This is a genomic window from Saccharopolyspora terrae (genome assembly GCF_004348435.1).
Lineage (GTDB): Bacteria > Actinomycetota > Actinomycetes > Mycobacteriales > Pseudonocardiaceae > Saccharopolyspora > Saccharopolyspora endophytica.
This window is the reverse complement of record NZ_SMKS01000003.1, coordinates 114,137-171,807: the sequence shown is the minus strand read 5'-3', so window position 1 is coordinate 171,807 and position 57,671 is coordinate 114,137. Positions and strand designations below refer to the sequence as shown.

At 69.6% G+C, this 57,671-nt stretch carries 51 protein-coding genes and 2 riboswitches (2 of these 53 running past the window's edge); of the genes, 29 read left to right on the top strand and 22 right to left on the bottom strand.

Going from position 1 to position 57,671, the window contains the following annotated elements; translation table 11 throughout:
• Positions 1-2,002: the 3' portion of a preprotein translocase subunit SecA gene (gene secA, locus E1181_RS03725; RefSeq protein ID WP_132672448.1), read on the top strand. The gene continues 878 nt to the left of window position 1, outside the view; the window shows 2,002 of its 2,880 coding nt (coding positions 879-2,880); its start codon lies beyond the left edge, outside the window; its stop codon occupies positions 2,000-2,002.
• 78 nt (positions 2,003-2,080) lie between these two features.
• Here the strand turns inward: secA and E1181_RS32830 are convergent, their stop codons facing one another.
• Positions 2,081-2,155: a 50S ribosomal protein bL37 gene (locus tag E1181_RS32830; RefSeq protein ID WP_372448851.1), complete on the bottom strand. Its 75-nt coding sequence runs from the start codon at positions 2,153-2,155 to the stop codon at positions 2,081-2,083.
• A 184-nt stretch (positions 2,156-2,339) separates the two neighbouring features.
• Here E1181_RS32830 and E1181_RS03720 point away from each other — a divergent pair, with 184 nt between their 5' ends.
• On the top strand, positions 2,340-2,555 hold the full coding sequence (locus E1181_RS03720) for a biotin/lipoyl-binding carrier protein (protein WP_132672447.1): 216 nt from the start codon (positions 2,340-2,342) through the stop codon (positions 2,553-2,555).
• A 40-nt stretch (positions 2,556-2,595) separates the two neighbouring features.
• Positions 2,596-4,089 (top strand): PAS domain-containing sensor histidine kinase, encoded by a 1,494-nt coding sequence (locus E1181_RS03715; protein ID WP_132672446.1) that lies wholly within the window; start codon positions 2,596-2,598, stop codon positions 4,087-4,089.
• A gap of 283 nt (positions 4,090-4,372) precedes the next feature.
• On the opposite strand, the gene E1181_RS03710 is transcribed toward E1181_RS03715, so the two are convergent.
• Both E1181_RS03710 and E1181_RS03705 read right to left on the bottom strand, forming a co-directional pair.
• Complete coding sequence (locus tag E1181_RS03710; RefSeq protein WP_093413759.1) at positions 4,373-4,627, bottom strand: WhiB family transcriptional regulator; 255 nt, start codon at positions 4,625-4,627, stop codon at positions 4,373-4,375.
• A 247-nt stretch (positions 4,628-4,874) separates the two neighbouring features.
• Positions 4,875-5,801 (bottom strand): diacylglycerol/lipid kinase family protein, encoded by a 927-nt coding sequence (locus E1181_RS03705; RefSeq protein ID WP_132672445.1) that lies wholly within the window; start codon positions 5,799-5,801, stop codon positions 4,875-4,877.
• A gap of 433 nt (positions 5,802-6,234) precedes the next feature.
• Here E1181_RS03705 and E1181_RS03700 point away from each other — a divergent pair, with 433 nt between their 5' ends.
• Positions 6,235-6,663, top strand: a complete 429-nt coding sequence (locus E1181_RS03700; RefSeq protein WP_132672444.1) for a hypothetical protein — start codon at positions 6,235-6,237, stop codon at positions 6,661-6,663.
• 4 nt (positions 6,664-6,667) lie between these two features.
• Here the strand turns inward: E1181_RS03700 and E1181_RS03695 are convergent, their stop codons facing one another.
• From E1181_RS03695 to sodN, 4 genes are all read right to left on the bottom strand, one after another.
• The gene (locus E1181_RS03695; RefSeq protein ID WP_132672443.1) at positions 6,668-7,135 is read right to left on the bottom strand and encodes a GNAT family N-acetyltransferase; all 468 of its coding nucleotides are present in this window, start codon (positions 7,133-7,135) and stop codon (positions 6,668-6,670) included.
• Positions 7,136-7,214: 79 nt separating this feature from the next.
• Positions 7,215-7,802, bottom strand: coding sequence for a histidine phosphatase family protein (locus tag E1181_RS03690; RefSeq protein WP_132672442.1), 588 nt, complete (start codon positions 7,800-7,802; stop codon positions 7,215-7,217).
• A gap of 59 nt (positions 7,803-7,861) precedes the next feature.
• Positions 7,862-8,158, bottom strand: coding sequence for a hypothetical protein (locus tag E1181_RS03685; RefSeq protein ID WP_132672514.1), 297 nt, complete (start codon positions 8,156-8,158; stop codon positions 7,862-7,864).
• Positions 8,159-8,481: 323 nt separating this feature from the next.
• Positions 8,482-8,889 (bottom strand): superoxide dismutase, Ni, encoded by a 408-nt coding sequence (gene sodN, locus E1181_RS03680; protein WP_132619066.1) that lies wholly within the window; start codon positions 8,887-8,889, stop codon positions 8,482-8,484.
• A gap of 73 nt (positions 8,890-8,962) precedes the next feature.
• Here sodN and E1181_RS03675 point away from each other — a divergent pair, with 73 nt between their 5' ends.
• Complete coding sequence (locus tag E1181_RS03675; protein WP_328590835.1) at positions 8,963-9,283, top strand: S24 family peptidase; 321 nt, start codon at positions 8,963-8,965, stop codon at positions 9,281-9,283.
• Between the two features lie 52 nt (positions 9,284-9,335).
• On the opposite strand, the gene E1181_RS03670 is transcribed toward E1181_RS03675, so the two are convergent.
• Positions 9,336-9,947, bottom strand: a complete 612-nt coding sequence (locus E1181_RS03670) for a dTDP-4-dehydrorhamnose 3,5-epimerase family protein (RefSeq protein WP_132672440.1) — start codon at positions 9,945-9,947, stop codon at positions 9,336-9,338.
• A gap of 489 nt (positions 9,948-10,436) precedes the next feature.
• On the opposite strand from E1181_RS03670, the gene E1181_RS03665 reads away from it, so the two are divergent.
• Positions 10,437-11,636, top strand: coding sequence for an NAD(P)-dependent malic enzyme (locus E1181_RS03665; RefSeq protein ID WP_132672439.1), 1,200 nt, complete (start codon positions 10,437-10,439; stop codon positions 11,634-11,636).
• A 294-nt stretch (positions 11,637-11,930) separates the two neighbouring features.
• On the top strand, positions 11,931-14,786 hold the full coding sequence (locus E1181_RS03660) for a bifunctional diguanylate cyclase/phosphodiesterase (protein ID WP_235876010.1): 2,856 nt from the start codon (positions 11,931-11,933) through the stop codon (positions 14,784-14,786).
• Here the strand turns inward: E1181_RS03660 and E1181_RS03655 are convergent.
• Positions 14,773-16,311, bottom strand: a complete 1,539-nt coding sequence (locus tag E1181_RS03655; RefSeq protein WP_132672438.1) for a bis-aminopropyl spermidine synthase family protein — start codon at positions 16,309-16,311, stop codon at positions 14,773-14,775. The genes E1181_RS03660 and E1181_RS03655 overlap by 14 nt on opposite strands.
• A 189-nt stretch (positions 16,312-16,500) precedes the next feature.
• Between E1181_RS03655 and E1181_RS03650 the strand changes: the two genes are divergently transcribed.
• The 4 genes from E1181_RS03650 to E1181_RS03635 are packed head-to-tail and all read left to right on the top strand — an operon-like array spanning position 16,501 to position 19,791.
• Positions 16,501-17,583 (top strand): ABC transporter ATP-binding protein, encoded by a 1,083-nt coding sequence (locus tag E1181_RS03650; RefSeq protein WP_207922000.1) that lies wholly within the window; start codon positions 16,501-16,503, stop codon positions 17,581-17,583.
• On the top strand, positions 17,580-18,221 hold the full coding sequence (locus E1181_RS03645; RefSeq protein ID WP_132672436.1) for an ABC transporter permease: 642 nt from the start codon (positions 17,580-17,582) through the stop codon (positions 18,219-18,221). Before E1181_RS03650 ends, E1181_RS03645 begins: the two co-directional genes overlap by 4 nt.
• Complete coding sequence (locus E1181_RS03640; RefSeq protein ID WP_132672512.1) at positions 18,218-18,901, top strand: ABC transporter permease; 684 nt, start codon at positions 18,218-18,220, stop codon at positions 18,899-18,901. The genes E1181_RS03645 and E1181_RS03640 overlap by 4 nt, the downstream gene beginning before the upstream one ends.
• Positions 18,898-19,791, top strand: a complete 894-nt coding sequence (locus E1181_RS03635; protein ID WP_132672435.1) for an ABC transporter substrate-binding protein — start codon at positions 18,898-18,900, stop codon at positions 19,789-19,791. The genes E1181_RS03640 and E1181_RS03635 overlap by 4 nt, the downstream gene beginning before the upstream one ends.
• Positions 19,792-19,824: 33 nt before the next feature.
• Here the strand turns inward: E1181_RS03635 and E1181_RS03630 are convergent, their stop codons facing one another.
• Positions 19,825-20,607 carry an IclR family transcriptional regulator gene (locus E1181_RS03630; RefSeq protein WP_132672434.1) on the bottom strand — a complete coding sequence of 261 codons (783 nt, stop codon included), beginning with the start codon at positions 20,605-20,607 and terminating at the stop codon, positions 19,825-19,827.
• Positions 20,608-20,684: 77 nt separating this feature from the next.
• Between E1181_RS03630 and hutH the strand changes: the two genes are divergently transcribed.
• The 9 genes from hutH to E1181_RS03585 all read left to right on the top strand — a co-directional run bounded on the left by hutH (position 20,685) and on the right by E1181_RS03585 (position 30,543).
• Entirely contained in the window at positions 20,685-22,220 is a 1,536-nt protein-coding gene (gene hutH, locus E1181_RS03625; RefSeq protein ID WP_132672433.1) for a histidine ammonia-lyase, read from the top strand.
• Positions 22,217-23,863: a urocanate hydratase gene (gene hutU / locus E1181_RS03620; RefSeq protein WP_132672432.1), complete on the top strand. Its 1,647-nt coding sequence runs from the start codon at positions 22,217-22,219 to the stop codon at positions 23,861-23,863. Before hutH ends, hutU begins: the two co-directional genes overlap by 4 nt.
• Positions 23,860-25,044, top strand: a complete 1,185-nt coding sequence (locus tag E1181_RS03615) for an allantoate amidohydrolase (protein ID WP_132672431.1) — start codon at positions 23,860-23,862, stop codon at positions 25,042-25,044. Before hutU ends, E1181_RS03615 begins: the two co-directional genes overlap by 4 nt.
• Entirely contained in the window at positions 25,007-26,338 is a 1,332-nt protein-coding gene (locus E1181_RS03610; protein ID WP_235876000.1) for a formimidoylglutamate deiminase, read from the top strand. The genes E1181_RS03615 and E1181_RS03610 overlap by 38 nt, the downstream gene beginning before the upstream one ends.
• 14 nt (positions 26,339-26,352) lie before the next feature.
• A complete protein-coding gene (gene hutI, locus E1181_RS03605; RefSeq protein ID WP_132672430.1) occupies positions 26,353-27,513 on the top strand; it encodes an imidazolonepropionase in 1,161 nt (386 codons plus the stop codon).
• A 131-nt stretch (positions 27,514-27,644) separates the two neighbouring features.
• On the top strand, positions 27,645-28,430 hold the full coding sequence (locus E1181_RS03600; protein WP_207921999.1) for a class I SAM-dependent methyltransferase: 786 nt from the start codon (positions 27,645-27,647) through the stop codon (positions 28,428-28,430).
• 36 nt (positions 28,431-28,466) lie between these two features.
• The gene (locus E1181_RS03595) at positions 28,467-28,820 is read left to right on the top strand and encodes an ArsR/SmtB family transcription factor (RefSeq protein WP_132672429.1); all 354 of its coding nucleotides are present in this window, start codon (positions 28,467-28,469) and stop codon (positions 28,818-28,820) included.
• Positions 28,813-29,499, top strand: coding sequence for a cation transporter (locus tag E1181_RS03590; RefSeq protein ID WP_132672428.1), 687 nt, complete (start codon positions 28,813-28,815; stop codon positions 29,497-29,499). The genes E1181_RS03595 and E1181_RS03590 overlap by 8 nt, the downstream gene beginning before the upstream one ends.
• 78 nt (positions 29,500-29,577) lie before the next feature.
• The gene (locus E1181_RS03585; protein ID WP_132672427.1) at positions 29,578-30,543 is read left to right on the top strand and encodes a zinc-binding dehydrogenase; all 966 of its coding nucleotides are present in this window, start codon (positions 29,578-29,580) and stop codon (positions 30,541-30,543) included.
• A gap of 45 nt (positions 30,544-30,588) precedes the next feature.
• On the opposite strand, the gene E1181_RS31280 is transcribed toward E1181_RS03585, so the two are convergent.
• From E1181_RS31280 to E1181_RS03550, 8 genes are all read right to left on the bottom strand, one after another.
• On the bottom strand, positions 30,589-30,765 hold the full coding sequence (locus E1181_RS31280) for a DUF6104 family protein (RefSeq protein ID WP_093413728.1): 177 nt from the start codon (positions 30,763-30,765) through the stop codon (positions 30,589-30,591).
• 200 nt (positions 30,766-30,965) lie between these two features.
• The gene (locus E1181_RS03580; RefSeq protein WP_235876081.1) at positions 30,966-34,595 is read right to left on the bottom strand and encodes a multifunctional oxoglutarate decarboxylase/oxoglutarate dehydrogenase thiamine pyrophosphate-binding subunit/dihydrolipoyllysine-residue succinyltransferase subunit; all 3,630 of its coding nucleotides are present in this window, start codon (positions 34,593-34,595) and stop codon (positions 30,966-30,968) included.
• Positions 34,596-35,180: 585 nt separating this feature from the next.
• Positions 35,181-38,852 carry an ABC transporter ATP-binding protein gene (locus tag E1181_RS03575; protein WP_132672425.1) on the bottom strand — a complete coding sequence of 1,224 codons (3,672 nt, stop codon included), beginning with the start codon at positions 38,850-38,852 and terminating at the stop codon, positions 35,181-35,183.
• A gap of 233 nt (positions 38,853-39,085) precedes the next feature.
• The gene (locus E1181_RS03570) at positions 39,086-39,940 is read right to left on the bottom strand and encodes an ABC-2 transporter permease (protein WP_132672424.1); all 855 of its coding nucleotides are present in this window, start codon (positions 39,938-39,940) and stop codon (positions 39,086-39,088) included.
• A complete protein-coding gene (locus E1181_RS03565) occupies positions 39,937-40,920 on the bottom strand; it encodes an ABC transporter ATP-binding protein (protein WP_132672423.1) in 984 nt (327 codons plus the stop codon). Before E1181_RS03565 ends, E1181_RS03570 begins: the two co-directional genes overlap by 4 nt.
• A 134-nt stretch (positions 40,921-41,054) precedes the next feature.
• Positions 41,055-41,570: a hypothetical protein gene (locus E1181_RS03560; protein ID WP_235875991.1), complete on the bottom strand. Its 516-nt coding sequence runs from the start codon at positions 41,568-41,570 to the stop codon at positions 41,055-41,057.
• 510 nt (positions 41,571-42,080) lie between these two features.
• Complete coding sequence (ald, locus tag E1181_RS03555) at positions 42,081-43,196, bottom strand: alanine dehydrogenase (protein WP_132672422.1); 1,116 nt, start codon at positions 43,194-43,196, stop codon at positions 42,081-42,083.
• Between the two features lie 179 nt (positions 43,197-43,375).
• Complete coding sequence (locus E1181_RS03550) at positions 43,376-44,929, bottom strand: PucR family transcriptional regulator (protein WP_132672421.1); 1,554 nt, start codon at positions 44,927-44,929, stop codon at positions 43,376-43,378.
• Positions 44,930-45,039: 110 nt separating this feature from the next.
• A riboswitch (glycine riboswitch) is annotated at positions 45,040-45,135 on the top strand.
• Positions 45,136-45,231, top strand: a riboswitch (glycine riboswitch).
• 53 nt (positions 45,232-45,284) lie between these two features.
• Between E1181_RS03550 and gcvH the strand changes: the two genes are divergently transcribed.
• The 4 genes from gcvH to E1181_RS03530 all read left to right on the top strand — a co-directional run bounded on the left by gcvH (position 45,285) and on the right by E1181_RS03530 (position 48,086).
• Positions 45,285-45,656, top strand: coding sequence for a glycine cleavage system protein GcvH (gcvH, locus tag E1181_RS03545; RefSeq protein ID WP_132672420.1), 372 nt, complete (start codon positions 45,285-45,287; stop codon positions 45,654-45,656).
• A gap of 31 nt (positions 45,657-45,687) precedes the next feature.
• Positions 45,688-47,043 (top strand): L-serine ammonia-lyase, encoded by a 1,356-nt coding sequence (locus E1181_RS03540; RefSeq protein WP_132672419.1) that lies wholly within the window; start codon positions 45,688-45,690, stop codon positions 47,041-47,043.
• A 156-nt stretch (positions 47,044-47,199) separates the two neighbouring features.
• Positions 47,200-47,673 (top strand): MarR family winged helix-turn-helix transcriptional regulator, encoded by a 474-nt coding sequence (locus tag E1181_RS03535; RefSeq protein ID WP_235875982.1) that lies wholly within the window; start codon positions 47,200-47,202, stop codon positions 47,671-47,673.
• Positions 47,670-48,086, top strand: a complete 417-nt coding sequence (locus E1181_RS03530; protein WP_132672418.1) for an organic hydroperoxide resistance protein — start codon at positions 47,670-47,672, stop codon at positions 48,084-48,086. Before E1181_RS03535 ends, E1181_RS03530 begins: the two co-directional genes overlap by 4 nt.
• Here E1181_RS03530 and E1181_RS03525 read toward each other — a convergent pair.
• Complete coding sequence (locus tag E1181_RS03525; protein ID WP_132672417.1) at positions 48,083-48,409, bottom strand: YidH family protein; 327 nt, start codon at positions 48,407-48,409, stop codon at positions 48,083-48,085. The genes E1181_RS03530 and E1181_RS03525 overlap by 4 nt on opposite strands.
• A 1-nt stretch (position 48,410) precedes the next feature.
• Positions 48,411-48,803: a YidH family protein gene (locus E1181_RS03520; protein ID WP_132672416.1), complete on the bottom strand. Its 393-nt coding sequence runs from the start codon at positions 48,801-48,803 to the stop codon at positions 48,411-48,413.
• A gap of 231 nt (positions 48,804-49,034) precedes the next feature.
• Between E1181_RS03520 and E1181_RS03515 the strand changes: the two genes are divergently transcribed.
• Positions 49,035-50,336 (top strand): MFS transporter, encoded by a 1,302-nt coding sequence (locus tag E1181_RS03515; RefSeq protein WP_132672415.1) that lies wholly within the window; start codon positions 49,035-49,037, stop codon positions 50,334-50,336.
• Positions 50,337-50,404: 68 nt separating this feature from the next.
• Here E1181_RS03515 and E1181_RS03510 read toward each other — a convergent pair whose 3' ends face one another.
• Both E1181_RS03510 and E1181_RS03505 read right to left on the bottom strand, forming a co-directional pair.
• Positions 50,405-51,739 (bottom strand): AMP-binding protein, encoded by a 1,335-nt coding sequence (locus tag E1181_RS03510; RefSeq protein WP_132672414.1) that lies wholly within the window; start codon positions 51,737-51,739, stop codon positions 50,405-50,407.
• Between the two features lie 156 nt (positions 51,740-51,895).
• A complete protein-coding gene (locus tag E1181_RS03505) occupies positions 51,896-52,612 on the bottom strand; it encodes a MerR family transcriptional regulator (RefSeq protein WP_132672413.1) in 717 nt (238 codons plus the stop codon).
• Between the two features lie 128 nt (positions 52,613-52,740).
• Between E1181_RS03505 and E1181_RS03500 the strand changes: the two genes are divergently transcribed.
• The 4 genes from E1181_RS03500 to E1181_RS03485 form a co-directional block, all read left to right on the top strand.
• Complete coding sequence (locus E1181_RS03500) at positions 52,741-53,871, top strand: CaiB/BaiF CoA transferase family protein (protein ID WP_132672412.1); 1,131 nt, start codon at positions 52,741-52,743, stop codon at positions 53,869-53,871.
• Positions 53,872-53,994: 123 nt separating this feature from the next.
• Positions 53,995-55,137: an acyl-CoA dehydrogenase family protein gene (locus E1181_RS03495; protein WP_132672411.1), complete on the top strand. Its 1,143-nt coding sequence runs from the start codon at positions 53,995-53,997 to the stop codon at positions 55,135-55,137.
• Between the two features lie 61 nt (positions 55,138-55,198).
• Entirely contained in the window at positions 55,199-56,359 is a 1,161-nt protein-coding gene (locus tag E1181_RS03490; RefSeq protein WP_132672410.1) for an alkaline phosphatase family protein, read from the top strand.
• 350 nt (positions 56,360-56,709) lie between these two features.
• Positions 56,710-57,671 carry the 5' portion of an FAD-linked oxidase C-terminal domain-containing protein gene (locus tag E1181_RS03485; RefSeq protein ID WP_132672409.1) on the top strand. 541 nt of this gene lie beyond the right edge of the window, so 962 of the gene's 1,503 nt are visible here — the first part of the coding sequence; its start codon is at positions 56,710-56,712; its stop codon lies off the right edge, out of view.

Genomic DNA, 57,671 nt, shown 5'->3' with positions numbered 1-57,671 from the left:
CAAGGCCAAGGAGCTCTACCAGCGCGACAAGGACTACATCGTCCGCGACGGCGAGGTGTCCATCGTCGACGAGTTCACCGGCCGAATCCTGGCCGGTCGCCGCTACAACGAGGGCATGCACCAGGCGATCGAGGCCAAGGAAGGCGTCGAGATCAAGGCCGAGAACCAGACGCTGGCCACGATCACGCTGCAGAACTACTTCCGCCTCTACGACAAGCTGGGCGGCATGACCGGTACCGCCGAGACCGAGGCGGCCGAGTTCCACACCACCTACAAGCTCGGCGTGGTGCCCATCCCCACCAACGAGCCGATGGCCCGCATCGACCAGCCCGACCTGGTCTACAAGGGAGAACCCGCCAAGTTCGAGGCCGTCGCCGAGGACATCTCCGAGCGCCACGAGAAGGGCCAGCCGGTCCTGATCGGCACCACGAGCGTCGAGCGCTCCGAGTACCTGTCGAAGCTGCTGACCAAGCGCGGCATCCCGCACAACGTGCTCAACGCGAAGAACCACCAGCGCGAGGCCGCGATCATCGCCGAGGCCGGCCGTCTCGGCGCCGTCACCGTCGCCACCAACATGGCCGGCCGCGGTACCGACATCGTGCTGGGCGGCAACGTCGACCACCTCGCCGACGCCGAGCTGCGCGAGCGCGGCCTGGACCCGGTGGGCAACCGCGAGCAGTACGAGGCCGAGTGGTCCGCCGTCGTCGAGAAGATCAAGGCGCAGGTCGACGCCGAAGCCGACCGGGTCCGCGAGGCCGGCGGCCTCTACGTGCTGGGCACCGAGCGGCACGAGTCCCGCCGCATCGACAACCAGCTGCGCGGTCGTTCCGGCCGTCAGGGCGACCCCGGCGAGTCCCGCTTCTACCTGTCGCTGGGCGACGAGCTCATGCGCCGCTTCAACTCCGCCATGGTCGAGACCGTCATGACGCGCCTGAAGGTGCCCGACGACGTCCCGATCGAGCACAAGATGGTCTCCCGCGCGATCCGCAGCGCTCAGACGCAGGTCGAGCAGCAGAACATGGAGATCCGCAAGAACGTCCTCAAGTACGACGAGGTGATGAACCAGCAGCGCACCGTCATCTACGACGAGCGCCGCCGCGTCCTGGCCGGTGAGGACCTGCAAGAGCAGATCATGCACATGCTCACCGACGTCATCACCGCCTACGTCGACGCCGAGACCTCCGCCGGCTACGCCGAGGACTGGGACTTCGAGAAGCTCTGGAAGGCGCTGGGCTCGCTGTACCCGGTCGGCCTGAGCTGGGAGACGCTGGTCGAGGAGGACGACGACCTCAGCAAGGAGCACCTGCTGGAGCTGATCACCGCCGACGCCAAGGACGCCTACGCCAAGCGCGAGGCCGAGGTCGACGGCAAGGTCGGGCCCGGTGCGATGCGGGAGCTGGAGCGCCGCGTGCTGCTCAGCGTCCTGGACCGCAAGTGGCGCGAGCACCTCTACGAGATGGACTACCTCAAGGAGGGCATCGGCCTGCGCGCCATGGCGCAGCGCGACCCGCTGATCGAGTACCGCCGCGAGGGCTTCGACATGTTCGGCGGCATGCTGGACGCGTTGAAGGAGGAGTCGGTCGGCTTCCTGTTCAACGTCCAGGTCGAGGCCGCCGAGCCCGAGCCCGCACCGGAGCAGCCGGCTGTGCCGGTCTCGGTGAGCCAGGCGGGCAACGGCGTCCCCGAGGTCCCGCAGACGCCGCAGGTCCCGCAGGCGGGCGCTCAGCCCCAGGGCGCGCGTTCCCGGCGGGCCAAGCCGGCTTCGGCAGGTCCGGCGCTGAGCCAGCTCGCCGGAGGTCCCGGCGAAGGCGAGCAGACCCCGCCCGCGCTGCGCGGTGGCGGTCTGCAGGCCCCGGGCAACCAGCGGCTGAGCTACTCCGGCCCGGACGAGACCGGTGAGATGCAGAAGATCTCCGAGCAGGACGACCCGGAGACCCGCAGCGGCACCCGCCGCGAGCGCCGCGCGGCCGCCCGCGCCGACAACAAGAAGAAGAAGCGCTGAGGATCCGCTCACGCGAAGGGCCCCGGACCGTGTGGTCCGGGGCCCTTCGCTTCTCGGGTGCGGCAGTAGCCGCCGCGATCACGAGTTGGGGCGCTTGCCGTGGTTGGCCTTGTTCTTGCGCCGGTCCTTCTTCTTGCGCGCGCGCTTGCCCATAAGGCGACTCCCTCGAAGTTCGAGTTTCACTCCAGCCCGGTGACCGCGAGTGATCGACTGACACCCGGTCTCCGCTGGGATTTCGAGGTTCCAGTCTGCCATGTCCGATACCTGCCGTCGGCGGGTGGTGGCGGTCGTGGTTTCCTAAGCAGGGGCCGGAGTCGGCCGCGACGAGGAGGAAGAGATGGCCGAGGAGATCCGCGCCGAGACGGTGGCCAACGTCATGGCGGTGTCGATGTCCGAAGGCGATGCGGTCCACGACGGTGACTCGCTGGTGCTCCTGGAGTCCATGAGCATGGAGATCCCGGTGCTCAGCGAGGTGTCCGGCACGATCAGCACCATCGCGGTCAAGCCGGGTGACGTCGTGCAAGAGGGCGATCTGATCGCTGTCGTCGAGTGACGACCCGCTTCGATCCGAGCAGCCGACCCGGAGGACCGCCTTGTCCACGCTGAGTGATCTTCTCGCCGAACACACCGGCCTGTCCGGCACTGCCGCCGACCACCTGCAGCTGGTGGTCGCCGAGTGGCAGCTGCTGAGCGACCTGTCGTTCGCGGATTTCCTCATGTGGGTGCCGATCGGCCCCTCTGAGGCCCCCGAGGACCGCTTCCTGTGCGTCGCCCAGGCCCGTCCCACCACCGCGCCCACCGCGCACCCGGAGGACGTGGTCGGCTCCGAGGTCACCCAGGACGACCACCCGCAGCTCCGGCGCGCCGCCCTGGAGGGCCGCATCTGCCGCGAGGAGGACCCGCGCTGGCACCTGGGGGTTCCGGTCCGGCGCGAGACGATCCCGGTGAAGCTGGGCGACGAGATCGTGGCGGTGCTCAGCCGCGACACCAACCTCGCCGTGCCGAGGGTGCCCAGCCCGCTGGAGATCTCCTACCTGGGCAGCGCCGCCGACCTGTGCCAGATGGTCGCCGACGGCACGTTCCCCACGCCGGAGCCCGCACCCGACGTGCACACCAGCCCGCGCGTCGGTGACGGCCTGATCCGGCTGGACAACTCCGGAACGGTCGTGTTCGCCAGCCCCAACGCGCTGTCGGCCTACCACCGCATGGGCCACGCGGCCGACCTGGTGGGCGCCCAGCTGGCGCCGCTGACTCGCTCGCTGCTCAACGACCCGTTCGACGCGGACGAGGTCTCGCAGCGGGTCCGGCGCGCGATGGGCGGCGAGCCCAGCATGCGCATCGAAGCCGAGGCGCGCGGTGCGACGGTGCTGTTCCGCGCGCTGCCGCTGCGCCCGCGCGGCCAGTCGGCCGGCGCGCTGGTTCTGGTCCGCGACGTCACCGAGGTCAAGCGGCGGGACCGGGCGTTGATGTCCAAGGACGCCACCATCCGCGAGATCCACCATCGCGTGAAGAACAACCTGCAGACCGTGGCGGCGCTGCTGCGGTTGCAGTCGCGGCGCACCGGCAACAACGAGGCACGGCTGGCGCTGGACGAATCGGTGCGCCGGGTGACCTCGATCGCCCTGGTGCACGAGACGCTGTCGATGTCGGTGGACGAGCGGGTCGACCTCGACGACGTGGTGGACCGGGTGATCCCGATGATGAGCGACGTCGCCGTCGCCGAGACCGGGGTGAAGGTCAGCCGCGGCGGGAAGTTCGGGGTGGTGTCGGCGGAACTGGCCACGCCGCTGGTGATGGTCCTGACCGAGCTGGTGCAGAACGCTTTCGAGCACGCCTTCCCGGAGGGGCAGGGCGGGGAAGTGGTCGTGCAGGCGGAGCGTTCGGCGCGCTGGCTCGACGTCGTCATCTCGGATGACGGTCGTGGCCTGCCGAAGGGATTCTCCCTCGAGCGCGCCGAACGTCTCGGCCTGCAGATCGTGCGGACCCTGGTGGAGTCTGAGCTCCGCGGGTCTCTGAGCTTGCGTGGCCGCGGTCATCAACGTGGTACCGAAGCGGTTTTGCGGGTGCCTCTGAAGTACCGACGGTGACGGCCCGTATACTGGGCGCCACGCTGGTGCGTCGATCACTCGGGTGACGTCCCCACGCGCCGGGGACGTCGGGCCGATCGGGTCGGTTTCCCCGGTTCCGGCTACCCCGTGGTGATGGGGAGATCGGCTGGAACGTGCGGGACCGACATCGACGCTGATCGGCCGGAGCTGCTAGTCGGGGTCGGGTCAGTTCTTTCGGTGCGAGGCCGTGTGCGGCCGGGGCGAGACGGGCGGTCGGTCACCGGGGGTGCGACCGACCGGCCACGTCTCAGCGAGCTGCTACTCAGGCGTTGGTGCGCGCCCGGGTGCGAGCGTTGCGCCGCTTGAGGGCACGCCGCTCGTCTTCGCTCATGCCGCCCCAGACACCGGCGTCCTGGCCGCTCTCGAGTGCCCACGCCAGGCACTGAGAGGCAACCGGACAACGGCGGCATACGGCCTTCGCCTCGGCGATCTGCAGCACAGCAGGACCGCTGTTCCCAACCGGGAAGAACAGCTCCGGGTCCTCGTCACGGCAAACCGCATCGTGGCGCCAGTCCATTGTTCCTTGCTCCTCGCTAGGCGCGCCCATGCGCGCCGATAGTTCGTTCGGGGTGTTTGTGAATGCTTTCACGGAGTCCGTGTGCTTGTGAATGCTTTCACGAACTGCCGCGATGTCAAGAGGTCGATCTCGGGCGGTGAGCGAACTCACCTGAAAGATCGACGAGACTTGACCAGGGGTTTCGGTGTGCTCCCGGACTCAGACGGGGGTCATGAGTCGGCAGCGACGTCCATCCGTGACCAGAAGGTTATACAGCGACGCGGAGAGCGTTCGGGACTGAGGAGAACTCGATCGCCGATCGCTCACCCAGGCAATCGCCGTCCACCTGCAGGCGCAACGGCTCCGTACAGGTTACGCGTAGATGGGGCACATCCGCAGCCTGAATTGAATTTCTTCCGTGTGGTTTCCCTCTACCGCGCAGCATCTCCGCTACGTGTCGCAACACAGGGTAGGCAGTCATCTTCTTCAGCGCGAACACGCCGAGGCCGGTGTCGAAGCTGGTCTCGGGGCTCATGCGCACCGGCGTCGAACCCAGGTAGGTCCACGGGTCGGTGTTGGACACGAACACACTGTGTAGTAGCTCACTCGGGTGATCGTCACCGATTTGCAAGCTCAGCTTCGGCTCCCCACGGGCCATCCGAACGTAGCAGGCCAGGGCAATCCGGGCATACAGGGCGGGGGTGGCTTCGCGCCCCAGCGACCGCTGGCGCTCCATCTCGGCGACGACCTCGGCGTCCCAGCCGATGCCGGCGTTGAAGGTGAACCACCTCTCATCGGCCTTGCCCAACCCGACCTGACGGGTGCTGCGATCGGCCAGCGCGCGCATCAGGTGGTGCGTGGCGTCGACCGGATCCTTGGGGACCCCGAGCGCGCGGGCGAAGACGTTCGCCGAACCACCGGGCACCACGCCCAGCGTCGGCATCGACGGGTCGCCGGGCTCGGCGACCTCGAACATGCCGTTGACCACTTCGTTGACCGTGCCGTCGCCACCGTGCGCGATGACCAGGTCCGCGCCGTCCCGGACGGCGTCCCGCGCCGCCTCCGAGGCGTGTCCGAAGTGCCGCGTCTCCACGACGTCCAGCTTCAGCACACTGGCCAGGGCGGCGGCGAGCACATCGCGGCCACTGGCTGTGGTGGAGGTCGCCTGCGGGTTGACGACGAGAACGGCGCGCACAACCGAAGCCTAAGCGAGACGGTTTCGTGTCCGTCGGGCGCGGGGGCAAGGTTAGGCGTGCCGCGAAGTCTCAACTGGTCTGTCCGGTCACCTCCGAGTCCGATGCGGACCGGGACCGGCCGAGGTGCGCGGCACGGGCGGACGCGGCGACGGAACGCACCAGGAGCGGATGCGCCATGCCGCTGACCACCGGTTTCCGGCGACAAGCGGATGCGTAACCCCGGAACGCACCCGACCGTTGTCCACCGGCTGCCGACGTGCACGCGGCGAGTTCGACGGACACCCCGATATCCGCGAACGCCGCTTCAGCCATGAGTCGATCATGTCGTCTGGAGGCCTGCGGCAGCTATGCGGCGATCGGGCGGTATTACCATCGAAAGCGCACACGCAGAGTCACTGTCGGGGTCGTGGCCCCGTTCGAGGAGAGGGCGCCTTGTCTACCGAGACCGTTCCCCGCACGGTGCGCATCGCCGGCGTGCTGACCACCTTGCAGGCGGTGGCAGCCCTGGTGTTCGTCGTGGCGCTGCTGGTCCGCAGCGCCTCCAACGACCTCGGCGGCGTCGGTCAGCTCGAACGCGGCGAGACGTGGGGCGAGGCGGGCTACTACGCGCTGCTGGCCTCCGGTGTGCTCGCCGCGGGCATCGGCCTGATCAAGGGCAAGCACTGGGCCCGCACGCCCGCCCTGCTGCTGCAGCTGCTGCTGCTCGGCACCGCCTGGTACGCGGCAGGCCCGTCCGGGCGGCCGCTGATCGGCCTGATCATCGCGGTGCCCGCCGTGGCGGTGCTGTGGTTCCTGTTCAACCGCGAGGGCCGCGAGTGGTCGTTCCACGCCTCCATGGCCCCCGACGCCCGCGAGGACTGACCGGTCAGCTCCCGAAGGAGCGCAGGGCGTCGCCGGTGAGCCGGTAGACGCTCCAGCCGTCCATCGGGAAGGCGCCCTGGGCCTTGTAGAAGGCGATCGAGGGCTCGTTCCAGTCCAGCACCGACCACTCCAGGCGCGCGTAGCCGCGCTCGACGCACTCGCTCGCCAGCGTGCGCAGCAGCCGCTTGCCCAGGCCCGAACCCCGGTGCTCCGGCCGCACGTAGAGATCCTCCAGGTAGATCCCGTGCACGCCCTCCCAGGTGGAGAAGTTCAGGAACCACAGGGACAGCCCGACGACAGCACCGTCCACTTCGGCCACGTGCCCGAACAGGGCGGGGTCCGGCCCGAACAGCGCGGTCCGCAGCTGCTCCTCGGTCAGGTGGCAGGAATCGGGCTCCTCCTCGTACCTGGCGAGCTCGTGCACCAGCTCCACCATCGCCGCCACGTCGTCCTCGCGAGCCCGCCGGATCATCCCGTCCTCCACTGCCAACCGAACCTGGTGCTTCCAGGCCCATTCTGCGCGGTGGTGCGGCGGGGACCGACGCAGGTGCTCAGCCCTGCTGCCAGGCGGGGATGTTCGACCGGTGGATCTGCGGAACGCCCCGGTCGTGGCCGAGGACGGTGATCCCGGCGGCGTCGAGGGCGAAGTGGACCCCCGAGGCGATGGGCAGGTTCAGCCAGCGGGCGATCAGGCACCGGCTGAAGTGGCCGTGCCCGACGAGCACCACATCGGTGTCGGTGCCGCGCACGCGCTCCAGCAGGTCGTCGGCGCGGGTGGCGATGTTGGAGGCGGTCTCACCGCCGGGGCACGGGTGGCTCCACACCGTCCAGTCCGGAACGGTCTCGCGGATCTGATCGGTGGTCAGGCCCTCGTAATCGCCGTAATCCCACTCCACCAGCAGCGGTTCGGTCACCACGTCGGCGAGCCCGGCGAGGTCCGCGGTCCGCTGCGCCCGCTTGCGCGGGCTGCACAGCACCGTGACGGGGCCGGCGGGGCGCAGGGCGGTCAGGGTCTGGCCCGCCTGACGTGCCCGCAGCTCGCCCTCGACGGTGAGGGGGATGTCGGTGCGACTGGTGTGCTGACCGGTCAGGGACCACTCGGTGGTGCCGTGCCGGAGGATGTAGACGCGCTGCTCCACGGATCGCAGCGTACGGATCCGCGGCGCTTCCGCAGAACGACGTCACTCACGTCACGTGGTCAGTGCTCGTCGTAGTGCTCGCCGTGGACCGCGTGGCGGTGCCCGTCGTGGACGTAGTCGACGTGGTCGCCGTGCGGAACCGCGACGTGCCCGCAGTTCTCGCCGTGCACGTGGTCGTGGGACCCGTGCTCCTGGTGCTCGCCGACCTCGCACTCGTCGTAGTGCCCGTCGTGCGCGGCGTGCAGGTGCCCGTCGTGGGCGTAGTCGACGTGGTCGCCGTGCGGCACGGCGACGTGCCCGCAGCCGGGCCCGTGGGCGTGGTCGTGACCGGTGTGCTCTCGGCATGCGGTGGTCATGAGGTCTCCCCAACTCCGCGAGACGTCGGTGTCCGTGCAGGCCAGCCTATGGCTGCCGAGAACGCCTCGCATGATCGTCACCGGCGGCAGCGTGGGAACCTTTCGCCCACAGCGGTGGTGGGCACGGGAACCTCTCGCGCACCGCGGTGAGAGCACGGGAACCGTTCGGTCACTGCGGTGGCGAGCACGGGAACCTTCCGCTCACTTCGCGCGGACGCGAGGACGGGAACCTCTCTGCCACCTGCGGTCTCGGGCCGGGGGTGCGAAAAAGAAAACGCCGACCAGCGTTTCCGCTGGCCGGCGTTCTCGAAGGACGCTGGAGATCAGCCCTTCTTGGTCTCCCAGAAGATCTTGTCGATCTCGGCGATGTAGTCCAGGAGCTCCTGGCCCTTCGCCGGGTCCATCGAACCCTTGGTGCCGGTGGCGCCCGCGGCCTTGGTGGCCTTATTGACCAGCTCGTGCAGCTGCGGGTACTTCTCGAAGTGCGGCGGCTTGAAGTAGTCGGTCCACAGCACCCACAGGTGGTGCTTGACCAACTCGGAGCGCTGCTCGGCGATCAGAATCGCGCGAGTGCGGAACTCCGGGTCCTCGTTGCCCTGGTACTTCTCCTGGATCGCCTTGACCGACTCGGCTTCGATCCGCGCCTGCGCGGGGTCGTAAACGCCGCACGGCAGGTCGCAGTGCGCGGTCGCCTCCAGGCGGGGGCTGAGGATGCGCGACAGGAGTCGCATGATTCCTCCCTGACAAGTGAGTGCTCCGACGAGGCCGACCCTACTCTTGAAGATCCTCGTCGTCCTACTGGAGGTGCCGGTGAAATCGCTCGGACCGTGGCCGTTGCGCAGGTTGCGGGTACGCGGACCCTCGATGGTTCCCACACTTCGGGACCAGGACGTCGTGGTGTTCCGAACCGGTGACGTTGCCCGTGCGGGTGATGTCGTGCTGGTGCGGTGGGAACAACGTCCCCATCAGCTGTCGGTCAAGCGCGCCGTGCACCGGGAGGCCGGCGGCTGGCACGTGGAGGGCGACAACGGTTTCGGATCCACCGACTCCCGCGAGCTCGGCCCCGCGCAGGTGCTGGGCGTGGTGCGCTGGCGGTTGTGGCCGTCGCCCGGCCGCGTGCGCTGAGGATGGGAACCTTCCTGCCACGCTCGACGGGATGGCAGGAAGGTTCCCCTCCTCACTGCTCGGTGCGCAGCGACTCGTAGTGCGCCAGGCAGGTGTTGAAGTCGGGGAGCAGGCCGCTCTCGGCGGCTTCCGCGAGAGTCGGGGCTTCGCGGTCCTTTTCGGACAGGATCGCCGGGCCGCTGAGCTCGGTGTCCCAGGGCAGGCCGAGGTCCGGGTCCATCGGGGTGATGCCGTGCTCGCCGGAGGGGTTGTATCCGGTGGAGCACAGGTAGGTCATCACGGTGTTGTCGGTGAGGGCCAGGAACGCGTGCCCGAGCCCTTCGGCGACGTAGAGGGCGCGGTACTCGGTCGAGTCGAGGCGGATCGCCTCCCACTGGCCGAAGGTGGGGGAGCCGACGCGGATGTCGACGACCACGTCCAGCAGCGCGCCCTGCGGGCAGTAGACGTACTTGGCCTGGCCGGGCGGGGTGTCGGCGAAGTGCACGCCGCGGATGACGTCGCGGGCCGAGACGCTGTGGTTGGTCTGGGCCAGGTTCATCGGGTGGCCGGTGGCTTCGGTGAACGCCTTCTCCTGGAACGGGGCCACGAACAGGCCGCGGTTGTCGGGGAAAGCCTTTGGGGTGAATTCGAACGCCCCGGTGATCTCAAGTCGACGTACCTGCACGAGTGTCGAGCCTAGGAGGCGTGATCGGGGCCGGTTCGGTGGGGCGGTGGTGGCGGCAGGAAGGTTCCCGTGCTCGATCGCATCGCGGAAAAGCAGAGGTCGGCACACGCATTTTCCAAACAGTTTCGATTCAGATGGCAATACCGGACACTTGTACCGCATAACTGCGAAATGCAAACAGGACGGGCGTACTGCATCACGCCATCGGAAAATATGACGCGCGTACTGTCCCAATTCGTAAAATTCTCGCCTTTTTGCTGGTGAGACGTGTGATCCCTGTCGCTGACATTGCTTCAAAGGGCTGGCACACTAACCGCACCGCAGCGTCCGCCGAGCCGCTGTCCGAACAGGACGGCCGGTATCGGTATTTCGAGAGACGTCTTCTTCACCGGTACGCCCGGGAAGCCGGCGTTGACAGCGACCGATCGAGGTCGCATCCGCCCGGCTCGATAGTGCTCGGGCCGCAGGCATGGCAATAGGAGGGACGCCGTGACCACCATCAACGAGGGCACCGCAAATGGAATCGGTGCCGAGCTGACCCACGAAGAGATCTTCGCCGCGCACGAAGGGGGCAAGCTCACCGCTGCGGTGACCGCCCCGCTGGACAGCGCGCGCGACCTGTCGATCGCGTACACCCCCGGGGTGGCGCAGGTCAGCCGGGCGATCGCGAGCGATCCGTCCCTGGCTGACCGCTACACCTGGACTCAGCGCCTGGTGGCCGTGGTCAGCGATGGATCCGCGGTTCTCGGTCTGGGCGACATCGGCCCGAAGGCATCGCTGCCGGTCATGGAGGGCAAGTCCGCCCTGTTCAAGACCTTCGCCGGGCTCGACTCGATCCCGCTGGTCCTGGACACCAAGGACGTCGACGAAATCGTGGAAACCCTGGTCCGGCTGCGTCCCTCGTTCGGTGCGGTGAACCTGGAGGACATCTCCGCGCCGCGCTGCTTCGAGCTGGAGCGCCGGGTCACCGAGGCGCTGGACTGCCCGGTCATGCACGACGACCAGCACGGCACCGCCGTCGTGGCGCTGGCCGCGCTGCGCAACGCCGCCCGCGTCGCCGGTCGTGAGCTGGAGTCGCTGCGCGTGGTCATCTCCGGCGCGGGTGCCGCGGGTGTCGCCTGCGCGAAGATCCTGCACACCGCGGGCGTCGGCGAGATCGTCGTGCTCGACTCGCGCGGCGTGATCAGCGCCGATCGTGACGGGCTCACCCCGATCAAGCAGGAGCTCACCGAGTTCACCAACCCGCGCGGCATCTCCGGCGGTCCCGCCGAGGCGATGCGCGGAGCGGACGTGTTCATCGGTGTCTCCATGGGTCAGGTCCCCGAGGAGCACGTGGCCCTGATGGCCAAGGACTGCATCGTGTTCGCGCTGTCGAACCCGGACCCGGAGATCCACCCCGACGTCGCGGGCAAGTACGCGTCGGTGGTCGCCACCGGGCGCAGCGACTTCCCGAACCAGATCAACAACGTGCTCGCCTTCCCCGGCATCTTCAAGGGCTCCCTGGACGTGGGCGCGCGGCGCATCACCGACGGCATGAAGGTCGCCGCCGCCGAGGCCATCGCGGCCGTGGCCGCCGACGACCTCAGCGCTGACTACATCGTCCCCTCGCCGCTGGACCCGCGGGTCGCTCCCGAGGTCAGCGCGGCGGTGTCGAAGGCCGCTCGTGCCGAAGGCGTGGCCACGGCGTGATCAACAAACCCTGTCGCGGGCCGGTGGGTCGGCGGTAGGTTCTACACCGGCGTCGAGTGGGGCCGGGAGAGTCCTCAGGGCTCTCCCGGCCCCACTCGTAGGTGACAGCGGGAAATCGACTTCGCGAAGATTTCGATAGTTCGCGTCATCATGTCGGGTGGAGGCTGTCACCTCTTCAGGGAACCGGCCTCAGGGCCCGGCACCATGGCGATACCGACCGTGCGCAGAACGGTAGGGTCAGCAATATGACCCGTTGTGGTGTGCATCACTAGGTGGTTCGTCATCGGGGCCGTAATGGGCGGCCGTTGCGGCTGCAACGCGGGAGGGGTGCAGTTGACCGAGCGGAGCGAGCGGACCCGGATGCCATCGGCACCCGGGAGTCTCGGCCTGGCCGGCACCCCAGCGCGCGTGCAGGTCCCGAGAGTGGCGCTTCCGGACGCCCCCGCGCTGCTGAGCGACCAGGACGGCCAGGTCGTCGCCGCCACCGAGCAGGCCGCCAAGCTGGCCGGCCACGCCGACCCGAGCGCCCTCGTGGGCCACCAGCTCGTCGACCTCATCGACCGCGAAGGCCGCGAGACCTGGCTGCGCGGTCCGCAACGACGCGCCCCCGTACGGCTCCAGACCTGGCAGCACCCCGACGACGCGACGCTGCAGGTCACCCTCCTCGTCGACGTCTCCGACCTGGCCGAGGACAAACCCGGCACCGAGGTCGGGCCGCGCGACTCCGAAGAGCGCTACTGGCTCATCGACGCCCAGAGCCTCGCCAAGGTCGCCAGCTGGGTCTACTACCCCGACACCGGCGAGATCTACCGCAGCCCGCTGCTCGCCGATTTCCTCGGAGCCGGCGGAGCCGAGCACGCCGACGACGTCACGGCGATGATCTCCACCACCCACCCCGACGACCGCGAACGCGCCGCGCAGTTCTACGCCGACGTGCTCACCGCCGCCGAAGGCGAACTGCTCGAAGCCGAACTGCGCAACCTGCACGGCACCCGCGTCTTCCTGTGCACCGGGCGGGCAGAGTACGACCGCGCGGGCCAGATCGTGCGAGTGCAGGGCACCGTTCAGGACGTCACCGAGCACCGAGCCCTCGAACGGCAGCTGCGCGACGAGCGCCGACGGCTGCAGGACGCGCAGCGCATCGCCCGGCTCGGCACCTGGGAAGTCGATCCGCGCACCAACGTCATGCGGCTGTCGAGCATGCTCTACGAGATCCTCGGCCAGCCCGTCACCACCACCGGCACCTTCGACCGCTACCTCGACCACGTCCACCCCGACGACCGCAAGTGGGTCCGCCAGGCGTGGCGACCGCTGGTCGAACGCGGCGCACCCGTCGAGATCGAACACCGCTACCTGCGCAACGGCGAGACCACCCGCATCCTGCGGATCCACGGCACCAAGATCGTCGACGCCGACGGCAGGGACCTCTTCGTCGGCACCGTGCAGGACGTCACCGAGCAGCGGGCCGTCGTCACCCGCATGGAACGCTCCAGCCAGCGCTTCTCCGACCTGGTCAACATCACCCCGGTCGGCATCGGGCTGTTCGACCACTCCGAACGCATCGTCAACGCCAACGAAGCCCTCTGCGACCTGCTCGGATACCGGATCGACCAGATGCGCGGGCTCAGCATCCGCGACATCACCCACCCCGAGGAAGTCGACCCGAGCCTGCCCGCGCCCGACGAGCACGCCGGGATCCGCCGCCGCGCGCCGCAGCGCGTCATGGTGCGCGCCGACGGCGAACCCGTCTACTGCGAGCTGCACACCTCCACCTCGGTGCAGGACGACGGAACCGAGTTCTGGCTCGTGGTGTTCCAGGACATCACCGAACGCCGCCGCGCCGCCGAAGCCCTGCGCTACCAGGCCACCCACGACGACCTGACCGGGCTGCCCAACCGCACCGCCGTCAAGGAGCTGCTCGGCAGGCTGCTGGGCCGGGCCGACTCGCCCGGCATCGCCGTGCTGTTCTGCGACATCGACAACTTCAAGCGGGTCAACGACTCCCTCGGGCACGACGCAGGCGACGAACTGCTGGTCGCCCTGGCGCGGCGCCTCGAAGGCGGCCTGCCCGTGGAGTGCACGGCGGCACGGCTCTCCGGCGATGAGTTCGTCATCATCTGCTCCGACGTCGAGGCCAGCGGCGGAGTCGACCAGCTCGCCACCCGCGTCTCGGCATTGCTGCGCACCGCCGTACCCGTGCACGGCCAGCTGGTCCGGGTCTCCTCGTCGATCGGCGCGGCCGTGCCCAACGGTTCCAGCTCCGGCGGCGAAGACCTGCTGCGCTTCGCCGACGCCGCCATGTTCGAAGCCAAGCGGCGCGGCACCGGCAAGGTCTCGCTGGCCAGCCCGGCCCTGATGGCCGCCGCCGACCGCCAGCTGCACCTCGAGGGCCAGCTCCGCGAAGCCCTCAGCAACGACGGGCTCGCCCTGCACTACCAGCCCGTCGTCGACGCGGAAGGCACCGTCGTCAGCGCCGAGGCGCTGATCCGCTGGCCGCACCCGGAACGCGGGATGCTCTCGCCCGACGCGTTCCTCCCGGTGGCCGAACAAGGGGACCTCCTGCGCGAACTCGACCGCTGGGTCCTGCGCACCGCGCTGCGCGAGGCGACGTCCTGGCCGGTCCGCAACGGCCGCCCCGTCAGCATCGCCGTGAACCTCGCAGGCCTGGTCCCCGGCGGACCCGACTTCGTCGACTCCGTCGCCGACATCGTCGCTGAAACCGGCATCTCGTGGGACCGGGTGATCCTGGAGCTGGTGGAGACCTCGCTGGTCGACCTGCCCTCCCGCACCCGGCACGAGATGGGCGAACTCGTCTCCCGCGGCGTGCGGTTCGCCGTCGACGACTTCGGCACCGGCTACTCGTCGCTGGCCCGCCTCAAGGACCTGCCCGCGCAGATCATCAAGGTCGACCGGCGGTTCGTCGCCGGAGTCGGCGGCGACGCCTCGGACTTCGCGGTCGCCCGCGCCGTCGTCGACATGGCCTACGCGATGGACCGGCAGTGCGTCGCCGAAGGCGTCGAGGACGCCACCCAGTTCCGGCTGCTCCGCGGCGTCGGCGTCGAGTCCTACCAGGGCTGGTTGTTCTCCGGCGCCGTGCCCGCCCCGAAGTTCCGCGAAATGCTCGCGAACGGGCCCCTCACCGTGCCGTGATCGCCCGCAGCACGTCGGCGATCCGGTGCCGAGGCAGGTCGATCAGCCGCAGCTCCAGGTCGTCGCGGTGCGGTGCGAGTTCGGCGACCGCCTCCCGCGCCTGGCGCTTGGTGAGGTCCTCGCTCTGCGCGATGAGCGCTTCCCGCCAGACGTTGCCCAGCTTGCCGTGAGCGCGCTGCAGCACGAAATCGGCCGCCGACTCGGTTCCCGCGCGTTCGGCGACCACGATCGCGTGCTTGCCGTCCGGGGTGCTGCGGTGCAGCTTCAACCGGTACTTGGCGCTGATGAGATCGCGCAGCTCGGACTGGGAGCGTTCGCTGGTGATATCGGGGTGGTTGTTGTCCACCACGAAGGCCACCTTCTGCGCGCTGCACGCCAACAGCATCCGCAGCAACCACGGCCCCGGATCGGCTCGCAGGTCGAAGGCCGCCGGGGCGCTCTCGCGCACCGGGCGGGTCCAGCCCGCCCGCCGCAACTCGGCGACCGGTGCGCCGAGCCGCTCGGCAGCCGCCTCCGGCAACGCCGCCGGAACCTCACCCGAAGCCTCCACCGACTGCGGGCCGTGCGTGTAGATCGCCTGGTCCTGGCGGAGCGCCAGCTTGCGGGTGTGCGAGGTCGGCTGGCACACGTACAGGTCGCTCGCGCTGCCGATGGCCTGCGCGCCGTAGTAGCGGTTGAACCGGGGGAGGATCGCTTCGAACACGAAACCCAGCCGCAGCAGCTCCTGCTGGACCTTCAACCCCAGAGCCGGCGTGCGCGGGCTGTAGCCGTAGGCCAGGAACATCCGGCTGTGACCCGGCGCCAGGCACTCGGCGGCCCGCGTGGAGAACAGGCCGATGCCCTCCGGGGTGTAGGGCGGGTCGGTGAACACCGCGTCAGCCCAGCCCTCCACCGCCGGCGGCAACCCGAAGCGCAAGTCGGCGTGGGTGGTGCCGACGCGGAACCCGCGCTCGGTCGCGACGGTGTCGATGTGGCGGAGGATCCGCTCGTCCAGGTCCACCACGCGCACCTGGGCCGACGGCACCACCAGCGACAGCGCCAACGACGTCAGGTCGTGATCGCCCAGGCACAGGATCTTCTTGCCGTCGAGGTCGTAGTTGTCGCGCAGCCACATCGCGCGGCGCAGCGCGGTCTCCGGGGTCGCGGTGACGTGGTCCAGCGCCGACTCCGGAGGAGGCCCGGAGGCGATGAAACCGCGCATCGCCTCCAACGCCTCGGCGTCGAGCCCGGTCTCGGTGTCCACTGCGGACGAGGCGTCGAGGGACCACTCCTGCCGGTAGAGCGGGAGGAGGAAGTCCTTGATGCGGTGGACGCCGCCGCTCTCGTCGAGGTCGTCGCCGACCGCGGTGAGCACCTGCTCGACCGTCCGGCGCGACACCCCGGCTCGCCTGATCAGCTCGTCCAACGAGCGCGGGCCTGAGGCGAGTTCGGCCAGCACGCGGAGCACGTGGTGGCCGAGGAGGCCGTACTCGGCGTGGAGCGCTCGAACGGCTTCGATCGGAGTGGGTGGCTGGGCGTTGTCCATGGGATTGCACAGCTTAATCGGTGCGAGAAACCCTCGACGGTCGCGTTCGTGTCACCCCCGATGGTTCAACGCCCTGCGGTTTCCCGCATGGTGGGAGCAGATCACGCATCGATCTCAGCCGATCGCGGGAAGGGAACCGTCCGGCTAGGGTCGGCCGGGTTTGGGGGACCCGCGCGAGAGGGGGCTCGCTTGATCGAGTTCCAGTCCGTCCGTAAGCAGTACCCGAACGGCACCGTCGCCGTGGAGGAACTCAGCCTGTCCGTCGAGACGGGAACCATCACCGTGCTGGTCGGGCCTTCCGGCTGCGGCAAGACCACCCTCATGCGGATGGTCAACCGCATGATCGACCCCTCCTCGGGCACCGTCTCCGTCGACGGCACCGACGTGCGCGACCGCGACCCGGCGCAGCTGCGCCGCAACATCGGCTACGTCATCCAGCAGGCTGGGCTGTTCCCGCACCGAACCGTGCTGGACAACATCGCCACCGTCCCGATGCTGGCCGGGCAGACCCGCCGCGCCGCGCGCGAGCACTCCCGCGAGCTCCTCGACCTCGTCGGCCTCCCCGCCGACCTCGGCAAGCGCTACCCGGCGCAGCTCTCCGGCGGTCAGCAGCAGCGAGTCGGAGTGGCCCGAGCGCTGGCCGCCGATCCGCCCGTGCTGCTGATGGACGAACCCTTCAGCGCCGTCGACCCGGTCGTCCGCGAAGGCCTCCAGGACGAGCTGCTGCGCCTGCAGGACGAGCTGGACAAGACCGTCCTGTTCGTCACCCACGACATCGACGAGGCCATCAAGCTCGGCGAGAAGGTCGCCGTCCTGCGCCAAGGCGGACACCTCGCCCAGTACGCGCCGCCCGACGACCTGCTGGCCTCACCGGCCGACGACTTCGTGACGTCCTTCGTCGGCCGCGACCGTGGCTACCGCCGGCTGTCCTTCGTGGACTCCGCACGCCTGCGGCCGAAACCCGTCCCGACGGTCCGGTTGGGAGAAGAGGTCCCCTCCACCGACCAGTGGCGGCTGGCGGTGGATGAAGGTGACCGTCCGCGCGGCTGGCTGCCCCCGGGAACCGACTCCGACGGCGACCTCGCCGAGCACACCCTCGTGGCCGGCGGCTCGTTGCACGTCGAGCAGGGGAACCTTCGTGGCGCCCTGGACGCCGCGCTGTCCGCACCGTCCGGGCTGGGCGTCGTCGTCAACGCCGACGGCGGCGCGGTCGGCGTCGTCACGGCCGACGAAGTGCTGTCGCTGCTGGACGACCACCGGGCGGCGACGTGATCGACTTCTTCGACTCCCCGAGCAACCGCGAACTGGTGGCCACCCAGCTCGCCGAACACCTCTACCTCTCGTTGCTCCCGCTGCTCCTCGGCGTCCTGCTCGCGCTCCCGCTGGGACGCCTCGCCCAACGCGTTCGCTGGCTGCGCGGTGCCCTGCAGAACACCGCGAACGTCTTCTACACCATTCCTTCCCTGGCGCTGTTCGTGATCCTCCCCGGCCTGATGGGAACCCCGCTCCTGTCGCCGCTCAACGTCATCATCGCCCTGACCCTCTACACGGCGGCGCTGCTGGTGCGACCGGTCCGCGACGCGCTGGACTCCGTGCCCGGCCACGTCGTCGCCGCCGCTACCGCCATCGGATACCGGCCGGGCCGGCGGCTGTTCGCGGTCGAACTCCCCTTGGCGGTGCCGGTGCTGGCCGCCGCCGTGCGCGTGGCATCGGTGAGCAACATCAGCCTGGTCAGCGTCGGTGCACTCGTCGGAATCGGTGGGCTGGGCAGGCTGTTCACCGACGGCTTCCAACGCGACTACCCGCAGCAGATCATCATCGGCATCGTGCTGACGCTGCTGCTCGCACTGGTGGTGGACCTGATGCTGGTGCTGCTGTGGCGGCTCTCGACCCCGTGGGCGCGGCGATGATCGGCGAACTGATCGCGTGGCTCGGCGACCCCGCGCACTGGAGCGGCCCCGGCGGGATCCCCGCGCAGACGCTGCTGCACCTCTACTACTGCGTGCTGTCGGTCCTCGTCGCCGCGCTCATCGCCGTCCCGCTCGGCGTCTACATCGGACACACCGGCCGGGGTTCTGTGCTGCTGGTGGGATTCAGCAACGCGATGCGGGCGCTGCCCACCCTCGGCGTGGTCACGCTGCTGGTGCTGGGCTTCGGCCTCGGAGTCGCACCCGCGCTCGCCGGACTGGTGATCCTCGCGATCCCGGCGATCCTCTCCGGCGCCTACGCCGGCGTGCGCAACGCGCCCGCCGACGCCGTCGACGCGGCCAAGGGAATGGGCATGCGCCCGATCCAGGTGCTGTGGCAGGTCGAGCTGCCCACCGCGCTCCCGCTGGTGCTCGGCGGCATTCGCAGCGCGATGCTGCAGGTCGTGGCCACCGCCGCCGTCGCGGCCTACGTCGGTCTGGGCGGGCTCGGACGAATCCTGCTCGACGGCCTGAAGATCAGCGACTACGCGCAGATGGCCTCGGCCGCGATCGTCATCGCAGCCCTGGCCGTCCTGCTCGACGTGGCGTTGGCCGGTGTGACCCGGTTGGTGGTGCCGCGCGGTCTGATCCTGGCCGCCCGACGAGGAGGTAATGATCGATGAAACGACTGCTGGCGCTCGCCGCTGCGGCACTGGTGCTGACCGGCTGCGGCTCGCAAGACCCGCTCGAAGCCAACAAGGCACAGAGCGGCCAAGTGGTGATCGGCTCGGCGGACTTCGCCGAGAGCGAGCTGCTGATGCACGTCTACGCCGAGGCGCTCAAGACCACCGGAGCCGACGTGCAGACGAGACCTCGCATCGGTGCCCGCGAGTTCTACGTCAACGCCGTCCGCAACGGTGAACTCACGCTCGTGCCCGAGTACACCGGCAACCTGCTGGAATTCCTCGACCCGGCCTCCGGCGCCACGGAATCGCAGCAGGTCTACGACCAGCTGCGCGGCAAGGTCGGCACGGACATGGAGCTCCTCGAGCAATCCCCGGCCGAGGACTCCGACGTCCTCACCGTCACCAAGGCCACCGCCGACTCCGGTCTGCGCTCCATGGCCGACCTCGGACCGCGCTGCCGCGACATCGTCCTCGGCGCCCCCGCCGAGTGGAAGTCGCGGTGGGAAGCCAAGATCGCGCAGGACTACGGCTGCACCTTCAAGGAGATCCGCAGCGTCGAAGCAGGCACGATCACCGTCAACGCACTGACCTCGGGCGAGATCCAGGCCGCGAACCTGTTCACCACCTCGTCGCAGATCACCACCAACGACCTGGTGAAGCTCGACGACCCGAAGAACATGTTCCCGGCGCAGAACGTCGTCCCCCTCGCGGGCAAGGGCAAGCTGACCCCGGCCCAGGCCGAGGCCGTCAACAAGGTCTCCCGAGCCCTGACCACCGAGAAGCTCACCGAGCTGAACAAGCGGCTCGAAGTGGACAAGCGGCTCGAAGTGGACAAGGCCAACCCCGCCGACGTCGCCAAGGAATTCATCGCCACCGCCGGTCTGTGACCGTCCTCGACCGGCCGCCCCCGCGGCGGCCGGTCACGCGCTGCGACCGCTGATCCGGCCGGTGAGCTCAGCGGCCGCCTCACCCACATCGGCCGCCAAACCGGGCCAGGTCTCGCCGCAGGCCGCGCCCCCGCAGGAATGGCGAAAGGTGACCCCGATGGCGGCGATCGGCCGGGCCGTGTGGTCGAACACCGGGCACGCGACCGAGGCGAACCCGGGCGTGACGACACCGTCCTCCACCGCCCAGCCCCGCCGGCGCTCCTCGGCCAGCAACCGGCGCAGATCCGGCAGGTTGCGAGGGCCCCGATCCGTGCGCAGCACGAAGCGCTCGGTGGAAGGGAACATCGCGCGCACCTGCGCCGCCGGGAGGTGCGCCAACATCGCCCGCCCCGAGGCCGGCAGCTGAGCGGGCAACCTGACACCGACATCGGTGACGAGCGTCTGCGGCGCTGAAGGCCGCTCCTTGAGCAAGTAGAGGAGCTCGGCGCCGTGCAGCACCCCCAGCTGCGCGGCGCGCCCCACCCGATCCACCAACCGCCGCAGGATCGGACCCGCCAACCGTTCGAGCGGATCGTGCCGCAGGTAAGCCGAACCCAGCTCGAACGCCGCGACCCCCAGCCCGTAGCGGCGCTCCTCCGGCAGATGCACCACGAAACCGCCCGCCACCAACTCCGCCAGCAGGTGGTACGTCGTCGACCTCGGCAAACTCAGCTCGCGCGCCAGCACGCCCGCCGACACCGGACCGGCCCGCCCGGCCAGCGCCCGCAAGATCGCCAAGCCGCGCCGCAGCGCGGGCACGTCACTGCTGTCGCCCACGCCTGGAGTCTGGCATCCCAGACAGAGTCCCACCATCAGGGCTTCTGCCAGGAGCTTCCGCGAGCTGGGATGGGGACATGCACAACGAGTTGTTCCTCGGTCCGCAGCCGCTGTCACGCGCCGAAGTCGTCTCGGTCGCGCGCGAGGGGAGCACCGTGCGGCTCAGCGAGCCCGCCGAACGAGGCATCGCCGCCACCCGCAAGCACATCGAAGAACTGGCAGCCGAAGAACGACCCGTCTACGGGGTCTCCACCGGCTTCGGCGCCCTCGCCGTGCGCCACATCCCCAGTGAGCGAAGGGCGGCCTTGCAGCAGTCCTTCGTCCGCTCCCACGCCGCGGGCGCCGGCGACCCGGTCGAACCCGAAGTCGTGCGCGCCCAGATGCTGCTGCGCCTGCACACCATCGCCACCGGTCACACCGGGGTCCGGCCCGAAACCGCCCACGCCCTGGCCGCGATGCTCAACGCCGGGATCGTTCCCCTCGTGCACGAGCACGGCTCCCTCGGCTGCTCGGGCGACCTCGCCCCGCTCGCCGCCGTCGCCCTGGCGCTCACCGGCGAAGGTGAGGTCCTCGACTCCTCCGGCCGGCAGCGCCCGGCCTCCGAAGCGCTGGCCGAAGCCGGCATCGAGCCGGTCGTGCTCGCCGAGAAGGAAGGGCTCGCCCTCACCAACGGCACCGACGGCATGCTCGGCATGCTGGTGCTCGCCCTGCGCGAGATCACCGCCCTGATCGACGTCGCCGACCTCACCGCAGCGATGAGCGTCGAGGCGCTGCTCGGCACCGACCGTCCCTTCGCCGCTGACCTGCAAGCGCTCCGCCCGCACCCCGGTCAAGCCCTCTCGGCTGAGAGGATGGCCGCCTTCCTGTCACGCTCGCCGATCGTGGCCAGCCACCGCGGCCCCGACTGCCCGCGCGTCCAGGACGCCTATTCGCTGCGCTGCTCACCGCAGGTCCACGGCGCCGCCCGCGACACCGTCGGCCACGCCGAGACCGTCGCCGATCGCGAACTCGCGTCCGCCATCGACAACCCCGTCGTGCTGCCCGACGGCCGCATCGAGTCCAACGGCAACTTCCACGGCGCGCCGCTGGGATACGTGCTGGACTTCCTGGCCATCGCGCTGGCCGACGTGGCCAGCATCTGCGACCGGCGCACCGACCGGATGCTCGACGTCGCCCGCTCCCACGGGCTCCCGGCGTTCCTCGCCGACGACCCCGGCGTCGACTCCGGGCACATGATCGCCCACTACACGCAGGCCGGGATCGTCTCCGAGCTCAAACGCCTCGCCGTGCCCGCCTCCGTGGACTCCATCCCCACCAGCGCCATGCAGGAAGACCACGTGTCCATGGGCTGGGCCGCCGCCCGCAAGCTCCGCCGCTCCGTCGACGGCCTCACCACCGTGCTGGCCGTCGAACTGCTCACCGCCGCACGCGCCCTCGACCTGCGCGCACCCCTGGACCCCGGCCCCGCCACCGGCGCGGTCCGCGACCTGCTGCGCCGCGACGTGCCGGGACCGGGCCCCGACCGGCACGTGGCACCCGAGATCGCCGCCGCAGAACGACTCATCCGCAACGGCGAAGTCCTCGCCGCCGCCGAATCAGGGAGGGATCGATGACCGACGTGCGCGCCCCACGCGGCACGACGCTGACCGCCCGCAGCTGGAGCACCGAGGCACCGCTGCGGATGCTGCAGAACAACCTCGACCCCGACGTCGCCGAACGCCCGCAGGACCTCGTCGTCTACGGCGGAACCGGCAAGGCCGCCCGCAACTGGGCCTGCTACCAGGCGATCGTGCGCGAACTGACCACGCTCGGCCAGGACGAGACGCTGCTCGTGCAGTCCGGAAAGCCCGTCGGCGTGCTGCAAACCCACGAGTGGGCGCCGCGCGTGCTCATCGCCAACTCCAACCTCGTCGGCGACTGGGCGAACTGGTCGGAGTTCAGGCGTCTCGACGACCTCGGCCTGATGATGTACGGCCAGATGACCGCCGGATCCTGGATCTACATCGGCACCCAAGGGATCCTCCAGGGCACCTACGAGACGTTCGGGGCCATCGCCACCAAGCGCTTCGGCGGCACCCTCGCCGGAACGCTCACCATCACCGCAGGACTCGGCGGCATGGGCGGAGCGCAGCCGCTCGCGGTCACCATGAACGAAGGCGTCGCGCTGGTCGTCGAGTGCGACCCGGAACGCGCCCACCGCCGCGCCCGCCAGGGCTACCTCGACGAGGTCGCCGACTCCCTCGACGAAGCCATCGACAAGGCCGTCGCCGCCAAGCGGGACCGTCGCGCCTACTCGGTGGCCGTCATCGGCAACGCGGCGCAGCTGCTCCCCGAGATGCTGCGACGCGGAGTGCCTGCGGACATCGTCACCGACCAGACCTCGGCGCACGACCCGCTGTCGTACCTCCCGCTGGACGTGGACCTGTCGGACTGGGCCGACTACGCGGCCCGCAAACCCGACGAGTTCACCACCCGCGCGCGGGAATCGATGGCCCAGCACGTCGAGGCGATGGTGGGTTTCCTCGACGCGGGCGCCGAGGTCTTCGACTACGGCAACTCGCTGCGCGGCGAAGCCCAGCTCGCCGGGTACGACCGCGCCTTCGCCTACCCGGGTTTCGTCCCCGCCTACATCCGCCCGCTGTTCTGCGAAGGAAAAGGTCCCTTCCGATGGGCGGCGCTGTCCGGCGACCCCGCCGACATCGCCAAGACCGACAAGGCCGTGCTGGAGCTCTTCGGCGACGACGAGCACCTCGCCCGCTGGCTGCGGTTGGCTGACAGGAAGGTTCCCTTCCACGGTCTTCCCGCCCGGATCTGCTGGCTCGGCTACGGCGAGCGCGCCGCAGCCGGCCTGCGGTTCAACGAGATGGTCGCCTCCGGCGAGCTCGCCGCACCCGTGGTCCTCGGCCGCGACCACCTCGACTGCGGATCGGTCGCCTCCCCCTACCGCGAAACCGAGGCGATGGCGGACTCCTCCGACGCGGTCGCCGACTGGCCGCTGCTCAACGCCCTGGTCAACACGGCCTCCGGCGCGACGTGGGTGTCGCTGCACCACGGCGGCGGCGTCGGCATGGGACGTTCCCTGCACGCCGGGCAGGTCACGATCGCCGACGGCACCGAACTCGCCGCCCAGAAGCTTCAGCGTGTGCTCACCAACGACCCGGGCATGGGAGTGATCCGGCACGTCGACGCCGGGTACGAACGCGCCGAAGAGGTCGCCGCCGAGCGCGGCGTGCGGACCCCGCTGGTGAGCCGATGAGCGGGCTGAACGCCATCGCCGGGATCGGCGCGGACCAGCGGCGCGGCGGCTACTCGCGGCACGTCTTCGACGACGCCGAGCGGCACCTGCGCGAGTGGTTCGTCGAGCAGGCCCAGAACCGCGGGCTCGCGGTGGAAACCGATGCCAACACCAACATCTGGGCTTGGTGGGGACAGCCGGGTCCGGGCGCGGTCGTCACCGGCAGCCATCTCGACTCGGTTCCCGGCGGCGGGGCCTTCGACGGCCCCCTCGGCGTGGTCAGCGCGCTCGAAGCCGTGGAACTGCTGCGGGAACGCGGTTTTCAGCCGCGCACCCCGCTGGCCGTGGTGGTCTTCGCGGAGGAGGAAGGCGGCCGCTTCGGCGTGCCCTGCCTCGGGTCCCGGCTGATGACGGGAACCATCCACCCGGATCACGCCCGCAACCTGCGCGACCCCGACGGAGGCACCCTCGCCGAAGCGATGCGCTCCTTCGGCGCGGACCCCGCACGCATCGGCCGGGACGAGACCGCTCTCGTGCGCATCGGGACCTTCGTGGAACTGCACGTCGAGCAGGGCAAGGGCCTGATCGACCTGGATCGTCCCGTCGCGGTCGCCGATTCGATCCTCGGGCACGGCAGGTGGCGGTTCCGCTTCAGCGGTCAGGGGAACCACGCGGGCGCCACGCTCATCGATGACCGAAACGATCCCATGCTCCCCGCAGCGCAACTCGTCCTCGCCGCTCGCCGCACGGCAGCCGCGACACCCGACGGTCGCGCGACGGTCGGCAGGCTCGTGCCCACCCCGGGAGGCACGAACGTCATCGCCTCGACCGTGGACGTCCACCTCGACGCGCGCGCTCCCAGCGGGGCGCGATCGATGGTCGACGACATCGCCGGGCGGGCAAGGGAATTCGCAGCGCAGGAAGGGTGCCAGGTGGAGGTCGTCGAGGAATCCTTCGGCGACACCGTCCACTTCGACCCGGCGCTGCGCGACCGGCTGCGCGGTGTCCTCGACGACGTCCCGGTCCTGCCCACCGGCGCCGGCCACGACGCGGGCGTGCTCGCAGCGGAGAAGCCGACCGCGATGCTGTTCGTGCGCAACCCGACCGGCATCAGCCACGCCCCCGAAGAGCACGCGACCGCCGAGGACTGCGAGGAAGGTTCCCATGCTCTCGCCCGCGTCCTCGCAGACCTGGCGGGGTGAGGGGATGTTCTGGTGCGAATGGGCGTGGCTGCCCGAAGGCCCCTGCCGGGACGTGCTGTTCGAGGTCGAGTCCGGGCGGATCACCGCGGTTCGGCAAGCCGAGGCGCCCGGTGGTGCGCGGAGGCTTCCCGGTCTGGTGCTGCCGGGCCTGGCCAACGCGCACTCCCACGCCTTCCACCGGGCTCTGCGCGGTGACACCGCCCGCGGCACGTTCTGGACCTGGCGGGAGCAGATGTACCGGGTCGCGGCGAAGCTCGACCCGGACAGCTACTACCTGCTCGCGCGCGGCGTCTACGCGGAGATGGTGCAAGCGGGCATCACCGGTGTCGGCGAGTTCCACTACCTGCACCACGGGCCCGGCGGTTCCCGCTACCGCGACCCGAACGCGATGAGCCACGCGCTGGCGCAAGCCGCCCACGACGCCGGGATCAGCCTGACGCTGCTGGACACCTGCTATCTCGCAGGTGGTTTCGACCGGGAACTCGACGAGGTTCAGCAACGGTTCTCCGACGGCGACGCGGCAGGGTGGGGCGAACGCGCGGAGTCCTTCACCGCGCAGGACGTGCTGCTGGGGGCCGCGGTGCACTCGGTGCGCGCGGTGCCGGCCGAGGCCATCGGGGAGGTCGCGGGCTGGGCGCGTGACAGGAAGGTTCCCCTGCACCTCCACGTGTCCGAGCAGCGCGCGGAGAACGAGGCGTGCCTGGCGGCTCATGGCCGGACACCGGTGCAGCTGCTGGCTGAGTGCGGTGCGCTCGGTGAGGACGTCACCGCCGTGCACGCCACGCACCTCGCGGCCGGGGATGTGGCGCTGCTGGGCGGTAGCGGAACCGGGGTGTGCCTGTGCGCGACGACCGAGGCGGACCTGGCCGACGGGATCGGTCCTGCCGGGGCTCTGGCGGTGGCGGGAAGTCCTCTGTCACTGGGCAGCGACGGGCACTCGGTCATCGACGTCCTCGCTGAGGCGCAGGCCGTGGAGACCTACCAGCGGTTGGCCACGGAGACCCGCGGACATCACGGACCGGGCGAGCTGCTCGCGATGGCCACCGCGCACTCCGCCATCGGGCGAGGCGATGCGGGACGGCTCGAAGTGGGAGCCCGCGCTGACTTCGTCGCGATCGACCTCGACACACCGCGCTTGGCCGGTGTCGCACTCCCGGTGGTCCCGGCCGTGGCCCGCGCCGGGGACGTGCGCGAGGTGATCACCGAGGGCAGGACCGTGGTCGCCGACGGAGCCCACACGACCATCGACACCGCGCGTGAACTGCGCGAATCCATCACGGCGCTTCGAGCGTGAGGAAATAGGCAGCGATGTCATCCACTGTTATCACTGGAATCGGTGAACTCACGACCAACGACGACGCGCTCGGCACCATCGCCGACGCGGCGGTGGTCATCGACGGCGACCGCGTCGCCTGGGTCGGTCACGCCGGATCCGCGCCGGACGCGGACGAGCGCGTCGACGTCGAGGGGCGAGCGGTCCTGCCCGGCTGGGTGGACAGCCACACCCACCTCGTCTTCGCCGGCGACCGCACCGCCGAGTTCGCCGCCCGCATGTCCGGTCAGCCCTACCAGGCGGGCGGGATCGCGGTCACCGTCAACGCCACCAGGCAGGCCGCCGACGCCGAACTCGCGGACAACCTGCGCCGTCACGTCGAGGAGGCCGCCGCCCAGGGCACGACCTGCGTGGAGACCAAGACCGGCTACGGGCTGACCGTCGAGGACGAGCTGCGCGCGGCGAAGATCGCCGCCTCCGTCGCCGACGAGGTCACCTTCCTCGGGGCCCACCTCGTCCCGCCCGGGACCGACGCGGCCGACTACGTGGACCTGGTGTGCGGAGAGATGCTCGACGCCGTCGCCGAGCACGTCGGATGGTGCGACGTGTTCTGCGAGGAAGGGGCCTTCGACGCCGACCAGTCCCGTCGAGTGCTGGCGGCCGCCCGTCGGCGCGGCCTGGGACTGCGGGTGCACGGCAACCAGCTCGGACCCGGGCCGGGAGTGACCTTGGCGGTCGAATTGGGCGCGGCCAGCGTCGACCACTGCACCCACCTGGAGCCCTCCGACGTGGACGCGCTCGCGGCTTCTGAGACTGTCGCGACCTTGCTGCCGGCCTGCGATCTGTCCACCCGCCAACCCCTCCCGGACGCACGTGCGCTGCTCGACGCCGGGGCCACCGTGGCGCTGGCCAGTAACTGCAACCCGGGGTCGTCCTACACCTCGTCGATGGCCTTCTGCGTGACGACCGCGGTCCTGCAGATGCGGATGAGCGTGGCCGAAGCCGTCCGCGCGGCCACCTGGGGCGGGGCGCGTGCGCTGCGCCGCGAAACCGGCGACGGTGCCGTCGGCGTGCTGCGCCCGGGCGCCCGAGCCGATCTCCAGGTGCTCGACGCTCCGAGCACGACGTGGCTGGCGTATCGGCCTGGCGTTCCCCTGACCCGCGCTGTGTGGCGCGAAGGCGACCGCGTTCGATGAGGCCACCGCGGTGGGGCGACCCTCGCGGTGCTCGCCTTGACACCTTCCGGTCGTGAGCACGGGAACCTTCCTGTCAACACGGCCGCAGGTTCGTAGACTGCGCTCATGACCTGCGGTTCGAGAACGCCTCGGTGAACGACCGCGAGCGGATGCGGTCGGTGTTCACCGAGGACGCCGACCTCTACGACCGGTACCGCCCGGGCTACCCGGCGCAGCTGTTCGACGTGCTCACCGCAGCCGTCGGTGAAGGGGCTCGGGTGCTCGAGATCGGCTGCGGCACCGGGCAGGCGACCGTGCCGCTGGTTGCCCGCGGGTTCGCGGTCACCGCTCTCGAACCTGGGGAGGAGCTGGCTGAGATCGCCCGGCGTCACCTCGCCTACTACGTGTCCGCGAGGGTGGTGGTCGCCGCGTTCGAGGACTGGTCGCTCCCGCCGGTGGGGTTCGAACTGGTCGTGGCGGCGGGCTCGTTCCACTGGCTCGACCCCGCGGTGCGCATGGTCAAGGCCGCCGATGCGCTGCGTTCCCGAGGGGCGCTCGCCGTGGTCTCGACGCACCACATCGCCGGCGGAAGCGACGAGTTCTTCGCGCAGGCCCAGCAGTGCTATGAGCGATTCGATCCCAACACCGAGCCCGGCCAGCGCCTTCCGGTCGCCGACGAGATCCCGAAGGACCCTGAGGAGTTCCACCGCTCGGCTCGGTTCAGCCCGCCGGAGTTCCACCGTTACGAGTGGGAAGCCAGCTACACGACCGACCAGTACCTCGGCCTGCTGATGACCTGCTCGCGGCATCGAGCGATGCCGACCTCAGCGCGTGACCAGCTCCTGGGCTGCATCGGGCAGCGCATCGACGCTGATCATGACGGCGTGATCACCATGCGCTACCTGACGCAGCTCGCCTTGGCGAAGCGCCTCGGCTGATCGAGTTTCATCGTCGAACAGTGCTAACATCGTCGAATGGCGATCAATCAGGAGCTGGACGCGGCTGCAGCGCTGTTCCACGGACTGTCCGACGGCACGCGATTGGCCATCGTGCGACGTCTCGCCGAAGGTGAGGCGCGGGTCGCCGACCTCGTGGGGAACCTCGGTTTGGCGCAGTCGACCGTGTCGGCGCACGTGGCTTGCCTGCGGGACTGCGGCTTGGTCGACGGCCGCCCACAAGGGCGGCAGGTGTTCTACTCGCTCGCCCGTCCAGAGCTGGTGGAGCTGCTGACCGCCGCTGAAACCCTGCTCGCCGCGACCGGAAACGCCGTCGCCCTCTGCCCGAACTACGGCACGGAGACGCTCCACGACGAGGTCCCGCATGTGTGACGACGAGCAGCGGCAGCGCCCAGCGCGCGTCGACGAAGCCGATTGCGGCGACCGGTGCTGCGCGCGAACGGAGACCGTCATCGCGGACGCGCGACGCCGTTCGCTGCAGCGTCGGGTGCGGTGGCTGGTGGGCGCCACGATCTCCTACAACGTGATCGAAGCGGTCGTGGCCATCAGCGCAGGCGCTGCCGCGTCCTCCACCGCGCTGATCGGGTTCGGGCTGGATTCGGTCATCGAGGTCGCCTCCGCGGCTGCGGTCGCGTGGCAGTTCGCCGGTTCCGACCCGGAGGCGCGCGAGCGAACCGCGCTGAAGGTGATCGCCGTGTCGTTCTTCGCGCTGGCGCTCTACGTGACGGTCGAATCCGTGCGCAGCCTGCTCGGCGCGGAGGCCGCCGACCATTCCACCGCCGGCATCGTGGTCGCTTCCCTCTCGCTGCTGATCATGCCGCTGCTGTCCTACGCGCAACGGCGAGCGGGGCGTGAACTCGGATCGGCGAGCGCCGTCGCCGACTCGAAGCAGACCCTGCTGTGCACCTACCTGTCCGGAGTGCTGCTCCTCGGGCTCGTCCTCAACAGCTTCCTCGGCTGGTGGTGGGCAGACCCGCTGGTGGGTTTGGTGATCGCGGCCGCCGCGGTCAACGAAGGCCGGCAAGCTTGGCGCGGTGAGCACTGCTGCTGATTCTCCCGCTGCTCTTGACCTCCAGTTAACTCGAAGTCAGAGGGTGGGCAGGAGCCGATCGAGAACGGAGTGATCAGGATGCGCGCGGTGCAGGTGACCGAATACGGGGGACCGGAAGTCCTGTCGGTGGTCGAGAAGGCCGATCCCGTGCCACGACCGGGACAGGTGCTGGTGCGGATGGCGGCCGTGGACGTGCTGTTCCTCGACACGCGTCTCCGCCAAGGCTGGGGGCAGGAGTACTTCGAGATGAACCCGCCCTACATCCCCGGAGACGGCATCGCCGGGGAAGTGGTTGCGCTGGGCGCGGACGTCGACCCGGCGTGGTGGGGCAAGAAGGTCGTCGCCAGCACCGAGAACAGCGGGACCTACGCCGAACTGGTCCCCGTCGAAGAATCCGAGCTCGTGCTGATCCCCGACGGACTGGACGAGCAGGCAGCAGTGGTGCTCCTGCACGACGCCAGCATCGCCGTGCAACTGGTCGACCACGCGGCCGTGCGCCCGGGAGACCGGGTGCTCGTCACCGCCGCGGCGGGCGGAGCCGCTTCCATCATCGTCCAGCTGGCCAGAACCGCGGGGGCGCAGGTCATCGGCGCTGCGCGAGGCGAGGCGAAACTCGGCCTGGTGCGCGAACTCGGCGCCGAGCCGGTCGACTACAGCGCACCGGGCTGGGTCGAGAAGGTCCGCGAACTGACCGGTGGCGTCGACGTCATCTTCGACGGCGCCGGCGGCGCGTACGGGCGAGCCGCGTTCCAGTCCGCCGACAACGGCGCGCGCGTCATCACCTACGGCGCCTCCGACGAGGACTTCGCCGAGATCGACGCCGACGAAGCGCGGCGGCACGACGTGACCGTCACCGGGCTCCTCGAGATCCAGCAGCTCTCGCGCGACCAGCGGAAGGACGTGCTCATCAAGGCACTGGCAGAAGCCGCCGCCGGACACATCACCCCGGCCATCGGACGAACCTTCCCCCTCGAACGCGCCGCTGACGCGCACACCGCCATCGAGCAGCGCGAGATCGTCGGCCGCGCGGTGCTGCGGGCGTGAACGTGGGCCCGGCCGCGCGTCCGGGGGTGCGCGGCCGGGGCCACCTCACTCGTCGTCGGCGTCGTCGCGCGCGAGGAAGGTCGCCAAACGCTCAGTGGCGTCCTCGAAATCCGGGTTGAGGTCCACGAAGGCCCGCATCCGGTCAGCGACCCACGCCAAGGTGACCTCGTCGTCACCGCGACGCTCTTCGAGTTCTTCAATGCCGCGGTCGGTGAAATACACCGCTTCCTCCTAGTGCTCCGTCGATCTTCGACGCGGTGTGGTTGGGAACAGCAGGGTACGAAACGGCCCGTCACCACAAGCGATGCGCCCCGGTCGAAGTGAGCGGAAGGTTCCCGTGCACACTCCGCCGACCGCACCCGAGCACGACAAAGCGGGCCGCCGGTTCCCGGAGGAACCGACGGCCCGCTTCAACTGGAAGATCAGGCGAACGCGGTCTGCACGACCTCGGCCTGCTCGACCTCGTGGACCTTGGCCAGGCCGGTGGCCGGAGCGGCCATCGGACGACGCGAGACCCGCTTGAGCTTGCCGATCAGCTCCGGGAACTGCTCGGTCAGCGCCAAGCCCAGGAACGGCCACGCGCCCTGGTTGGCCGGCTCCTCCTGCGTCCAGCGGACCGACTCCAGGTTCGGGTACCGCTCGAACAGGGCACCCAGCTTGCGGTGCGGCAGCGGGTAGAGCTGCTCGAGCCGCGCCACCGCGGTGTCGGTGATGCCGTTCTTGTCGCGGTGGGCCGCCAGCTCGTAGTAGAGCTTGCCGGTGCACAGCACCAGCTTGGTGACCTGCGACGGGTCCGGCTGAGTCGGGTCGTCGATCACCGAGGTGAACTTGCCCTCGGTGAAGTCCTCGACCGGGCTCGTGGCGGCCTTCAGTCGCAGCATCGACTTCGGCGTGAACACCACCAGCGGACGGTGGATGCCGTCCAAGGCGTGCCGACGCAGCAGGTGGAAGTAGTTCGCCGGGGTCGACGGCATCGCGACCGTCATCGAACCCTCGGCGCACAGCTGCAGCCACCGCTCGATGCGACCCGAGCTGTGGTCCGGGCCCTGGCCCTCCTGGCCGTGCGGCAGCAGCATCACCACGTCGGAGCGCTGGCCCCACTTGGCCTCACCGGACGAGATGAACTCGTCGATGATCGACTGGGCGCCGTTGAAGAAGTCACCGAACTGCGCTTCCCACAGCACCAGCGACTCGGGGTTGCCCACCGAGTAGCCGTACTCGAAGCCTAGTGCCGCGAACTCCGACAGCGCCGAGTCGTAGACCAGGAACTTGCCCTGCTCACCGGAGAGGTTCTGCAGCGGCGTGTACTCCGAGTCGTTCTTGCGGTCGATGAGCACCGAGTGGCGCTGACCGAACGTGCCGCGACGGCTGTCCTGACCGGTCAGGCGGACCTGGCGGCCCTCCATCACCAGCGAACCGAACGCGAGCAGCTCGCCGAAGGCCCAGTCGATGCCACCCTCGCGGCCCATCTTGGCGCGACGCTCCAGGACCGGCTTCACGCGCGGGTGCGGGGAGAAGCCGTCCGGCAGGTTGATCTGCGCCTCGGAGATGTGCTCCAGCGTCTCCTGCGAGATCGCGGTGGACAGGCCGCGCGGCACCTGCTGCTCGGCCTCGACCGACGGGCTCGGTGCCGGCGGGTGCTTCTCCAGCTCGCGGACCTCGTTGAACACGTGCTCCAGCTGAGCCGCGTAGTCCTTGAGAGCCTTCTCCGCCTCGTCCACGGTGATGTCACCGCGGCCGATCAGCGACTCGGTGTAGACCTTGCGGACGCTGCGCATCTTGTCGATCGCGTCGTACATCTTCGGCTGCGTCATCGACGGGTCGTCACCCTCGTTGTGACCACGACGGCGGTAGCAGACCATGTCGATCACGACGTCCTTGCCGAACGCCTGGCGGTACTCCACGGCCAGCCGCGCGACCCACACGCACGCCTCGGGGTCGTCACCGTTGACGTGGAACACCGGCGCGCCGATCATCTTCGCGACGTCGGTGCAGTACTTGCTGGAACGCGAGTGCTCCGGGGCCGTCGTGTAGCCGACCTGGTTGTTGACGATCACGTGCACGGTGCCACCGGTGCGGTAGCCGCGCAGCAGCGACAGGTTCAGCGTCTCGGCGACCACGCCCTGACCGGCGAACGCGGCGTCACCGTGCAGCAGCACCGGCAGCACCGTGAAGCCCTCCTGGCCCTTGTCCAGGATGTCCTGCTTGGCGCGGACGATGCCCTCCAGCACCGGGTCCACGGCCTCCAGGTGGGAGGGGTTCGAGGTCAGCGACACCTTGGTCTCGCCGTCACCGAACATCCGGAAGTACTTGCCCTCGGCACCCAGGTGGTACTTCACGTCACCGGAACCGTGGGCCTGACCCGGGTCGAGGTTGCCCTCGAACTCGCGGAAGATCTGCGAGATCGGCTTGCCGACGATGTTGGCCAGCACGTTCAGGCGGCCACGGTGCGGCATGCCGATGACGACCTCGTCGAGCTCGTTGGCAGCGGAGTTGTCCAGCACCGCGTCCAGCAGCGGAACCACGGTTTCGGCGCCTTCCAGCGAGAACCGCTTCTGCCCGACGTACTTGGTCTGCAGGAACGTCTCGAACGCCTCGGCCGCGTTGAGCTTCGACAGGATGTACTTCTGCTCGGTCGAGTCCGGCTTGGTGTGCGGCTTCTCGACCCGTTGCTGCAGCCATTCGCGCTCGTCCGGCTCCAGGATGTGCATGTACTCCACGCCGACCGTGCGGCAGTAGGAGTCGCGCAGCACGCCCAGCACGTCGCGCAGCTTCATCTTCTCGCGACCGGCGAAACCGCCCACGGCGAACTCGCGGTCCAGGTCCCACAGCGTGAGGCTGTGCGACAGGACGTCGAGGTCCTCGTGCCGACGCTGCCGGTAGTTCAGCGGGTCGATGTCGGCCATCAGGTGACCGCGGGTGCGGTAGGCGTCGATCAGCTCGAGCACCCGGGCGGTCTTGTCGACGGCGCCCTCGGGGATGTCCTGCGTCCAGCGCACCGGCTCGTACGGGATGCGCAGCGACGCGAAGATGTCGTCGAAGAACCCGTCCTCGCCCAGCAGCAGCTGGTGCACGCGGCGCAGGAAGTCACCGGACTCGGCGCCCTGGATGACGCGGTGGTCGTAGGTGGACGTCAGCGTCACGATCTTGCTGATGCCCATGTCGACCAGGGTCTTCTCGCTGGCGCCCTGGAACTCGGCGGGGTAGTCCATCGCGCCGACACCGATGATCGCGCTCTGGCCCTTGGTCAGCCGCGGCACCGAGTGGTTGGTGCCCGACGGGCCCGGGTTGGTCAGCGAGATCGTGGTGCCGGAGAAGTCGTCCGCGGTCAGCGCGTTGCTGCGCGCCTTGCGGATGATGTCCTCGTAGGCCTGCCAGAACTGCTGGAACGTCATGTCCTCGCAGCCCTTGATGGAGGCGACCACGAGGTTGCGCGAACCGTCCTTGCCCGGCATGTCGATCGCCAGGCCCAGGTTGATGTGCTCCGGCGTGACCGCTGCGGGCTTGCCCTTGGCGTCCTCGCCGTAGTGGCGGTTCATGTTCGGGAAGTCCTTGACCGCCCTGACCAGCGCGTAGCCGATCAGGTGCGTGAAGGAGATCTTCCCGCCCTTGTTCCGCTTGAGGTGGTTGTTGATGACGATGCGGTTGTCGAACAGGAGCTTGGCGGGCACCGCGCGCACGCTCGTCGCGGTGGGAACCGTCAGCGACTGGTCCATGTTCTTGGCGATCGCGGCCGCAGCGCCGCGCAGGGTCTTCACATCGCCCTCTGCCTGGGGCTGCTTGACCGGGGCGGCCTTGGCGGCCTGCTGCGGAGAAGGCTTCGGAGCGGCGGCGGGCTTGGCCGCGGGCGCGGCGGCCGCAGGCGCGGGCGCTTGACCGTTGGTCTCACTGGCGCGCGTCGCCGTGGCCGTCGGTGTCGGCGGCGCCGCAGTGCCGGCCGCAGCAGCGGTGGCGGTGTTCTCGTTTGTAGCCTGACCCGACTTGTAGTCGGCGAAGAATTCGTGCCACGCCGAGTCTACGGAAGTGGGATCTTGGAGGAACTTCTCGTACATCTCCTCGATCAACCACTCATTGGGGCCGAACTGTGACGCGGGGCTGCTGGACACGGCTGGCGTTCGCCTCGATCCATATGCTCGTGATTTACAGACACACTCGGGTACCAGGCTAGCCGCCCGATTCGCGAGGTTGACACACAGGACGGCCGTTCGGCTGATCGACTCTCCTCACAGAATCGATCAGGATCCTCAGGCCAGCGGGGATGTGTCCCCGTCCGAGCCGTCCGGCCGAACATCAACCGCCCCTGGTGCGCTTCGTTCGCTGATCAGCGCCGCTTGGCACTAGTCCATACGGGTTGTCGTACCTGTTCATTATGGCGTTTCACCGACACGCTGTGTTCTCAACTGGTAGCCGGATCGGCTCGCATCGCGGGATCGGCCCCGCGCGATCGGCCTCAGCGCCCGTTTTGCCTGGACGGCCACGCCTGCAAGCGTCCGCTCGGCTTCGTTGTGCGCACGTGGCGACACGGGGCGTGGCGATCGTGACAGAAAAGTTCCCTTCCTCACACCCGGCAGCGACCTCGCGATGCCATGGGTGAAACGTTCCCGCCGGGTGGAAGGGTGAGAGGAAGGATCCCTTCCTCACGCGATGTTGCTCGTCTCCGCGGCGTCGTCCACCGTGCCGCCGTGGGCGTCGGCCGCCCGCCACAGCCGGGCGTAGTACCCGCGGCGGGCCAGCAGCTCTTCGTGCCCGCCCTGCTCGACGATGCGCCCGCCGTCGACCACCACGATCCGGTCCGCGCGAGCCGCCGTGCCCAGCCGGTGCGCGACGACGAACGTGGTGCGCTGAGCGGCGAGCCGATCGCTGGCGGCCACCACCATCGACTCGGTCGCCGGATCCAGCGCTGCCGTGGCCTCGTCCAGCAGCAGCACGTCGGGGTCGACGAGCTGGGCCCGAGCCAGCGCGACCAGCTGGCGTTGACCGGCGGACAGCCCCCGGCCGCGCTCACCGACCTCCTGGCGGAAGCCGTGCGGCAGCATCGAGATCCCCGGAAGGGCTCCTACCGCTCGGGCAGCCGCCTCCACCTCGGCCGGTCCGGCGTCGGGACGGGCGTAGGTGATGTTGTCGGCGACATCGCCGGTGAACAGGTGCCCTTCCTGCGGCACCACCGCCAGCCGCTGGTGGAACGCCGCCAGGTCGTAGCCGCGCACGTCGGTTCCATCGACCAGCACTGCGCCCTCGGAGACGTCGTAGAACCGGGCGATCAGCTTGATCAAGGTCGACTTGCCCGCACCCGTGGCACCCACCAGCGCCACCGTCTCGCCAGGCTGCACCCGCAGGTTCACCTCCCGCAGCGCGTACTGCTCGGTGCCGGGGTAGCGGAACGACACCGCCCGCAACTCCACCTCGCCGCGGAACCGCTCGGGCACCTCCACCGGCTCGGCGGCGGCAGGCACCGACGTCGGCGTGCGCAGCAGGTCGCCGATGCGCCGCAAACCCACCCTGGCCTGCTGATACCCGTCGAAGACGCCGGACAGCTGCTGCACGGGTGAGAAGAAAAGGCTCAGGTACAGCAGGAAAGCGACCAGCACCCCGGCCGTCAGCTCACCCGCAGCGACCCGCGCGGCGCCGACCCCCAGCACCGCCGCCTGCGCGATCTCCGACAGCAGCGCCACGAACGGGAAGTAGGTGGCGATGTAGCGCTGCGCGCGCAGGCGCGAACGCCGGTAGGCGTCGCTGCGCTGCGCGAACACCTTCGCCGCGTGCCCCTCGCGGCGGTGCGCCTGGGCCACCCGCATGCCCGAGACGTTCTCCTGCAGGTCGGCGTTGACGGTGCTGACCCGCTCCCGCGCCTCGGCGTAGGCGGTGGAGGAGACCCTGCGGAAGATGATCGTGGCGACCACCAGGACCGGCAGCACCGCCATCGCCACCAGCGCCAGCGACGGGTCGGTGATCAGCAAGGCTCCGGCGATGCCCAGCAGCGTCAGCACGCTGACCACGAACGTCGCCAGGCCCGTCTGCAGGAACGTCGACAGCGCGTCGACGTCGGTGGTCATGCGGGTCATGATCCGCCCGGCCAGCTCCCGCTCGTAGAAGTCCAGCCCGAGCCGCTGCAGGTGAGCGAAGCTGCGCAGCCGCAGCACGTACAGCAGGGTTTCGCCGGTGCGGGCGGTGATCACCGTCTGCAGCTTGATCACCAGCCATCCGCCGGTCACCAGCAGCCCCGCCAGCCCCGTGGCCAGCCACAACGTGTTGAGGTTCGCGGTCCCGACGCCGCTGTCGATGCCGTGCCGCACCAGCGACGGCAGCAGCACCGAGGTCAGCGCGTCCCCGGCGACCAAGGCGATCGTCAGCAGCAGCCCCCACCGGATCGGCCGGAGCAGCCGAGCCAGCCGGAACTCCGGGTCCGGGGCGGTGGGATCGGTTCCCCTCACCTCGGGCAGGTCGCGGGTCGGTGGCAGACCGCGGATGCCCTCCACCAGTTCCGGCGTGGGGGGAGTCGACGTGGTGCTCATGCCGTGGCGGCCCGCGGAAGTCACCACGGGGTCTTCGGCCGACCACTCGGGCGGCTGCTCCTGCGGCCACAGCTCCGGGGTGATGCCGTCGGGGGAGACCTCGGCGTGCTCGTCGCGCGGGTCGTCGATCGTTTCCCCCGGCCCCGCCAGCAGCGAGCGGAACAGCTCGCACCGCTCCCGCAGCTCAGCCTCGGTGCCGACGTCCACGACGCGGCCTTCGTCGAGCACCGCGATCCGGTCGGCCAGCGCCAGCGTCGAGCGGCGGTGTGCGATGAGCAGCGTGGTGCGCTGCGCGGTGACCGAACGCAGCGTGTCGTGAATGGCGGCTTCCGTCGCCGGATCGACGGCCGACGTCGCGTCGTCGAGCACCAGCACCCTGGGGTTGGACAGCAGCGCCCTCGCCAGCGCCACGCGTTGGCGCTGACCCCCGGACAGCGTCAGCCCGCGTTCGCCGACCGCGGTGTCGTAGCCGTCGGGCAGGCCGGTGATGAACTCGTGGGCCTCCGCGCCCTTGGCGGCGGCGATCACGTCGTCCTCGCTCGCGTCGGAACGCCCGTAGGCGATGTTGCCGCGAATGGTGTCGGAGAACAAGAACGCTTCCTCGAAGACCACGCCGACCGCGCTGCGCAGCGAATCCAGCCGCAGGTCGCGGATGTCGAAGGTCTCGTCGGTGTCAGTGGAGCCGATCGCGATGCGCCCCGAGTGGACGTCGTAGAACCGGGGGAGCAGCAGCGACACCGTCGACTTGCCCGACCCCGCCGGGCCCACCAGCGCGACCGTCTCGCCCGGGCTGACGCGCAAGGTCGCGTCCTGGAGCACCGGCTGGTCCCGGGTGTAGCCGAAACCGACCTCGTCCAGCCGGACCTCCAGCGGGCCCTCGGGCAGCGAGCGCGCGTCCGGCTTCTCCTCGACCTCGGGCTGCGAGTCGGTGAGCTCGTGGATGCGCTCCACCCCGGCCCGCGCGAGCTGGGCCTGGATCATGACGCTGGAGAGCATCCGTGCCGGTCCGGACAGCATCGCCACGTAGCCGGCGAATGCGACGAAGGTTCCCAAGCTCACCTGGCCCTGGAACACCAGCCAGCCGCCCAGACCCAGCACACCCACCTGACCGGCGGCGGGAAGCGTCGCCAGGCTCGCCGCGGGAAGGGACGTCATCCGAGCCGCGCGCAGCCGCTCGGCGAACAGCCGCCGCGCCCGCGACTCCAGCCGGCCGACCTCGCGCTCCTCCTGGCCGAAGCCCTTCACCACGCGGACACCGGTGACGGTCTCCTCGACGTGCTGGGCGATGTCGGCCGCCCGCTGCTGAGCCGACCAGGTGGCGGGGAACAGCTTCTTCTTGCTGCGCGCGGTGACCACGGCGATCAGCGGCGCCACGATGAGCGCCACCACGGTCAGCAGCGGCGACAACCACAGCATCGCCGCGATCGCGAACACCGCCAGCACCGCAGTTCCGGCCGCCAGGGGAAGCATCGACAGCAGCGAATGCACGAGCTGCAGGTCGCTGATGGAACGCGACACCACCTGTCCCGTGCGCAACGCGTCCTGCTTGCCGCCGTCGAGGCGCTGCATGGCGGCGAACACCGCCCGCCGCAGGTCGTGCTGCACGTCCAGCGCCAGTCGGCCCGCGCTGTAGCGGCGGACGAAGGCGGCGGCGAACCGGAACAGGCCCAGCACCAGCAGCACGATCACGATCCACCACAGCCGCTCGGTGCTGCGCGCCACGGCGTCGTCGACCGCGAGCTTGGTCAGCAGCGGGACCAGCGCCTCCAACCCCACCGCGGTCACGGAGGCGCCCATCGCCAACACCAGTGCGACCGGGTGACGCCGACAAGCGGCGAAGAGGCGACGGATCCAGCCGCCGGACGAACGGCGGGGATTCTCGGAGTCGCTCACCCCGCCAGGTTAGGCCTCGGCACCGACGGCGCAGCACCGCCGATCCTGCGGTGTGACCGGCGCCAACGGGTGAGGAAGGGAACCTTCCTGCCATTTCGGTCGACGCGGCGCCCGGGGTGGCAGAAAGGTTCCCCTCCTCACGCCACGTCGCGCCGCGCGCCCACGAACCAGCCGCCGGCGACGAATACCGCGGTGTAGCCGAGGAACGTCAGCAGGCTGGCCCACCACGGGTGCCCGTAGCTGCCGCCGAAGAACAGGTGCAGGAGTTCGAACGCGGTGCGCGGTGTGTTCGGTTCGTTCGGGCCCGCCACCGCGGAGACGAAAAGCGGCACCGCCAGGTTGGACACGATGCCGTTGCCCGCCGAGCCCGGCAGGTAGGGCTCGATCCCGGACACGGGGGTGTCGAGCAGGCTGAACGACAGGATGAACTCGACCACGAACTTGTAGACCAGCGGCAGGATGACCACCAGCACGGCGTTGGCGATCAGCGCGCCGAAACCGACCCCGAGCAGCGTCCACAGCAGCATCGACAGCACGCCCGCTCCACCGACGCTGAGCCAGCTGCTGAACCCGCCGAAGTTGCTCATGTCGTGCCCGGCGCCGAGCAGGGCGCCAAGGCTGGCGAACAGCACGTTCGCGATCCCGTAGAGCACTCCGATGCCCGTGCAGGCGATCAACTTCGCCCACAGCACGGAGCTGCGCGGGTTGGCGGTGAGGTACGTCGTGGTGATGGTCTTGGCGCGGAACTCGCTGGCGAAGGCCATCGCGCCGAACAGCAGCGCGAAGATCGTGCCGAAGTTCGTCGACAGCGCCACCGACAGCAGGCCCAGCGGGAGCGACGCGCTGAACTCCTCGACCATGTCGATGATCCCGCCGAACGCGGTGCCCAGCCAACCGGCGGCGAACCCCAGCACGACCACGGGGATCAGCAGCGCCCACCACAGGCTGGTGGTGAAGATCTTCCGGTACTCGGCCTTGATCAGCCCGATCATCCTGCGCTCCCGCCATTGCCCGGCTGTCCCGGCCCAGCCCACGTCTGCGATGCCGGCGGGGCGTACTGCGGGAGTCCCGCGAACTGCCCCTGGGTGAGGTGGAAGAACAACCGTTCCAGGTCGACGCGCTCGTCCTGCATCCCGTAGAGCGCGACCCCGGCCTGCAGCGCCAGGTCGGCGACCGCGCGGGAGTCGGCCCCGAGGACCGCCAGCCGTCCGTCCGGGAGGTATTCGACCCCGTAACCGGCTGCCTGGACCTCGGCGACCAGCAGCTCAGGGGAGTCGGCCTGCACAAGGGCTCGTGACTGCTGAGCGGCGCGGAGCTCGTCGATGTGCCCGTCGTAGACGCACCGGCCCTGGCTGATGATCACCAACCGGTCCACGGTGTGCTCGATCTCGCGAAGGAAGTGGCTGGACATCAGCACGGTCCGGCCCCCGGCGGCGAAGGCTTGCAGGAATCCCCGCAGCCACGCGATGCCTTCGGGGTCCAGTCCGTTGGCGGGTTCGTCGAGGATCAGGATCTGCGGGTCGCCGAGCAGCGCGGTGGCCAGTGCCAGGCGCTGCCGCATGCCCAGCGAGAACCCGCCGGTCTTGCGGTCCCCGGCGGCGGCGAGCCCGACCAGCTCCAGCGCCCTGTCGACCTGGCCGTCGGGGATGTTCATGGCGGCCGCGTAGCAGCGGAGGTGGTGGCGCGCGGTGCGGCTCGGGTGGAATCCGTGCGCGTCGAGCACGGCGCCAACGACGCCTCCGGGGTTCGGCAGCCGGTGGAACGGCAGTCCGTTGATGGTCGCGGAGCCCGACGTGGGCGTGACCAGGCCGAGGATCATGCGCAGCGCGGTGGTCTTGCCCGCCCCGTTGGGGCCCAGGAAGCCGGTGACCACGCCGGGCTGCACCGTGAAGCTGAGGTCCTGCACCGCGTGCACGGGGCCGAATCTCTTGTTCAGCCCTTGCACGTGGATGCGACCGCTGCCGTCGTGCACACGCCCTCCCACATCCGGTCACCCGTCAGTGTGTCACCCCTGATGGCTCCATCCTGCCGGACAGGTGGGGCCGTGAAGGTGCGGTGTCGTGGCCGCCGCGGGTCGCGGGTGCCGGATGCGGGGAGTTCAGCAGGTCAGGCGCGTTCGACCACCGCTGCGCGGTAGATCCTGCTGTGGTCGGTTTCCAACCGCTCGGCCAGCGGCGGCGGGGTCGTGGGCGTGGTCGTGAGGTCGGGGCGGATGAACTCGTCGGTGTCCCAGTCGGACGGCCCGGGGCCGGTGGCGGACACGATCGGCTCGGGGATCACCGCGACGGCGGGTTCGGGGTTTCGGGGTAGGTGGGACCGGGTTTGGCGGCGAAGCCTGGCGCGGCGCTCCGATGATCCGGAGCGTTCGGTGATCAGCTGGTGGTGCGCGGCCTGCCACACCTTGCAGGGCCAGGGTCTGCGCCGCAGCGTTCCTCGGCAGGACGGGCAGCGCCCGTCGGAGTCCGGCTCGTGATCGTCTAACAGGGTTCGAAGGGCTTCGGTAAAGCGATACAGCTCAGTTCGGGCAATCGGTAGCAGCACTTCGGGGGCGTCTTCGCCCATCACTCGGTCCAGGGCGTCGAGCCGGTCGAGAACCGCCTTGCGCAGTGCCGTGTCCGTCACGTTTTTCTCCCACCCGTCAGCGCGTTTTCCTGCATCGGAGTTTCCGCTGGAGAGCGACGGATGATCAGTCACCCGCCGTTACTCCGATGGGTGACATCGGCATCGCGGGTTCACGCCTGCACGGGCACCCGGCGAGACTCACCCCATCGAGTGGTTATCGATTCGGCTGGCAATTGGCGGCGAAGTGCTCGCTCACGTCGTCGGCAAACCGGCGATCTTCCCCTACACTGAGAGTGGCGGCCTGCTCCCGGTGACCCCCAGGCTGGTTGAGCGGGCCGCCCCTATTTTGCCTTTTCGCGGCGAATCCGATTCCAGGATGCGGCGAATTGCGCCGCATTCGCCACTTCGGTTACCGGCCAACCAATTCGAATTGGAACTCGGTGCAAATTTCCGGCGAGGGCATCGGAAGTTGATGTGCGCAGGGGAACCTTCCTGTCACAGCAGAGCGGGCGGACTGCGGGGAAGGGAACCTTCCGCGCAACCCGCCCGCTCGCCAGGTGCCGAGAGACGTCAGCCCAGGACGCTGCTCAGCGCCACGGAGCTGCGGCCGTGCGCCTCGGCGACGGCTCGGTTGACCAGGTCGCCCGCGTGGGTGTTGAGACCGCCGGCCAGCGCGGCATCCGCGCGGCACGCCTGCTGCCAACCGGCGTCGGCGAGGCGCAGCACGTAGGGGAGCGTCACGTTGGTCAGCGCGTGCGTGGAGGTGGTGGGCACCGCGCCCGGCATGTTCGCCACGCAGTAGAAGACCGAGTCGTGCACCCGGTAGGTCGGGTCGTCGTGCGTGGTCGGCCGGGAGTCGGCGAAGCATCCGCCCTGGTCGATGGCGATGTCCACCAGCACGCTGCCGGCCTTCATCTCCGAGACCAGGTGGTTGGACACCAGTTTGGGGGCCTTCGCGCCGGCGATCAGCACCGCGCCGATCACCAGGTCAGCAGCGCGCACCGATTGCTCGACCGTGTAGCGGTTGGACGCGACCGTGCGGATCTGGCCGTGGAAGTCGCGGTCGATCTCGCGCAGCTTGTCGACGTTGGTGTCCAGCAGCTCCACGTCGGCGCCCATGCCCAGGGCCACCCGAGCCGCGTTGAGTCCGGCGACACCGCCGCCGATCACCACGACCCGCGCCGGGTGAACCCCGGGAACTCCGCCGGGCAGCACACCACGACCGCCGCTGGGCGCCATCAGCGAATGCGCACCCACCAGCGGCGCCAACCGCCCGGCGACCTCGCTCATCGGCGCCAGCAGCGGCAGCCCGCCGTCTTCGGTCTGCACGGTCTCGTAGGCGATGCCGGTGATGCCCGAGGTCAGCATCGCGTCGGTCAGCTCAGCGGAGGCGGCCAGGTGCAGGTAGGTGAACAGCACCTGGTCCCGGCGCAGCCGCGGGTACTCCTCGGCGATCGGCTCCTTGACCTTGAGCACGAGGTCGCCTTCGGCCCACACGTCGTCGGCCGCGGCCAGCACCTTCGCGCCGGAGGCGAGGTAGTCCTCATCGGGAATGGAGGAGCCGGCACCGGCGTCCGCCTCGACGAAAACGTCGTGACCACGGGCGGTCAACTCGTGCACACCGGCTGGGGTGATCGCGACCCGGTACTCGTTGTTCTTGATCTCGCGAGGCACTGCGATCTTCACCGTGGGGTCCTTTCGTCGTGTGAAAACAACGATCGGACGACGTGACCCACAGCGCATCATTTCCACGGCATGAGATTGGGCGGGGGTGTTTGTGCCACCAGCACAACGTCGGTGCTCGCGGGCAGGGCAGAAGCGACAGAACGGTTCCCGTGCTCGCGATCCCCCGCGCGCGCCCGGGCTCAGCCGTGCTGGGCCCAGCGCTCGGCCAGCAGCTGCACCAGGAGGGCGGACCGGACGTCCGGGTCGTCGAGGTCGACCTCCACCAGCTGGCCGATCCGCTTCATCCGGTACCGGAAGGTGTTGGGGTGCACCCGGAGCTCACGGCCCGCCTGCCGGGGATCGCCCGGGTGCCGCAGCCAGGCGTGCAGGGTGGCCTGGTAGTCGGTGCCCTGCCCGCGATCGTGCTCGCGCAGCACCGCCAAAGGACCCAGCGCGGCAACACCGGCGTCGGTGGCGGCGCCCGCCATCCGGCTGAGGACCAGCAGGTGCCACAGGTCCTCGTAAACCGCGACGGGCTGCCGCACCAGCCCCGTGCGCAGCATCCCGATCAGCTCATCGGCCTGGGCTCGGGAGCTCGGGATGTCGGTGACCGCCACGGACGTTCCCACCGCGACGAGCGGGCGAGGGGACAGGTCGTGCGACAGCAGCGCCTGGCGCAGCTCCGGCCAGCCGCCCCCGCGAGCCTTGTCAGGCACCAGCGCGTAGAGCACGGTGCCGATCTCGGTGACCAGCGGTCGTCGTCCGATGCCCCGCGTGATCCACTCCCACATCGCCAGCCGCTGCCCTTCGGCCGGTTCGTCGGAGGCGGGCATCTCGATCGCGATGACGCGGTGCTCCTCGTTGGGCACCGCCAGCTCGCTGGCCGCCGCCCGCCAGCCGTCGCTGCCGTCGAGCAGCAGCCGCACCTGCTCGGCCGTCCTCCGCCGCTGCACGTCGGCGACCGCGCGCCAGCGCAACAACTGCAGCGCCACCAGCGGTGCCGTGTCGGCGAAGGCGGTCGCGCGCTCCTCCGAGACGGGGCCGGGCACCACCGCCCACATCGAGCCGAGCAGCTCGCCGCCCATCCTGATCGGCATCACCAGGCGCGGCAGCGTCCCGTCCTGCTGAGCGGGCACGAAGATCGCCGAACTGCCCTTGGTGAGCTGCCGGAACGTGCCTCGGGCGCGGAACTTCGCGAGCACGTCGTCCGGTTGCTTGCGGCCCATGATCGTGGAGACCCGCGCCGGATCGGTCAGGTCCTGCCGGGCCGAATACGCCAGCACCTGCGAATGGGCGTCTTCGATGGTCACCGGCGCGTCCACGACGTCGGCGACCGCGTCGGCGAGCCGGAACAGGTCCGCGACACCGATGCCGCTCTCCTCCGCCTGCCTGATCCCGCCCGCCAGGGCCGCGCGGATCAGCCACACCAGCTGCGCCCACGCGGTGCCCGGACGCACCTCCACCAGCGCCACATCCGCGCCCCGCGCGGCTTCCACGACAGCGGCCTCAGCGGACACCGGTGGCTTGAGCAGCACCGCGGCCGCGCCTTGCTCGCCGCAGTCGCGCACCAGCCGCACCGCCTGCTCGACGTCGCCGATCCCCACCCCCAGCACCAGGTCGCCTCCGGTCGCCGTCGTGGGCTGATCCGGTTCGGCGATCACCACGTCGCCGGCGACGGTGTTGGGTTCCGGGCTGAACACTGTGCGCAGCAGGGCCGGGCCCACTCGCTCGACCAGCGCCCGGATGTCGAGCATCGAAGGGTCCTCCTCGACCAAGGACGTGCCGGCGGAGATCACATGTCCATTGACAGTCTCGCTGGCCCGTTTATCGTTGCTGAGCAAGCCGACAATCGCATACCGGCCATCGACCCCGTGCGGGAGAGACCCTGCCAGCAGTGCAGGGCGCCGAAGGAGCAACACTCCCCAGCAAACTCTCAGGCACCCATGACCGCTCGGGCGAGGCAACTCTGGAAAGCGTCCGTCGTCACCGACGGGCCACCCACGGTGCAAGCCGCTCGCGCGGCGAAGCTCTCAGGTTCCGCAACAGAGGGGGAGGCCCAGCCGAAACCGGGGACGCACGTCCCTTCGAAACAGCTATGGAGCCTCCCTCATGTCGCTGCCCACGAACCTGTCCTACACCGAAGAGCACGAGTGGATCGAGGACCGCGGCGAGATCGCGCGGATCGGCATCACCGAGCACGCCGCGGGCGCCCTGGGTGACATCGTCTTCGTCCAGCTCCCCGAGGTCGGCGACCAGATCGAGTCCGGCCAGGCGTGTGGCGAGCTGGAGTCCACCAAGTCCGTCAGCGACCTGTTCGCGCCCGTCACCGGCGAGGTCGTGGCCATCAACGAGTCCGTTGTGGACGACCCGGCCGTGGTCAACGCCGACCCCTACGGCGAGGGCTGGCTGATCGAGGTGCGCGTGACCGAGACGGGTGCGACCCTCACGGCCCAGCAGTACTCGGAATTGATCAACGAGTAGCCGCGGAGCCCGGAACGAGGCGAGGCGATCAATGACGATCAGTGTCTTCGACCTGTTCTCGGTGGGGATCGGCCCGTCCAGTTCGCACACCGTGGGGCCGATGCGCGCAGCGCAGCGGTTCACCGCGAAGCTGCGGTCGAACGGGACCATCTCCAGGGTCAACAGGGTCAAAGCGGAGTTGTTCGGTTCCCTTGGCGCGACCGGTCGCGGTCACGGCAGCCCGAACGCGGTCCTTCTCGGGTTGGAAGGGCATCGCCCGGAGTCGGTGGATCCGGTGGCTGGCGCGCAGCGCGTCGACGAAATCGACAGGAGCGGGTTGCTGCGGCTCGGCGGTGATCACGTGCTGTCCTTCACCAGCGCGCGAGATCTGGTGCTGCACCGGCGCAAATCGCTGCCGGAACACCCCAACGGCATGCGCTTCACCGCCATCGGCAACGACGGGAGCGAGCTGGAGTCGGCGGTCTACTACTCGGTGGGCGGCGGCTTCGTCGTGGACGAGGACGCGGCCAGTGCCGACCGGATCAAGGCGGATGACACGGCGGTTCCCATGCCCTTCAGCACGGGCGCCGACCTGCTGATCCGCAGCGCCGAGTCGGATCTGCCGATCAGCGGGGTGATGCTCGCCAACGAGCTGTCGTGGCGGGAGGAACCCGCGGTGCGGGCGGGGCTGCTGGACATCTGGCGGGTGATGCGGGAATGCGTCGACAATGGTTGCCGCAACACCGGTGAGCTGCCCGGCGGCTTGAAGGTGCGCAGGCGCGCGGCCGAGTTGGCCGCGAAGCTGACCGATCGGGACGATCCGCTGGAGTGGGTCACCCTGTTCGCGCTGGCGGTCAACGAGGAGAACGCCGCGGGCGGGCGCGTGGTGACCGCGCCGACCAACGGCGCGGCGGGCATCGTGCCCGCGGTGCTGCACTACTACGCGCGGTTCGTGCCTGGTGCCGACGAGGACGGCGTGGTGCGCTTCCTGCTCACGGCCGGGGCGATCGGCGTGCTGTTCAAGGAGAACGCGTCCATCTCCGGCGCGGAGGTCGGCTGCCAGGGCGAAGTCGGTTCGGCGTGCTCGATGGCCGCGGCCGGGTTGGCCGAAGTGCTCGGCGGCACGCCGAGCCAGGTGGAGAACGCCGCGGAGATCGCGATGGAGCACAACCTGGGGCTCACCTGCGATCCGATCGGCGGGCTGGTGCAGATCCCGTGCATCGAGCGCAACGCGGTGGCCTCGGTCAAGGCGATCACCGCTGCCCGGATGGCGTTGCGCGGCGACGGCACGCACTTCGTGTCCCTCGACAAGGTCATGAAGACGATGCGGGAGACCGGGCGCGACATGAAGGACAAGTACAAGGAGACCGCGCGCGGCGGCTTGGCCGTCAACGTCATCGAGTGCTGAGCGGCGGCCCGAGGTGAGGATGGGAACCTTCCTGTCATCGCCTCGGGCCGCCTCGCTGCGCTGACCTGCGGAATCCGAAACCCCCTGTGATCGACCACGGGACGCTTGCGCGCCATTGAGTTGTGCACAACTGAATTGTGCGCTACTATTCTTCTCGTGACGACGGAATCGGGATCGACGCTGGATCGGCTGCTCTGCTTCGCGCTGCACAGCGCGTCGCGGGCCTTCACCAACCTCTACCGGCCGTTCCTCGACGAGGTCGGTCTGACCTACCCGCAGTACCTCGTGATGCTGGTGCTGTGGGAGCGCGAGTCGCTGACGGTCAAGGAGCTGGGAGGCCTCCTCCGGCTCGATTCGGGAACGTTGTCGCCGCTGCTGAAACGACTCCAGACCCGCGGGCTGCTCGTCCGCTCGCGCAGCGAGGCCGACGAGCGGTCCGTTCGCGTCGAGGTCACCGACGAAGGACGCGCGTTGTGGCAGCAGGCGCGCGACATCCCGCAGCGGATGGTCTCCGCCACCGGGATGGACCTCGGCGAGGTCGAGCAGCTGCGGTCCACATTGGAAAACCTGACGACCACGTTGAACGACGCGGCACGCCGGGTCACCGAGAATCGGGAGACGAAGCGATGACAGTTCTCTACACGGCGGAGGCCACCGCGACCGGCGAAGGCCGCAGCGGACGCACCCGCACCTCGGACGGCTTGGTCGACCTCGAACTGGCCATCCCCAAGGAGATGGGCGGCCCCGGCGGCGCCACCAACCCCGAGCAGCTGTTCGCGGCCGGCTACTCCGCCTGCTTCCACAGCGCCCTCCAGCTCGTCGCCCGCAAGCAGAAGGTCGAGATCGAAGGCTCGTCGGTCACCGCCGAGGTCGGGATCGGCCCGAACGGAGACGGAGGCTTCGCCCTCAACGTCGCCCTCCTCGTCGAACTGCCCGGCGTGCCCGAAGAACAGGCTCAGCAGCTCGCCGAAGCCGCGGACGCGGTGTGCCCGTACTCCAACGCGGTGCGCGGCAACATCGCCCTCGAAGTCCGCGTCGCCTAAGCGAACAGGACGTACACCGCGCCGGTCGCCCCGGCGAGCATCGCCAGCACCGCTGTCGCGGCGGGCAAAGCCCCGCCCGGCAGCGGTGCTTCCGCGCGCAGGCGCCGATCGCTGCGCTGGTGGCGCCGCCACACCAGCCACGCCACCACCCCGCTGGTCGGCAACGTCGCCAGCGCGCAGACGACCGCGGCCATCGCGCTGTGGTGCGAGATCAGCTTGAGCAGCACCAGCAGGCTCACGATGAACGCCAACGCCGTGCGCAACCAGGCGAGGGTCGTGCGCTCGATCTGCAAACCCGGATCCCAGGGCTGGTGCTCGCCCACCTCAGAACCCGGTCACGAACAGCAGCACGCAGGCCGCCACACCGATCACGCCCAACCCGTAGCCCAGCACAGGAGCCAGCCGCGGAGCCGGAAGCGGCTTGCCCCGGCGCAGAGCCCGTTCGGTGGCCACCCACCTGGTGAAAGCCGTACCGCTGCACAGAACCCCGGCCAGCAGCAACGCGACCGCCAGCACCGTGCGGATGTCGCTGGGCTCAGCGGCAACGGCGTTGAGGGCCTCAACGCCGACACCACCGGCCATCAGCGCCAACGCGGTGCGGATCCACGCCAGGAACGTCCGCTCGTTGGCGAGCGTGAACCGGGGGTCGGGCTCGTCGCCCTCCTCGTAGAGCCGTCGCGGCCAGCGCGCGCTCTCACCTTCGCCATCGGTCGCCATGACCTCACGTTATCTCGTCCGAACGGCGCAACCAGAGCCAGTGCCCTGCGGAAATGATGGGGCACACATCACGTCCCGGCCGATCCAGTGCGTGGGAAAAGGGCTGGACGTTTCCCCGACGACCGGAGATCGTTGGCGTGGACCTCAGCGCCGCGCGTCCCGCCCGAATGCATCGAGGTTCCCCTCGACCACTCGGGCGGTCGACGCCCACGAGCGAAAACTGGAGGTCGGATGGCCGTCGGAGTCGCGCACCCCGACAAGTCCACGGTGCGCAAGGCGGCCTTCGCCAGTGCGGTCGGCAACACCATCGAGCTCTACGACTTCCTGATCTACGGCACCGCCGCCGGTCTGGTGTTCAACAAGCTGTTCTTCCCCTCCGGTGATCCGTGGGTGGGGGCGCTGCTGGCGTTCGCGACGTTCGGCGCGGGATTCCTGGCCCGCCCGCTCGGGGCGGCGGTGATCGGTCACTTCGGCGATCTCGTCGGCCGCAAGCTCATGCTGGTCATCACGCTCAGCGTCACCGGCGTGTGCACGGCCGCGATCGGCCTGCTGCCCACCTACCAGCAGGTCGGCGTGTGGGCTCCGGCGATGTTGGTGGCGCTGCGACTCGTCCAGGGGTTCTTCCTCGGCGGCGAGCAGGGCGGCGCCGTGCTGATGGCCGTCGAACACGCACCCGCCAACCGGCACGGGTGGTACGGCGGCTGGACCTTCATCGGCTCCCCGACCGGCATGTTCCTCGCCACCGGCGCATTCGCCGCCACCACCGCGATCTCCGGCGAGCAGTTCCTGGAGTGGGGGTGGAGGGTGCCGTTCCTGCTGAGCCTGGTGCTGGTCGGCGTCGGCCTCTACGTCCGGTTGCGCCTGGCCGAAAGCCCCGAGTTCGCAGCCATCCGGCAGCGCGGCGAGCGCGCGCGACTGCCCGTCGCCGAAGCTTTCGCCACCGCCTGGCGGCAGATCCTGCTCGCCGCCGGCGTCAACCTCGGGTTCAACGCGTTCATCTTCATCATGACCACGTTCCTGCTGACCTACGGCACCGAGGAGGTCGGAGTCACCAGGGGCGTGATGCTGCTGGGCAGCCTCGCCGGTTCGGCCGCCCAGATCGCCGGAATCCTGCTGTTCTCGCACCTGTCGGACCGGCTCGGCCGCACGCAGGTGATGCTCGGCGGGGGAACCTTCCTCGCGGTGTTCGCCTTCCCGCTGTTCTGGCTCATCGACACCGGCAGCCCGGCGCTGATCGTGCTCGCGATGATCGTGGGTTACGGCGGCGCGGCTGCGGTGTTCGGGCCGATGGCGGCCTTCTGCGCGGAACTGTTCCCCACCAGGGTTCGCTACACCGGTGTGTCGCTGGGCTACCAGAGCGGATCGGTTCTCGGCGGCGGCTTGTCGCCCGTGGTGGCCACCGCGCTGCTGACCGGTTCCGGCGGGCAGTCCTGGCCCATCTCGGCGTACCTGGTCTTCGGCGCGGCGATCACCATCGCCTGCCTGGCCCTCACCGGTGAACCGACCCGCTGGTCCCGCCGCGACGAGAAGTGACCGCGGGCCGGTGAACCCCTGCGACGGCCGGGTTCACCGATGGCAGGAAGGTTCCCACGCTCTCGCGGTCACAAGGCCAAGTGCATGTCGCCGCCGAACAGCTCCGGCTTGTGCCCGGTGATCGTGAGGTACCCGTCCGCGTCGAGCTCGCCGACGTCGCCCGTGGACAGCCAGCCCTCCGCGTCGGTGACGGGACGGATCATCCCGTCGGCCTCCAGGTAGCCCGCGCACACCAGCGGTCCGCGCACGAGCACTTCGCCGTCGGAAGCGATGCGCACCTCCATGCCGGGCATCGCGCGACCGACCGTGCCGGTGCGACGGGCATCGGGACGATTCGTGGTGGCACAACCGGTGGTCTCGATCAGGCCCCACAGCTCGCAGATGTCCAGCCCGACGCCGTTGAACAGCTCCAGCACCTCGGGGTCGAGGGGGCCTGAGCCGACCGACGGCCACACCGTCCGGTCCAGCCCGACGCGAGCCCGCACCCGCTCGCGGTCCCGCGGCGTTCGGCGCTGCTCCGGCGGAACGCCGCGCAGCAGACCGGCCAGCTGCGACCACACCTGCGGGGAGGCGAAGAACAGAGCGGGACGAGCTCTCGGCAGCTCGTGGAGCACCTCGTCGCGGTCACCGCAGAAGTGCACGTGCGCGGCGTCGTGGATCGCCGCGTAGACGCCCACGACGCGTTCGGCGATGTGGTTCAGCGGCAGGTAGCTCAGGCGCGCGGTGTGAGGTTCGGGGCGGGTGAGGTGGTGCAGCGCGGCGGCGGCGAAGCAGATGTTGCTGTGGGTCAGCACCACGCCCTTGAGCCGATCGCTGTCCTCGCTCGGGTAGATGATGGCCGCCGGTGTCGCAGGGGCGACCGGTGCGCTTTCCCGCTGCAGCAGACCGGGGTCGTCGCGCAGTCGTTGCGCACCGTGTCTTCGCAGGTCGTCCCAGGTTCGGAAGCGGTGGTCCGCGCTGATCATCACGGCTTCGTCGAGCACCACGACGTGCTCGACCGTGCTGTCGTTGCGCAGCGCTTTCGCCCACCGCCGCAGCTGGTCGTTGCTCTCCAGCACCACCACTCGGGCGCGGCTGTGGGTGGCGATCGCGTGCACCTGGTCCTGGCTCAGCGCCGGGTGCAAGGTGCTGGGAACCGCGCCCAGGTGTGTCGCGGCGACGTCTGCGAGCCAGTGCTCGGCCCGGTTGGACATCATCAGCAGGATCGTCTGGCCCCGCTGCAAACCGAGTTCGCTGAGCGCGGCGGCCAGCAGCTCGACCTCCTCGCCGGCCTGCTTCCAGGTGAGGGTCCGGTCGTCGTCGGTCAGCGCGGGCTGGTCCGGGAACTGCGCGGTGTTGCGGGAGAACAGTCGTGGGATCGTCGTTTCCAGTGCTGCCTCGGCCCAGTCGTCCCAGGTGCTCATCGCAGCCGATCTCCCCTCGCCCCGAACAGCGGTTGCGATTGACGCGCGTTGAGGCGATGAAACCTGATCAGGCCCGGTCGAAACCAGCGCCGAAAGCTGGAATCACGTTCCGACGAACCGGTTCACTTCGCTGATTTTCCGGAAATACGGGAGGAATCAGACGTGGTCGCGGATGACGTCGTTGACGGCGTGCTGAAAGCCGTTGACCAGCACCTGAATGGTCAAGGGGCGGAGCTGGTCGGTCACCACGCGCACCCGCTCGCGCTCGTCCTCCGGGCGTCCGTGCTCCATGTAGGGCCGCAGCACGTTCTCCGCGAACAGCTCCCGCAGTTCGGTGGCGATCTGCGCGGTGTGCCGCTCGACGATCCCCTTGGCCTGCACCAGCATCTCCAGCGGCAGCCCCAGGTCGAGGATCTGCAGGCCCACTCCCAGCATCGCCGGGCTGGGCAGCCGCAGCTTGTCGGAATCGTCGATGCGCTGCAGGATCCCCAGTTCCACCAGGTGCGCGACCAGGTCGTCGTCCAGATGGCGGCCTGCGCGGCGGTCCAGCTCGTGGCGGTCGAGGTCTTCGGCGTGCTCGTCGGTCCACGGCGCGATCAGCGCGCGCTGCAGGGCGAGTTCCTCCGGCGAGGAGCCCTCGGGGATGCGCTGCAGGTGCCGCTCGATCGCGGACAGGGTGAACCCGAGGGTCTGCAGCTCGCGGATCAGATCCAGTCGCGCGAGGTGTTCAGCGCCGTAGAGTCCGAGACGGCCGCGCAGGCGGGGAGCCGGCAGCAGGCCGCGCGACGAGTAGAACCGGACCGTTCGCACGGTCACTCCGGCACGGGCGGCCAGTTCGTCGATGGTGAGCTCTTCGTCCGCAGTTCGGAGCATGCCGGTCACGTTACTCCTTGACCGCTGTTACACCAACGATGTAACACTGATTGCGTCATGATTCGCGTGTCGCGTGACACAGCGTTGTCCGAGGCTCGGGCTTGGCGCGTCGTGGAGAGGATTCTGTCGTGACCGCAACGGGCGGCCCCTTGGCCGGAGTGAAAGTCGTCGAGCTCGCCGGTCTCGGCCCGGCACCCTTCTGCGCGATGCTGCTGGCAGACCTCGGCGCCGACGTCGTCCGCGTCGACCGACCCGGCGCCGGCGGTGCCGACGACCTGCTCAACCGGGGCAAGCGGTCGGTGCAGGTCGACCTCAAGCACGAACGAGGCCCGCAAGCTGTCCTCGCACTGGCCCAGGAGGCCGACGTGCTGCTGGAAGGACTGCGGCCCGGCGTCACCGAACGGCTCGGAGTCGGCCCCGACCAGTGCTGGGAGCTCAACCCCCGACTGGTCTACGGGCGCATGACCGGATGGGGACAGGAAGGACCGCTCGCCCACACCTCCGGCCACGACGTCGGCTACGTCTCGCTCACCGGAATGCTGCACCTCATCGGCCGCAAGGGCGGCCCACCGCAGGTGCCGGCGAACCTGCTGGGCGACTTCGGTGGGGGAGCCATGTACCTGGCGGTCGGCGTGCTCGCCGCACTGCTGGAAGCCCGCGTGAGCGGACGCGGCCAAGTCGTCGACGCCGCGATCGTCGACGGAACCGCCCACCTCGGAACCATGCTGTGGGGCTTCTTCGGATCCGGCGGGTGGAGCACGGAACGCGGCACGAACCTGCTCGACACCGGAGCGCCCTACTACGACGTCTACGAAACCTCCGACGGCGGATACATCTCCGTCGGCGCACTGGAGCCCAAGTTCTACGCCGAGCTGCTGGACAAGCTCGATCTGACAGGAAAGGTCCCAGACCGCGACGACGCCACGAAGTGGCCGGAACTGCGGGAGACCTTCGCCGAGAAGTTCAAGCAGCGCACGCGCCAGGAGTGGACCGAGATCTTCGACGGCTCCGACGCCTGCGTCGCACCGGTGCTGTCCATGGCCGAAGCCGAACAGCACCCGCACATGGCCGCCCGCGAAACCCTGGTGCGCCGCGACGGACGCGTGCAGCCGGCACCCGCGCCCCGGTTCAGCCGCACCTCGAACCCCGCGCCCGGCGCCATCGCCGCCCCCGGCGCGCACACCGAAGAGGTGCTGCGCGACTGGGGCCTTCCCCAAGACCTGCTCGACTCGGGGGCAATGCACTCCGCTCCGCGATGATCCGCGGCGCGGTCGACCGACACATCCGTTCCCGCACAGCGGCTTCGCGGGCCGGCGATGACAGGAAGGTTCCCTTCCTCCCGTCCTCCCGCCACCCGCCACCAACCGGAAGGAAGCGTGAAGATGCGCAGGGAGTTGTTCGAGGCCGAGCACGAGGCGTTCCGCGAAACGGCTCGGACCTTCATCAACAAGGAACTCGTCCCGCACATCGAGGAGTGGGAGGCCGCGGGGCAGGTCAGCCGGGAGTCCTGGCGCGCCGCCGGTGAGCAGGGCCTGCTCGGTTTCGCCGTCGACGACGAGTACGGGGGCGGCGGTGTCGACGACTTCCGGTTCAACGTCGTCTTCGACGAGGAACTCGTCGCCGCGGGTGTCTCCGGGTTCGGATCACCGCTGCACAACGACATCGTCGCGCCCTACCTGATGAAGCTGGCCAACGACGAGCAGAAGCAGCGCTGGCTTCCCGGGTTCTGCTCCGGAGAGCTCATCTCCGCCATCGCCATGACCGAGCCCGGCGCAGGCAGCGACCTTCAGGGCATCCGCACCACCGCGGTTCGCGACGGCGACGACTACGTGATCAACGGGCAGAAGACCTTCATCAGCAACGGCATCATGGCCGACCTGGTGATCGTGGTGGCCCGCACCGACCCGGACGCGGGGCACCAGGGGATCAGCCTGCTCGTGGTCGAGCGCGACATGCCCGGCTTCGAACGCGGCCGCAACCTCGACAAGATCGGCCAGAAGGCCCAGGACACCGCCGAGCTGTTCTTCAACGACGTGCGCGTGCCCGCCCGCAACCTCCTCGGCGAAGAAGGCCAGGGCTTCATCTACCTGATGGAGAACCTGCCGCAGGAACGGCTGTCGATCGGCGTGGCCTCGATCGCCTCCGCCGCCAAGATCCTGGAGATCACCAAGGACTACTGCCGTGATCGCACCGCCTTCGGCCGCCCGATCGGCAAGTTCCAGAACACCCGCTTCGAACTCGCCGAGATGGCCACCGAGGTCCAGATCGGGCAGGTCTTCGCGGACCGCTGCGTGCAGGAACACGTGCGCGGTGAGCTCAGCATCGAGAACGCGGCCATGGCCAAGTGGTGGCTCAGCGAACTCAACAAGCGGGTCATCGACCGCTGCCTGCAGCTGCACGGCGGCTTCGGTTACATGACCGAGTACCCGGTCGCCAAGGCCTACCTGGACGCGCGGGTACAGACCATCTACGGCGGCACGACCGAGATCATGAAGGAGATCATCGGTCGATCCATGGGATTCTGACGGCGTCGTCGGGAACCGGCGCCCCGCCGGTTCCCGCATCCCGCTGTGAAGGAGACGAGCCGTGGACTGGATCGTCGCCCCCGACCCCGATGGTCGCGCGCTGCGCGACGTCCTGCCGTCGATGCTGGCCGCGATGGGCATCGACCGCTACACCGACACCATCGGCATCCCGCCGTGCCGCAACGCCCTGGTGCTGCTGATCGACGGGCTCGGGCACGAGCTGCTGCGAGCGCACGAATCCGATGCGCCGTTCCTGGCGAGCCTGCAGCACTCGCCGCCACTGACAGCAGGGTTCCCCACCACCACGGTCACCAGCATCACCTCGCTGGCCACCGGCCGGTGCGCCGGCGAGCACGGACTCGTCGGCTACACCTTCGCCGAACCCGGCGGTGGCCTGCTGCACCCGCTGAGCTGGACCGCGCGCAGCGCCCCCACCGGCGCTGAGGGCGAGCGGGCCAGCCTGATGGAGAAGTGGCCCCCGGAGCAGGTGCAGCCCAACACGACCGTGCTCGAACGAGCCGTGGCCGCCGGTGTCGACGTCCGCACGGCGGTGCCCCCGCACTTCGAAGGGTCTGGCCTGACCAGGGCCTCGTTGCGCGGTGGGCGGTTCCGCGGTGTGCGCGAGTTCGGAGACCTCGCCGCAGAGCTCCTCGACGCGGCCGACAGCCCCGGCCCCACCCTCTGCTACGGCTACCACGGTGGCGTTGACCTGCTCGGACACATCCACGGACCCGGCTCGATCCAGTGGCGCATGCAGCTGAGGCAGATCGACGCGTTCGTGCAGATGGTCGCCGAACAGCTACCGCCCGGCGTGGTGCTCGGCGTCGTGGCCGATCACGGGATGGTCGACCTCGACCCGGCAGAGGCGATCGACGCCGACAGCGACCCCGCGCTGCTGGACGGCGTCCGCTTGCTCGGAGGCGAGGTGCGCGTGCGCCACGTCTACGCCCACCCCGGCGCGCGGGACGACGTGCTGGCCGCGTGGCGGGACACCGTCGGCGAACGAGGTGCGGTGATCACCGGGGAACAGGCCATCGACGAGGGCTACTTCGGTCCGGTGTCCGCGGCGGTGAGCCCGCGCATCGGTGACGTGCTGGCGATCCTGCGCACGACCGGGGTGGTCCGCTCGGTGGTCGAGCCCGGCGAGTCGAAGCTGCGGGGCCACCACGGTTCCCTGACCGCAGCGGAACAACTGGTGCCGATGCTGGTGGCAGGAGGCTGAGCACCCGCGGCTGGTGGTCGGCGAGCAGCGGTTCGCCCGGTTGCCAAACCTGCCGTTGACGATCTGGTGGCCCCTCAAGGTCGAGGTCCGTGGTGAGGGGGAGGGAACCTTCCGTTCACCGCAGGCACCGGCAGGGCACGGGGCGATCGGGTGGTGCTGGGGAACCTTTCGCTCACCGCTCCACCGCGGCCTCGACCTGCGGAGATCGTCTTCGACGTGCATATTCGTGCACACTCGAGGAGACAGGAACCCGCCTTGTCCACCTCTTGTATCTATGTTGTGAGCAACCTAGGATTTCCTTTCACGGAACCGTTTTTCTGCTAGGCGGAAGTTTCCCGGGAGGCTGAACGATGCAGTCGGCCAGTGTCGAAACCGAGCGAGCGGCGGGAAGCCCAGCCGCGCTGGACACCGCGATACGGGAATTCCGCGCGGTGCTGCCGGACGCAGCGGTCATCACCGACCCGCAGCGACTGAGGACCTACGAATGCGACGGGCTCGCCAGCCACCGAGTCGTGCCGGCGGTGGTCGTGCTCCCCGAGACCGCTGAGCAGGTCCGGGACATCGTGCGAACCTGCGCCGCTCACGAGATCCCCTTCGTCGCGCGAGGTTCTGGAACAGGCCTGTCGGGTGGCGCGCTCCCGCACTCCTCCGGAGTTCTGGTGGTCACCTCCAGGATGCGGCGCATCGTGGAGATCGACATCGCCAACGAGCGGGCCGTCGTCGAACCCGGCGTCATCAACCTCGACGTCACCAAAGCCGCTGCGCCGCAGGGCTACTACTTCGCCCCGGACCCCTCGAGCCAGCAGGTCTGCTCGGTCGGTGGCAACGTGGCCGAGAACTCCGGAGGCGCGCACTGCCTGAAGTACGGCTTCACCGTCAATCACATCCTCGGCATCGAGGTGGTCACCCCTGACGGCGAACTCGTCGAACTCGGCGCCGATGCGCGCGACGCCCCCGGATATGACCTCATGGGGGCCTTCGTCGGCAGCGAGGGGACCCTCGGCATCGTCACCAAGATCACCGTGCGCCTCCTGCGCAAACCGGAAGCGGTGCAGACGCTGCTCGCCGGTTTCCCGTCCACGGACGAGGCGGGCGCGGCGGTGTCGGCGATCATCGCCGACGGCGTGACCCCAGCCGCCATCGAGATGATGGACGCCCTGGCCATCGAGGCCGCGGAACAAGCCGTGCAGTGCGGATACCCCGACGGGGCCGGTGCCGTGCTCGTCGTCGAGCTCGACGGGCCGGCCGCCGAGGTCGAGCACACCTTCGCCGAGGTCGAACGGCACTGCCGCGCGCACGGCGCCTTCGAGAT

Bases quoted from the DNA above. Each gene is read 5' to 3' on its own strand.
- gcvH (WP_132672420.1), top strand. From the start codon at position 45,285: ATGTCGCTGCCCACGAACCTGTCCTACACCGAAGAGCACGAGTGGATC.
- E1181_RS03580 (WP_235876081.1), bottom strand. From the start codon at position 34,595: ATGTACGAGAAGTTCCTCCAAGATCCCACTTCCGTAGACTCGGCGTGG.
- E1181_RS03640 (WP_132672512.1), top strand. From the start codon at position 18,218: ATGATCGGCGAACTGATCGCGTGGCTCGGCGACCCCGCGCACTGGAGC.
- E1181_RS03615 (WP_132672431.1), top strand. From the start codon at position 23,860: ATGAGCGGGCTGAACGCCATCGCCGGGATCGGCGCGGACCAGCGGCGC.
- E1181_RS03595 (WP_132672429.1), top strand. From the start codon at position 28,467: ATGGCGATCAATCAGGAGCTGGACGCGGCTGCAGCGCTGTTCCACGGA.
- E1181_RS03655 (WP_132672438.1), bottom strand. From the start codon at position 16,311: ATGGACAACGCCCAGCCACCCACTCCGATCGAAGCCGTTCGAGCGCTC.
- E1181_RS03540 (WP_132672419.1), top strand. From the start codon at position 45,688: ATGACGATCAGTGTCTTCGACCTGTTCTCGGTGGGGATCGGCCCGTCC.
- E1181_RS03660 (WP_235876010.1), top strand. From the start codon at position 11,931: ATGGGCGGCCGTTGCGGCTGCAACGCGGGAGGGGTGCAGTTGACCGAG.
- E1181_RS03530 (WP_132672418.1), top strand. From the start codon at position 47,670: ATGACAGTTCTCTACACGGCGGAGGCCACCGCGACCGGCGAAGGCCGC.
- E1181_RS03635 (WP_132672435.1), top strand. From the start codon at position 18,898: ATGAAACGACTGCTGGCGCTCGCCGCTGCGGCACTGGTGCTGACCGGC.
- E1181_RS03685 (WP_132672514.1), bottom strand. From the start codon at position 8,158: ATGACCACCGCATGCCGAGAGCACACCGGTCACGACCACGCCCACGGG.
- hutU (WP_132672432.1), top strand. From the start codon at position 22,217: ATGACCGACGTGCGCGCCCCACGCGGCACGACGCTGACCGCCCGCAGC.
- E1181_RS03515 (WP_132672415.1), top strand. From the start codon at position 49,035: ATGGCCGTCGGAGTCGCGCACCCCGACAAGTCCACGGTGCGCAAGGCG.
- E1181_RS03510 (WP_132672414.1), bottom strand. From the start codon at position 51,739: ATGAGCACCTGGGACGACTGGGCCGAGGCAGCACTGGAAACGACGATC.
- sodN (WP_132619066.1), bottom strand. From the start codon at position 8,889: ATGCGACTCCTGTCGCGCATCCTCAGCCCCCGCCTGGAGGCGACCGCG.
- hutH (WP_132672433.1), top strand. From the start codon at position 20,685: ATGCACAACGAGTTGTTCCTCGGTCCGCAGCCGCTGTCACGCGCCGAA.
- E1181_RS03590 (WP_132672428.1), top strand. From the start codon at position 28,813: ATGTGTGACGACGAGCAGCGGCAGCGCCCAGCGCGCGTCGACGAAGCC.
- E1181_RS03550 (WP_132672421.1), bottom strand. From the start codon at position 44,929: ATGCTCGACATCCGGGCGCTGGTCGAGCGAGTGGGCCCGGCCCTGCTG.
- E1181_RS03720 (WP_132672447.1), top strand. From the start codon at position 2,340: ATGGCCGAGGAGATCCGCGCCGAGACGGTGGCCAACGTCATGGCGGTG.
- hutI (WP_132672430.1), top strand. From the start codon at position 26,353: ATGTCATCCACTGTTATCACTGGAATCGGTGAACTCACGACCAACGAC.
- E1181_RS03610 (WP_235876000.1), top strand. From the start codon at position 25,007: ATGCTCTCGCCCGCGTCCTCGCAGACCTGGCGGGGTGAGGGGATGTTC.
- E1181_RS03575 (WP_132672425.1), bottom strand. From the start codon at position 38,852: ATGGGCGCCTCCGTGACCGCGGTGGGGTTGGAGGCGCTGGTCCCGCTG.
- E1181_RS03695 (WP_132672443.1), bottom strand. From the start codon at position 7,135: ATGATCCGGCGGGCTCGCGAGGACGACGTGGCGGCGATGGTGGAGCTG.
- E1181_RS03585 (WP_132672427.1), top strand. From the start codon at position 29,578: ATGCGCGCGGTGCAGGTGACCGAATACGGGGGACCGGAAGTCCTGTCG.
- E1181_RS03520 (WP_132672416.1), bottom strand. From the start codon at position 48,803: ATGGCGACCGATGGCGAAGGTGAGAGCGCGCGCTGGCCGCGACGGCTC.
- E1181_RS03570 (WP_132672424.1), bottom strand. From the start codon at position 39,940: ATGATCGGGCTGATCAAGGCCGAGTACCGGAAGATCTTCACCACCAGC.
- E1181_RS03710 (WP_093413759.1), bottom strand. From the start codon at position 4,627: ATGGACTGGCGCCACGATGCGGTTTGCCGTGACGAGGACCCGGAGCTG.
- E1181_RS03495 (WP_132672411.1), top strand. From the start codon at position 53,995: ATGCGCAGGGAGTTGTTCGAGGCCGAGCACGAGGCGTTCCGCGAAACG.
- E1181_RS03505 (WP_132672413.1), bottom strand. From the start codon at position 52,612: ATGCTCCGAACTGCGGACGAAGAGCTCACCATCGACGAACTGGCCGCC.